50 protein-coding genes and 2 pseudogenes (1 of these 52 running past the window's edge) are annotated in these 56,384 nt (G+C 75.4%); 32 read left to right on the top strand and 20 right to left on the bottom strand.

Annotated features, from left to right (window positions below):
- Positions 1–113, bottom strand: the 5' portion of a protein-coding gene (locus IE271_RS30315; RefSeq protein WP_190193669.1) for a DUF5999 family protein. 94 nt of this gene lie to the left of the window's left edge; the window shows 113 of its 207 coding nt (coding positions 1–113); its start codon is at positions 111–113; its stop codon lies beyond the left edge, outside the window.
- Positions 114–493: 380 nt separating this feature from the next.
- Positions 494–1,117, bottom strand: a complete 624-nt coding sequence (locus IE271_RS30310; RefSeq protein ID WP_190193668.1) for a hypothetical protein — start codon at positions 1,115–1,117, stop codon at positions 494–496.
- 701 nt (positions 1,118–1,818) lie between these two features.
- On the opposite strand from IE271_RS30310, the gene IE271_RS30305 reads away from it, so the two are divergent.
- Positions 1,819–3,342, top strand: a complete 1,524-nt coding sequence (locus IE271_RS30305; RefSeq protein ID WP_190193667.1) for a glutamate-cysteine ligase family protein — start codon at positions 1,819–1,821, stop codon at positions 3,340–3,342.
- A gap of 166 nt (positions 3,343–3,508) precedes the next feature.
- A complete protein-coding gene (locus IE271_RS30300; RefSeq protein ID WP_190193666.1) occupies positions 3,509–4,309 on the top strand; it encodes a CPBP family intramembrane glutamic endopeptidase in 801 nt (266 codons plus the stop codon).
- A gap of 103 nt (positions 4,310–4,412) precedes the next feature.
- Here the strand turns inward: IE271_RS30300 and IE271_RS30295 are convergent, their stop codons facing one another.
- Positions 4,413–5,222, bottom strand: coding sequence for a PhzF family phenazine biosynthesis protein (locus IE271_RS30295; protein ID WP_190193665.1), 810 nt, complete (start codon positions 5,220–5,222; stop codon positions 4,413–4,415).
- 194 nt (positions 5,223–5,416) lie between these two features.
- Here IE271_RS30295 and IE271_RS30290 point away from each other — a divergent pair, with 194 nt between their 5' ends.
- The 3 genes from IE271_RS30290 to IE271_RS30280 all read left to right on the top strand — a co-directional run bounded on the left by IE271_RS30290 (position 5,417) and on the right by IE271_RS30280 (position 7,985).
- The gene (locus IE271_RS30290) at positions 5,417–6,085 is read left to right on the top strand and encodes a PadR family transcriptional regulator (protein ID WP_190193664.1); all 669 of its coding nucleotides are present in this window, start codon (positions 5,417–5,419) and stop codon (positions 6,083–6,085) included.
- A gap of 265 nt (positions 6,086–6,350) precedes the next feature.
- Positions 6,351–6,875: a Clp protease N-terminal domain-containing protein gene (locus IE271_RS30285; protein ID WP_229919644.1), complete on the top strand. Its 525-nt coding sequence runs from the start codon at positions 6,351–6,353 to the stop codon at positions 6,873–6,875.
- A gap of 99 nt (positions 6,876–6,974) precedes the next feature.
- The gene (locus IE271_RS30280; protein WP_190193662.1) at positions 6,975–7,985 is read left to right on the top strand and encodes an EamA family transporter; all 1,011 of its coding nucleotides are present in this window, start codon (positions 6,975–6,977) and stop codon (positions 7,983–7,985) included.
- Positions 7,986–8,413: 428 nt separating this feature from the next.
- Here IE271_RS30280 and IE271_RS30275 read toward each other — a convergent pair whose 3' ends face one another.
- Complete coding sequence (locus tag IE271_RS30275; protein ID WP_190193661.1) at positions 8,414–9,046, bottom strand: FMN-binding negative transcriptional regulator; 633 nt, start codon at positions 9,044–9,046, stop codon at positions 8,414–8,416.
- On the bottom strand, positions 9,040–9,744 hold the full coding sequence (locus IE271_RS30270; RefSeq protein WP_229919643.1) for a pyridoxamine 5'-phosphate oxidase family protein: 705 nt from the start codon (positions 9,742–9,744) through the stop codon (positions 9,040–9,042). Before IE271_RS30270 ends, IE271_RS30275 begins: the two co-directional genes overlap by 7 nt.
- 35 nt (positions 9,745–9,779) lie before the next feature.
- Here IE271_RS30270 and IE271_RS30265 point away from each other — a divergent pair, with 35 nt between their 5' ends.
- Positions 9,780–11,111, top strand: a complete 1,332-nt coding sequence (locus IE271_RS30265) for an aminotransferase class I/II-fold pyridoxal phosphate-dependent enzyme (RefSeq protein ID WP_190193659.1) — start codon at positions 9,780–9,782, stop codon at positions 11,109–11,111.
- 213 nt (positions 11,112–11,324) lie between these two features.
- Here IE271_RS30265 and IE271_RS30260 read toward each other — a convergent pair whose 3' ends face one another.
- The 3 genes and pseudogenes from IE271_RS30260 to IE271_RS30255 all read right to left on the bottom strand — a co-directional run bounded on the left by IE271_RS30260 (position 11,325) and on the right by IE271_RS30255 (position 14,106).
- On the bottom strand, positions 11,325–11,810 hold the full coding sequence (locus IE271_RS30260) for a Rieske (2Fe-2S) protein (protein WP_190193658.1): 486 nt from the start codon (positions 11,808–11,810) through the stop codon (positions 11,325–11,327).
- Between the two features lie 73 nt (positions 11,811–11,883).
- Positions 11,884–12,585, bottom strand: a pseudogene (locus tag IE271_RS44040) (prolyl oligopeptidase family serine peptidase); the annotation flags it as partial.
- A gap of 18 nt (positions 12,586–12,603) precedes the next feature.
- The gene (locus IE271_RS30255) at positions 12,604–14,106 is read right to left on the bottom strand and encodes a DPP IV N-terminal domain-containing protein (RefSeq protein WP_373308862.1); all 1,503 of its coding nucleotides are present in this window, start codon (positions 14,104–14,106) and stop codon (positions 12,604–12,606) included.
- 51 nt (positions 14,107–14,157) lie between these two features.
- Between IE271_RS30255 and IE271_RS30250 the strand changes: the two genes are divergently transcribed.
- The 6 genes from IE271_RS30250 to IE271_RS30225 all read left to right on the top strand — a co-directional run bounded on the left by IE271_RS30250 (position 14,158) and on the right by IE271_RS30225 (position 18,814).
- Positions 14,158–14,916 (top strand): HipA family kinase, encoded by a 759-nt coding sequence (locus tag IE271_RS30250; RefSeq protein WP_190193657.1) that lies wholly within the window; start codon positions 14,158–14,160, stop codon positions 14,914–14,916.
- 47 nt (positions 14,917–14,963) lie between these two features.
- Positions 14,964–15,359, top strand: coding sequence for a DUF3037 domain-containing protein (locus IE271_RS30245; RefSeq protein WP_190193685.1), 396 nt, complete (start codon positions 14,964–14,966; stop codon positions 15,357–15,359).
- Between the two features lie 184 nt (positions 15,360–15,543).
- Positions 15,544–16,305, top strand: coding sequence for a 3-oxoacyl-ACP reductase FabG (gene fabG, locus IE271_RS30240; protein ID WP_190193656.1), 762 nt, complete (start codon positions 15,544–15,546; stop codon positions 16,303–16,305).
- Between the two features lie 19 nt (positions 16,306–16,324).
- Entirely contained in the window at positions 16,325–17,086 is a 762-nt protein-coding gene (locus IE271_RS30235; RefSeq protein ID WP_190193655.1) for an SDR family oxidoreductase, read from the top strand.
- Between the two features lie 201 nt (positions 17,087–17,287).
- Positions 17,288–17,974, top strand: a complete 687-nt coding sequence (gene ung, locus IE271_RS30230; protein WP_190193654.1) for a uracil-DNA glycosylase — start codon at positions 17,288–17,290, stop codon at positions 17,972–17,974.
- Between the two features lie 324 nt (positions 17,975–18,298).
- On the top strand, positions 18,299–18,814 hold the full coding sequence (locus IE271_RS30225) for a hypothetical protein (RefSeq protein ID WP_190193653.1): 516 nt from the start codon (positions 18,299–18,301) through the stop codon (positions 18,812–18,814).
- A 185-nt stretch (positions 18,815–18,999) separates the two neighbouring features.
- On the opposite strand, the gene IE271_RS30220 is transcribed toward IE271_RS30225, so the two are convergent.
- Positions 19,000–19,494: a hypothetical protein gene (locus IE271_RS30220; RefSeq protein WP_308435225.1), complete on the bottom strand. Its 495-nt coding sequence runs from the start codon at positions 19,492–19,494 to the stop codon at positions 19,000–19,002.
- Positions 19,495–19,646: 152 nt separating this feature from the next.
- Between IE271_RS30220 and IE271_RS30215 the strand changes: the two genes are divergently transcribed.
- Entirely contained in the window at positions 19,647–20,555 is a 909-nt protein-coding gene (locus IE271_RS30215) for a Gfo/Idh/MocA family protein (RefSeq protein ID WP_190193683.1), read from the top strand.
- Here the strand turns inward: IE271_RS30215 and lnt are convergent.
- Positions 20,476–22,077, bottom strand: coding sequence for an apolipoprotein N-acyltransferase (gene lnt / locus IE271_RS30210; RefSeq protein ID WP_190193652.1), 1,602 nt, complete (start codon positions 22,075–22,077; stop codon positions 20,476–20,478). The genes IE271_RS30215 and lnt overlap by 80 nt on opposite strands.
- A gap of 102 nt (positions 22,078–22,179) precedes the next feature.
- Entirely contained in the window at positions 22,180–22,665 is a 486-nt protein-coding gene (locus tag IE271_RS30205; protein WP_190193651.1) for a nuclear transport factor 2 family protein, read from the bottom strand.
- A 92-nt stretch (positions 22,666–22,757) separates the two neighbouring features.
- On the opposite strand from IE271_RS30205, the gene IE271_RS30200 reads away from it, so the two are divergent.
- A complete protein-coding gene (locus IE271_RS30200) occupies positions 22,758–23,447 on the top strand; it encodes a DUF4291 domain-containing protein (RefSeq protein WP_190193650.1) in 690 nt (229 codons plus the stop codon).
- A 90-nt stretch (positions 23,448–23,537) separates the two neighbouring features.
- Positions 23,538–24,278 carry an SDR family NAD(P)-dependent oxidoreductase gene (locus tag IE271_RS30195; protein ID WP_190193649.1) on the top strand — a complete coding sequence of 247 codons (741 nt, stop codon included), beginning with the start codon at positions 23,538–23,540 and terminating at the stop codon, positions 24,276–24,278.
- A gap of 543 nt (positions 24,279–24,821) precedes the next feature.
- Here IE271_RS30195 and IE271_RS30190 read toward each other — a convergent pair.
- Positions 24,822–24,998: a hypothetical protein gene (locus tag IE271_RS30190; protein WP_190193648.1), complete on the bottom strand. Its 177-nt coding sequence runs from the start codon at positions 24,996–24,998 to the stop codon at positions 24,822–24,824.
- Positions 24,999–25,347: 349 nt separating this feature from the next.
- Entirely contained in the window at positions 25,348–26,223 is an 876-nt protein-coding gene (locus IE271_RS30185) for an undecaprenyl-diphosphate phosphatase (protein ID WP_190193647.1), read from the bottom strand.
- A gap of 304 nt (positions 26,224–26,527) precedes the next feature.
- Here IE271_RS30185 and IE271_RS42420 point away from each other — a divergent pair.
- A pseudogene (locus IE271_RS42420) lies at positions 26,528–27,601 on the top strand (DUF6807 family protein); the annotation flags it as partial.
- 90 nt (positions 27,602–27,691) lie between these two features.
- Here the strand turns inward: IE271_RS42420 and IE271_RS30170 are convergent.
- Positions 27,692–28,492 carry a TVP38/TMEM64 family protein gene (locus IE271_RS30170; protein ID WP_190193682.1) on the bottom strand — a complete coding sequence of 267 codons (801 nt, stop codon included), beginning with the start codon at positions 28,490–28,492 and terminating at the stop codon, positions 27,692–27,694.
- Between the two features lie 533 nt (positions 28,493–29,025).
- Between IE271_RS30170 and tuf the strand changes: the two genes are divergently transcribed.
- Both tuf and IE271_RS30160 read left to right on the top strand, forming a co-directional pair.
- Entirely contained in the window at positions 29,026–30,201 is a 1,176-nt protein-coding gene (gene tuf / locus IE271_RS30165) for an elongation factor Tu (RefSeq protein WP_190193646.1), read from the top strand.
- 77 nt (positions 30,202–30,278) lie between these two features.
- A complete protein-coding gene (locus tag IE271_RS30160) occupies positions 30,279–31,124 on the top strand; it encodes a spermidine synthase (RefSeq protein WP_190193645.1) in 846 nt (281 codons plus the stop codon).
- Positions 31,125–31,322: 198 nt separating this feature from the next.
- Here IE271_RS30160 and IE271_RS30155 read toward each other — a convergent pair whose 3' ends face one another.
- Together IE271_RS30155 and IE271_RS30150 are read right to left on the bottom strand one after the other, a co-directional pair.
- Positions 31,323–32,636, bottom strand: a complete 1,314-nt coding sequence (locus IE271_RS30155; RefSeq protein ID WP_229919642.1) for an MFS transporter — start codon at positions 32,634–32,636, stop codon at positions 31,323–31,325.
- 257 nt (positions 32,637–32,893) lie between these two features.
- Entirely contained in the window at positions 32,894–33,964 is a 1,071-nt protein-coding gene (locus IE271_RS30150) for a DUF8017 domain-containing protein (RefSeq protein ID WP_190193643.1), read from the bottom strand.
- 154 nt (positions 33,965–34,118) lie between these two features.
- Between IE271_RS30150 and IE271_RS30145 the strand changes: the two genes are divergently transcribed.
- From IE271_RS30145 to IE271_RS30135, 3 genes are all read left to right on the top strand, one after another.
- A complete protein-coding gene (locus tag IE271_RS30145; RefSeq protein ID WP_190193681.1) occupies positions 34,119–34,556 on the top strand; it encodes a DUF4442 domain-containing protein in 438 nt (145 codons plus the stop codon).
- Positions 34,557–34,895: 339 nt separating this feature from the next.
- Entirely contained in the window at positions 34,896–37,394 is a 2,499-nt protein-coding gene (locus tag IE271_RS30140) for a beta-glucosidase family protein (protein ID WP_190193642.1), read from the top strand.
- A gap of 211 nt (positions 37,395–37,605) precedes the next feature.
- On the top strand, positions 37,606–38,271 hold the full coding sequence (locus IE271_RS30135; RefSeq protein WP_190193641.1) for a DedA family protein: 666 nt from the start codon (positions 37,606–37,608) through the stop codon (positions 38,269–38,271).
- 310 nt (positions 38,272–38,581) lie between these two features.
- On the opposite strand, the gene IE271_RS30130 is transcribed toward IE271_RS30135, so the two are convergent.
- Positions 38,582–39,133 carry a gamma carbonic anhydrase family protein gene (locus IE271_RS30130; protein ID WP_190193640.1) on the bottom strand — a complete coding sequence of 184 codons (552 nt, stop codon included), beginning with the start codon at positions 39,131–39,133 and terminating at the stop codon, positions 38,582–38,584.
- A 102-nt stretch (positions 39,134–39,235) separates the two neighbouring features.
- On the opposite strand from IE271_RS30130, the gene IE271_RS30125 reads away from it, so the two are divergent.
- The 5 genes from IE271_RS30125 (at position 39,236) to IE271_RS30105 (ending at position 45,176) form a co-directional block, all read left to right on the top strand.
- On the top strand, positions 39,236–40,057 hold the full coding sequence (locus IE271_RS30125; protein ID WP_190193639.1) for an acyltransferase: 822 nt from the start codon (positions 39,236–39,238) through the stop codon (positions 40,055–40,057).
- Positions 40,058–40,426: 369 nt separating this feature from the next.
- Positions 40,427–40,999 (top strand): helix-turn-helix domain-containing protein, encoded by a 573-nt coding sequence (locus tag IE271_RS30120; RefSeq protein WP_190193638.1) that lies wholly within the window; start codon positions 40,427–40,429, stop codon positions 40,997–40,999.
- A 90-nt stretch (positions 41,000–41,089) separates the two neighbouring features.
- Complete coding sequence (locus IE271_RS30115) at positions 41,090–41,647, top strand: YbaK/EbsC family protein (protein WP_190193637.1); 558 nt, start codon at positions 41,090–41,092, stop codon at positions 41,645–41,647.
- 425 nt (positions 41,648–42,072) lie between these two features.
- Entirely contained in the window at positions 42,073–44,343 is a 2,271-nt protein-coding gene (locus IE271_RS30110; RefSeq protein ID WP_190193636.1) for a catalase, read from the top strand.
- A 32-nt stretch (positions 44,344–44,375) separates the two neighbouring features.
- Complete coding sequence (locus IE271_RS30105) at positions 44,376–45,176, top strand: VOC family protein (RefSeq protein ID WP_190193635.1); 801 nt, start codon at positions 44,376–44,378, stop codon at positions 45,174–45,176.
- Positions 45,177–45,262: 86 nt separating this feature from the next.
- Here IE271_RS30105 and IE271_RS30100 read toward each other — a convergent pair whose 3' ends face one another.
- Positions 45,263–45,670 (bottom strand): CoA-binding protein, encoded by a 408-nt coding sequence (locus IE271_RS30100; RefSeq protein WP_190193680.1) that lies wholly within the window; start codon positions 45,668–45,670, stop codon positions 45,263–45,265.
- 268 nt (positions 45,671–45,938) lie between these two features.
- Here IE271_RS30100 and IE271_RS30095 point away from each other — a divergent pair, with 268 nt between their 5' ends.
- From IE271_RS30095 to IE271_RS30075, 5 genes are all read left to right on the top strand, one after another.
- Complete coding sequence (locus IE271_RS30095; protein WP_229919641.1) at positions 45,939–46,658, top strand: hypothetical protein; 720 nt, start codon at positions 45,939–45,941, stop codon at positions 46,656–46,658.
- Complete coding sequence (locus tag IE271_RS30090; protein WP_190193633.1) at positions 46,655–47,206, top strand: SixA phosphatase family protein; 552 nt, start codon at positions 46,655–46,657, stop codon at positions 47,204–47,206. The genes IE271_RS30095 and IE271_RS30090 overlap by 4 nt, the downstream gene beginning before the upstream one ends.
- A 98-nt stretch (positions 47,207–47,304) precedes the next feature.
- The gene (locus IE271_RS30085; RefSeq protein WP_190193632.1) at positions 47,305–47,931 is read left to right on the top strand and encodes a YigZ family protein; all 627 of its coding nucleotides are present in this window, start codon (positions 47,305–47,307) and stop codon (positions 47,929–47,931) included.
- A gap of 171 nt (positions 47,932–48,102) precedes the next feature.
- Positions 48,103–49,266: an exonuclease SbcCD subunit D gene (locus tag IE271_RS30080; protein ID WP_190193631.1), complete on the top strand. Its 1,164-nt coding sequence runs from the start codon at positions 48,103–48,105 to the stop codon at positions 49,264–49,266.
- Complete coding sequence (locus IE271_RS30075; RefSeq protein ID WP_190193630.1) at positions 49,263–52,268, top strand: AAA family ATPase; 3,006 nt, start codon at positions 49,263–49,265, stop codon at positions 52,266–52,268. Before IE271_RS30080 ends, IE271_RS30075 begins: the two co-directional genes overlap by 4 nt.
- Before the next feature lie 192 nt (positions 52,269–52,460).
- Here IE271_RS30075 and IE271_RS30070 read toward each other — a convergent pair whose 3' ends face one another.
- Both IE271_RS30070 and IE271_RS30065 read right to left on the bottom strand, forming a co-directional pair.
- Complete coding sequence (locus tag IE271_RS30070) at positions 52,461–54,152, bottom strand: DUF885 domain-containing protein (RefSeq protein WP_190193629.1); 1,692 nt, start codon at positions 54,150–54,152, stop codon at positions 52,461–52,463.
- Positions 54,153–54,191: 39 nt separating this feature from the next.
- Entirely contained in the window at positions 54,192–54,704 is a 513-nt protein-coding gene (locus IE271_RS30065) for an Lrp/AsnC family transcriptional regulator (RefSeq protein WP_190193628.1), read from the bottom strand.
- Positions 54,705–54,807: 103 nt separating this feature from the next.
- On the opposite strand from IE271_RS30065, the gene IE271_RS30060 reads away from it, so the two are divergent.
- On the top strand, positions 54,808–56,238 hold the full coding sequence (locus IE271_RS30060) for a trans-sulfuration enzyme family protein (protein ID WP_229919640.1): 1,431 nt from the start codon (positions 54,808–54,810) through the stop codon (positions 56,236–56,238).
- The last annotated feature ends 146 nt before the right edge of the window (positions 56,239–56,384 follow it).

The following is a 56,384-nucleotide window of genomic DNA, read 5'->3' as shown; positions in this document are numbered from 1 at the left end:
AGGACGCCGTTGCACAGCAGGCTCCATCCCTGCTCCGGGTGGTGCGCCACGAGGGCGGCCGCCTCCCGGTCGGCGGAGTCGGCTGTCGGGCACGGTGGCTGGTGCTGGCACATGGATGGGATCTTTCGCTGTGGTGTGGTGTCGTCGGTGGTCGTACGGTCTGTCACGCGGCGCGTCACGCTCATGGCCGCCCCCCGTTTGTCAGATGGTTCGGGACCCAGTGTTGCCCTACGGACGTCAATCCGCAGGGATTTCGCGGCAGCACTCCTCACAGGTTGATGACGCACCACCCGCATGGGTGGTTCATCTCAACTCCAGTGTGTATTCGGGTGATTGGCCGTGGTCGGATGGGGCTAGTCCGAACGGGCCGAGGACGCGATGCGTCCCCTGAGCGTCACTGTGCGCAGTGGGGTGCACGGGGCGGCGGGACTTCCGACGCGCCTGTGCCCCGCGGCCCGTCGGGCGGCGGGGCACGAGGGGGCGGACGGCCGGGTCAGGCCGGAGCGGGCGAGGCGGAGGTGGGAGAGGCGGGGGAGGCGGGGGAGCCGAGCAGTGGTGCGGGCATGAGCCGGTGCGTGAGCACGGGGAGCAGGTCGGCGACGCGGTGCGGGCGGTGCGCCGCTATGCCCGGCGGTGCGGGTGCCAGCGGTACGAGCAGGTCGGCTGCGGCCGGGTGGCCCGCCGTGCCGTCCGAGGCGACGTCGCCGTGCAGCCAGAGCGTGAGCATGTAGAGCTCGGGCACGGACAGCAGGCGTGCCTGGTAGGGCTGCTGGAGGGCCTCGGCCTGGCGCAGGGCGCGTTCGGTGGAGGCCAGGTAGGGACCCTCGAAGAACCGGGCGAAGACCCAGCCGTCGGGGGTGAGCCGGGTCTCGGCCGCCGCCACGGCGTGGTCGCCGGAGCGGATGAGGAAGCGCCACCCGGCGAGCCGGGTGGCCGGGGTGCCGGCCGGGGTGAGGCGGTCCAGGACGTGGACGGGCAGCGGGGTCTCGGGCGTGACGGGTCCCTGGGCGGCGCGCAGGGACGGGGTGCGGGCCTCACGGACCGCGGTGGGGGAGCCGAGAGCCGTGAGGACGGTACGCAGGGCGGGCGCGGGAGCCGGGGGCACGTGCAGCGGCATGGTGGGTCGCCTCTCATTCACAGGCAGGGCGGCGCGAGGGCGGGGGCGGACGGCGCTGTCAGCTACCGGTCAGAGGTGTGGTGGCCGCGACCCGGTCCATGTGGTGAAGTGCCGCGCGCCGTGTGACGCCGGCCCGTGCGCTCGCCCCGCCGCCGGAGGGTCGCGATGGCGTCCCCCGCGGCCGCCGGGACCAAGGGTGCCTCCACCGAACCTTCGGGCTCGTGATGATCGCGTACGCCGGACGACGCACGGCCCGCATCCTCGGGCGAACGACGGCACTTCGACGACAGGGCCCAGGACCGCGAGCGCCAACTCTCTCTGCCTCGTTTTGTGGAGTTTATACGATGCGTGTTCGCTCCAGGTTTCCGCTACCTGTTCGACGTATTAAAAACAAGACTCAATTCGGTCGAAGAATTGTTGTGTTTCATGCCGATTCTTCGGGGGTACCCGTCGTTGACCTTGCTTTACGTTGTCGGAGCGGACGGCCGATTGTTGTCGGCGTTTTTCACGAGCATCTGCACGTGAAAACTCCGTACTGCTCCATGCCGCGTGAATGTGCCGGAGGAGAGTGATGTTCAGCGTAGCGCTCAGGGGTTCCGTCCGCGGCGTTACGGATCACATTGCCTGGGCATCATCCACCGTGACCCCAGTAACACCAGCGGCAGGCGGAACGACCTGCCCGCTCGAGGAGGGACGCTTCGATGGGGGAGAAGGTCGTGGCGGGACCGTTCGGCCTGTCCGATCGGCAGCGCTACCGCGACAAGCTCCAGCAGTGCCTGGCGGTACTGGAGCGACTGCTGGACGAGAAGCGGTTCGACCGCCCCAGGAATCTCATGGGCCTGGAGATCGAGCTGAATCTCGCCGGGCTCGACGGCATGCCGAGAATGATGAATGCGCAGGTCCTGGAGCGCATCGCGAGCCGTGATTTCCAAACGGAACTCGCGATGTTCAACCTCGAGGTGAACATCGCCCCGCACAGCATCGACGGCCGCGTATTCGACCGGCTCTCGGAGGAGCTGCGCACCTCTCTCGCCTATGCGCACCGCAAGGCGAAAGAGGTCGACGCCGGGATCGTGATGATCGGCATTCTGCCGACGCTGCGGCGCGACGACCTCGTCTCCGCGAACCTCTCCGACGTCGACCGCTACACCCTGCTCAACGATCAGATCGTGGCGGCCCGCGGCGAGGACTTCGCGCTCGACATCGAGGGAGTGGAGCGACTGCGGTGCACCTCGGCGTCGATCGCGCCCGAGGCCGCCTGCACGTCCGTGCAACTGCACCTGCAGATCACGCCGGGACGGTTCGCGGACGTGTGGAACGCGGCGCAGGCCGTCGCCGCCGCGCAGATAGCGGTGGGCGCCAACGCGCCGTTCCTGTTCGGGCGCGAACTGTGGCGCGAGTCGCGGCCGCCGCTGTTCCAGCAGTCCACCGACACCCGCCCGCCCGAGCTGCAGGCCCAGGGCGTACGGCCGCGGACCTGGTTCGGGGAGCGCTGGATCTCGTCGGCGTACGACCTGTTCGAGGAGAACATCAAGTACTTCCCCGCGCTGCTGCCGATGTGCGACGACGAGGACCCGCAGGCCGTCCTCGACGAGGGCCGCGCGCCCAGGCTCGCCGAACTCGTGCTGCACAACGGCACCGTCTACCGCTGGAACCGCCCGGTGTACGACCTCGACGACGAGGGCGTACCGCATCTGAGGGTGGAGAACCGGGTGCTGCCCGCCGGGCCCACGGTCGTCGACGTCGTGGCCAATGCGGCCTTCTACTACGGGGTCGTGCGGGCGCTCGCCGACGAGGAGCGGCCGGTGTGGACCCGGATGCCCTTCGAGGCGGCGGCCGGCAACTTCGAGGCCGCGTGCCGCCACGGCATCGACGCCCGCTTCCGGTGGCCGGGCCGCGGCCGGCACGGCGGGGTCGAGGAGGTGGAGGCGGTCCGGCTGGTGCAGGAGGAGCTGCTGCCGCTCGCCGCGGCGGGCCTGGACGCGTGGGGCATCGCGCCCGCCGACCGGGACCTGTACCTCGGAGTGATCGAGGAGCGGTGCAAGCGGCGCACCAACGGCGCCTCCTGGCAGGCCCGCACCTTCCACGAGGCGCTGGACAGCGGCATGAGCAGGGAGGAGGCCCTCGCGGCCACCACCCGCCGCTACAGCGAGCTCATGCACATCGGGGAGCCCGTGCACACCTGGCCGGTGGAGGCGCCGAAGCCCGCGCCGCCGCTGGGCTGACGGCGGCGGCCCGTCCGCCGAGGGGGCGCGCCGGTCACCGGTGCGCCCCCTCGTGGTTCTGTCACAGGCGGTCTCCGTACGCTCATGGGCATCGGCCCCGGCGGCTTCCCGTGCATCTTCACGGGTGACACGGGGCGCTACGGGTCCACGGGGACGGGAGGCACAGGTGCAGGCGGAGGCGGGGCCGGCGGACGGCTCTTTGCCGGCGGGGCGGCCGGCGCGGCGGATCGTGCGCGACGAGACGCTGCTGGTGCTCGGGCTCTCGCTCGGGGCGAGCGGGGTGTCCGCGCTCATCAGTTTCATCGGTTCGGTCACCCGGCCGGGCGGTCTGAAGGACCAGGCCGCCACCCTCAACGCGTCGGCGGCGCCGGGGCGGCCCTGGCTCGACCTGGCCTGGCAGCTCTTCGGCATCGCGTCCGCGCTGGTGCCGGTCGCGCTCGTCGCGCACTTCCTGCTCCGCGAGGGCGCGGGCCTGCGCACGATCGGGTTCGACCGCACGCGCCCGTGGCCCGACCTCGGGCGGGGCGCCGTGATCGCCGCGGTGATCGGCAGCGCCGGCATCGCCTTCTACCTGGCCGCCCGCGGCCTGGGCTTCAACCTCACCGTGGTGCCCGAGGCACTGCCCGACGTGTGGTGGAAGTACCCGGTGCTGGTCCTGTCCGCGGTGCAGAACGCGGTCCTCGAAGAGGTCGTCGTCGTCGGGTACCTGCTGCGCCGACTGCACCAACTGGGCTGGACCCCGGCCGCCGCCCTGGCGGGCAGCTCCGTGCTGCGCGGCTCGTACCACCTCTACCAGGGCGTCGGCGGGTTCGTCGGCAATCTGGTGATGGGCGTGGTCTTCGTGTACCTCTACCGGCGCTGGGGCCGGGTGGGGCCGCTGGTCGTCGCCCACACGCTGCTCGACGTCGGGGCGTTCGTCGGGTACGCGCTGCTGGCGGGCAAGGTGGGGTGGCTGCCGACGGCCTGAGCGGCCGACGGCCCGGACCCGCTTCCGTCGGTCTGCCGAGGGGCGTACGCGTGGACGCGTACGCCCCTCGGACTGCGTGCGGGGCCTTCCGGGGCGGGCGCCGTCAGACGAGCAGGTCGCCCTCGACGACCGTCACCGCGCGGCCGCCGAGCAGGGTGCGCTCCCCGCGCACCGAGGTGCGGACCAGGCCGGAGCGGGCCGAGGCCTGCAGTCCGGTGAGGTCGGGGCGGCCGATCCGCTCGGACCAGTAGGGGGCGAGGGCGGTGTGCGCGCTGCCGGTGACCGGGTCCTCGTCGATGCCGACGTTGGGGAAGAAGCAGCGGGAGACGAAGTCGTAGCCGCGCGAGGGGTCCTCGGCGCGGGCCGTCGCGATGATGCCGCGCTCGGAGAAGGCGGCCAGGGCCTTCACATCGGGGGAGAGGCCGACGACCGTCTTCTCGTCGGCGAGCTCCACCAGCAGGTCCCCGACGTCCGGGCCGGTGTCGCGGGCGGCGAGGGGCGTGGCGCCCAGGGCGCCGGCGACGCCGTCCGGGACCGCGGCCGGGGTGAGCGGCGCGGTCGGGAAGTCGAGCGTGATCGACCCGTCCTCGTCCGGGAGCGCGGTCAGCACACCGCTGCGGGTGGCGAACCGGACCGGGCCCTCGTGCGCGCCCGTGGAGCGCAGGACGTGGGCGGTGGCCAGCGTCGCGTGGCCGCACATCGCGACCTCGGTGGCGGGGGTGAACCAGCGCAGCGCCCAGTCGGCCCCGCCGCCCTCCGGCAGCCGGTGGGCGAAGGCCGTCTCGGCGTGGTTCACCTCCAGGGCCACGTTCTGGAGCCAGGCGTCCTCCGGGAACTCGTCCAGGAGGAGGACTCCGGCCGGGTTGCCGGAGAAGGGCCGGTCGGTGAAGGCGTCGACGATTCGGATCCGCATGGAGCAGCACGCTAGCCGCAGGTCAGCGGGGCGGGCCAAGGCCAATCCGGGGTGCGTGGACCGGTCGGCGCCGGACGCCGTCGCTCCGTCCGCCGGTCGGTCGCGGCCGACGTGCGGCAGGGCCTTGTCATCCGATTGGTTCCGATATATCGTCGAGACATCGCAATCGATCGAAGAAGAATGGAGTGAGTGCGATGCGTTCCCACGGACAGGAGTACGGTCCGGGCTTCGGTCCCGGACGAGGACGCGGTCATGGGCATGGTCACGGCGGCCCCGGATTCGGCGGCCCCGGCCCGGGTGGCCCCGAAGGGCGGCGTGCGGCCTTCGGCCCCTTCGGGCCCGGATTCGGCGGCCCGGGCTTCGGTGGTCCCGGGTTCGGCCCGGGCCCCTGGGGCCGCGGCGGCCGCGGTCCGGGGCGGGGCAGGGCGCGGCGCGGTGACGTCCGCGCCTCGATCCTGGCCCTGCTCAAGGACCGGCCCATGCACGGCTACGAGATGATCAGGGAGATCGCCGAGCGCAGCGGCGGGGCGTGGAAGCCCAGCCCGGGCTCGGTGTACCCGACCCTCCAGCTGCTGGAGGACGAGGGCCTGATCAGCAGTGCGACCGAGGGCGGCAAGAAGCTCTTCTCGCTCACCGAGCAGGGGCGCGCCGCGGCCGACGAGGGCCCCGAGGCGCCCTGGGAGGAGGCCTCGCGCGGCGTCGACTGGGAGGCGCTGAACGACGTCCGGCAGGCCGGCGTCGGCCTGATGGAGGCGTTCGGGCAGGTCTGGAAGACGGGCAGCAAGGAGCAGCGCGAGAAGGCACTGGCCGTCGTCAACGACGCCCGCAAGAGGCTGTACCTGATCCTCGCCGACGAGGACTGATGGCCCGCCCTGGGGAGTGCGCCGGCCCCGGCGCATCCTCCCGGCGCGGACGGCGCCCCGCGGAAGGAGTCCGCGGGGCGCCCTGGTGTCCTCCGCCTCTCCCGTGCAAGGGCGAGACGCACCCGCTGAGGCCGGTGAGGGGGGAGTGACGTCGAAGTCATCCCCAAGGAGGAGAAGACGTTCCTGGACGCCCACCTCCTGTCGGACGCCGAAATGCTTCTCGACGAGGATGACCTTCGACGGGACGGCTGATGGGGTGGGGAACGTGCAGCCCTGTACTCCCCAGCAACCGGCCGCCGGGAGCGGTCCGAACGCAACGGACGCCGCGTCCGGGCTCGGTCCCGGGCTGGCACCGGTGGTCGCCGGCGCGCGCCGCAGGGCCCAGCGCGACGCCGACCGCCACATCGACACGGCCCATCTGCTCCACGCGCTGCTGGAGTCCGACCCCGAGGTGCGCGCGGTCTTCGGCGACGCGCAGCCGGCCAGACTGCTCGGCTACCTCGTCCAGCGCAGCATCGGCTACGGACTGCGCTGGCAGGGCGCGGTCGAGGACTCGGGTGCCGTACCGGTCGTGACCGAGGGCGGCTGGTCGCCCGCGGCGACGGCCGCGATGGAGTACGCGGCCGCGCGCGCCGCGCGGCGGGGCGAGTGCTTCCCTCGCGGCGTCGACCTGCTCGCGGGACTCGTGGCGCACCCCGGGTCGCGCGCCTCCGAGGTGCTCGGACACGCCGGGGTGGACGCACGGCGGCTGCTGGCGCGCGTCGAGGCGGGGGACGGGCCCGCCGGATGACGGGGAGCGGGTGGCGGACCCGCCGCGCGAGGGGGAACGCGTCCACCGGGTGAGACAGGTGTCAACGGGGGTGACGGTCATGTCCACGCCTGTCATCATGTGCCGGTGCATACGTCTGGGAGTGGTGGGGTCCCCCGTGCCGGGAGGACCGGGCTCGTGCTCGCGCTCGTGTCGGCCGTGGCCTTCGGCGGGTCCGGAGTCGCGGCCAAGCCGCTGATCGAGGCGGGCCTCGACCCACTGCACGTGGTGTGGCTGCGGGTCGCGGGCGCCGCGCTGGTGATGCTGCCGTACGCCGTCCGCCACCGCGCCCTGCTGCGCCGCCGCCCCGGGCTGCTCGCCGGCTTCGGGCTGCTGGCCGTGGCCGGCGTCCAGGCCTGCTACTTCGCCGCGCTCTCTCGCATCCCCGTCGGGGTGGCGCTGCTGGTCGAGTACCTCGCGCCCGCGCTCGTCCTCGGGTGGGTGCGGTTCGTGCAGCGGCGTCCGGTGACGCGGGCCGCCGCCGTCGGCGTCGTCCTCGCGGTCGGCGGGCTGGCCTGCGTGGTCGAGGTCTGGGCGGGGCTCGGCTTCGACCCCCTGGGGCTCCTGCTCGCGCTCGGCGCCGCCTGCTGCCAGGTCGGCTACTTCGTCCTGTCCGACCAGGGCGGCGACGCGGGCGACGAGGCGCCGGACCCGCTGGGCGTCATCGCGTACGGACTGCTCGTCGGCGCGGCCGTGCTGACCGCCGTGGCGCGTCCCTGGACCATGGAATGGGCGGTGCTCGGCGGCACCGCCGACCTCGACGGCACGCCCGTCGCGGCCGGGCTGCTGCTCGCCTGGATCGTCCTCGTGGCCACCGTCGCCGCGTACGTCACCGGCGTGCTGGCCGTACGCCGGCTCTCCCCGCAGGTGGCAGGCGTCGTGGCGTGCCTGGAGGCGGTCATCGCGACGGTCGCGGCGTGGGTACTGCTCGGCGAGCACCTGTCGGCGCCGCAGATCGCCGGCGGCGCGGTGGTGCTGGCCGGCGCGTTCATCGCCCAGTCCGCAGCGCCCGCCAAGGCCGCCGCGGAACCCGTCGCGGGGAGCGCGGGCGGTCCCGAGAGCCGGGTGGCCGCCCGGGGGACCCCCACCTAGGCCGGTCCGGCGCGGTTGCCCCGGCCGACCGGCCCCGCACGGCCCCGGCGGGGACGCTACGCGAGCCCGCAGCGGTGCCACGTGCCGAGTGCTGCCTACCAGGTGCCGCGTGCCGTGCGGGCCCACCCCTGTGGGGCTCGCACGGCACGCGGCCGACCGGGGCGGTGGTACGCGGTCCGCCGGGCACGTGGTGGGCGACTGCGACTGCGGCTGCGGCTGCGGCGTCGGTCCGCGGGCCGCCCTTGTGCCTCCGCCGCCGCGCGGTCCCCCGGAGCCACGCGCGGTCCCTTCGATTCGTTCCGCCTGCTCGCGGTCCCGGTCCCGGTCCCGTTCCTACTGTTCGCGGGCCCGGACCCGTTCCCGCGGGCGGTGGTGGCCGCGCGGCGCGTCCCCTCCGGTCGCGGCCCGGCCCCCGGCCCGCCGCGCATTCAGGCGCCCCGCCTGCGCAGCAGGTGCTCCCGGGCCGCCGCGTCCCCCGGTCCGTCCCGCCCCGCCAGTCCGGCGGCGATGCGGCCGCGGACGTCCTCCGGCTTGTGCCCGGCGTACTTGAACTTCGCCCGTACGCCGGTCACTTCGAGCCGCAGCCCCCGGATGCCGGGGAGCAGGCGGCCGTACGGGGCCTCGCCGACGGCCGCGCGCGCGGAGCCGCCGGCGGACTGGAAGTGGCCGAGCTGCCGGTTGAGCAGCTCGGCCTTCTGTGCCGGATCGTCCACCACGTGGGCGGTGCACCGCAGTTGCACCGCCGCGTAGAGGCTGGTCGGCACGCCGTGCTCGGACGGGACGTCCGAGGGGGCCTGCCAGGGGCCCGGCACGAACACGTAGTCGTCCACCACGCTCAGCGTCACGGCCGGCGCGGACTCCAGCGCCGGCCACAGCGGGTTCGGGCGGGCCAGGTGGGCGAGCGCCTCACCGCGCCCGGCGTCGTAGGCGAAGTGCATCGGCTGGACGAACGGCGGCTCGCCGTCCGGGCCGTTGACCGCGAGCTGACCGAAGTCGTGGGCGGTGAGCCAGTGCTGCCACTCGGCGTCGTCGCGGGCCGCGTCCCAGGGGTGGATCAGCATGCCAGTGCCCTCAGGTAGTCGGGTACCCCGATCCCGGGCGCCAGGTCGGCGGCGGGCACCGGGGCGTCGTAGCCCTTGCGCAGGGGCAGGACCCCGGTCCAGTGCGGCAGCGCGAGGTCCTCGGGCTCGTCGTTCGGGCCGCCGGTGCGCAGCTTGGCGGAGACCTCGCCGAGGTCCAGGCGGAGCACGGCCGTGGCGGCCAGTTCCCTGGCGCTGGCGGGCCGGGAGTCGCGGGCGCGGCCCGGGACCACGTGGTCGACCAGTGCGTCCAGGGCCTCGCGCTTCTCGCGGGGGTCCGTCACCTGGCGGGCGGTGCCGTGCACCACCACCGAGCGGTAGTTGACCGAGTGGTGGAAGGCCGAGCGGGCCAGGACCAGGCCGTCGACGTGCGTGACGGTCAGGCAGACGGCGAGGCCGGGGTCGTCCTGCGGGCCGTCGCCCGCCGCCCGCAGCGGGCGCGAACCCGTCGAGCCGTGCACGTAGAGGCGCTCGCCGACCCGCCCGTACAGCGTGGGCAGCACGACCGGCGCCCCGTCGCGGACGAAGCCCAGATGGCAGACGTACCCCTCGTCGAGTATCGAGTGCACCGTCTCGTGGTCGTAGGCGGCGCGCTTCGCGGAGCGCGTGGGGACGGTGCGGTCGGTGGGCGTGTAGGCGGCGTCCGGCGTCGTCACGGGCGCGGCACTCGTCTCCGGCATTGCGCTCTCCATTGCACTAGTACATAATGCTGTTTGTGCTAGGAGAGTATCGGATCGAGGGTCGGCGCGCAGCCGAGATTGCGGCCAGCGTCGAGCGCGCGGTGGGTTCGGGAGAGCTGGAGCCCGGCCAACTCCTGCCGCCCATGCGGGAGTTGGCGGGAGAGTTGGGGGTCAATCCCAATACGGTCGCGGCCGCCTACCGCACGCTGCGCGAACGCGGCGTCATCGAGACGGCGGGCCGCCGCGGCAGCCGGGTGCGGCCGAAACCGGCCACCACCGCCCGCGAGCGCTTCCGTGTGGACGTGCCGCCCGGCGTCCGCGACCTGTCCGACGGCAATCCGGACACCGCGCTGCTGCCGCCGCTCGCCGAGGCGTTCGCACGGGCGGCGGGCCGCGGGGACCGGGAACCGGTGCTCTACGGGGAGGCCGCCGTGGAGCCGGGGCTGGCGCGGGCCGCCCGCGCCGACCTGGACGCCGACGGCGTGCCGGACGGGCCGATCGCGGTCACCTCGGGCTCGCTGGACGCCATCGAGCGCGTCCTGGCGGTCCATCTGCGTCCCGGGGACGCCGTCGCCGTCGAGGACCCCGGCTGGCGCAGCCTGCTGGACCTGGCCCCGGCCATGGGACTCAGGCTGCTGTCCGTCGGCGTCGACGACGAGGGACCGCTCCCCGACGACGTGCGCGCCGCCCTGCGGGCGGGTGCCCGCGCGCTGATCGTCACCGACCGCGCGCAGAACCCCACCGGTGCCGCGGTGAGCGCCTCGCGCGCGCGGGCCCTGCGCTCCGTCCTGGCGGACCACCCGGAGGTGCTGCTCGTCGAGGACGACCACGGGCACCGCATCGTGGACCTGCCCCTGCACCCCCTGGCCGGGGCCACCGCCCACTGGGCGTTCGTGCGCTCGGCGGCCAAGGCGTACGGGCCCGACCTGCGCCTCGCCGTGCTCACCGGGGACGCCGTCACCGTCGACCGCGTCCTGGGGCGGCAGCGGCTCGGCCCCGGCTGGGTCAGCCGGCTGCTGCAGCGGGCCGTCGTACGGCTGTGGGAGGACGGCGCCGTGGACGTACGGGCCGTGGCCGCCTCGTACCGGGAGCGGCGCGACGCGCTGATCGAGACGCTCGCCGCGCGCGGCATCGAGGCCCACGGGCGCAGCGGGATGAACGTGTGGGTGCCCGTGCCCGACGAGACCGGAGTGGTGGCCCGGTTGCTGCACTCCGGCTGGGCGGTCGCCCCGGGGGCCCGCTTCCGGATGGACGCCCCCCCAGGGGTGCGCATCACCGTCTCGTCCCTCTCCCCGGACGACATCGCCCCGCTGGCCGACGCGGTCGCCTCGGCGGCCGGGCCGGCACCGGCGAGGCGTTACGTGTAGCGGACGCGGCGGCGCGGGCCGTCTCCGGGCGTGGCCGTGACGGGCCCCGGCCGCTGCTCGGCCGCTGCGCCCGGCGTGCTCGCGGAAGGGCGTGGTCGCGGAAGGGCGCGGGGACGCCCTCCGACGGCGTCCCCGCGCCCGTTCCCTCCGGCACCCCGCGGCGGCTCCCTCGTCCCTCCGCGCGGGGCGCCCCGCCCGTCGTCCGGGCCGTTCTCACGCCAGCCGGATCGACTCCCCGTCCACCGTGATCCGCACGGCGGGCAGCGGGCCGGTCGCCGGGCCCTTCTCGACGCTGCCGTCCTCGGCGGAGAACCGGCTGTCGTGGCAGGGGCAGGTGATGACCCCGTCGGCGACGCCCTTCACGGCGCACCCCCGGTGCGTGCACTTGGACGAGAAGGCCCTGAACTCGCCCGCCCTCGGCTGGGTGACCACCACCTCCTGGCCGGCGAAGACCTTGCCGCCGCCCTCCGGGATGTCGGCCGTCGACGCCAGCGCCCGCCCGCCGCCGTCCGCACCGGCCTCACCGCCCTCGGGTGCGCCGTTCCCGCCGTCGGCGGGCGCCGCGGTGTCCGAACCCGGCGAGCCGTCGTCCGAGCCCCCGCAGGCGGTCAGCGCGGCCGCGGCACCGGCCGCGCCGGCCGCCGCGAGAACGGCGCGCCGGGCGGGCCCGGACGCGGCCCCGAACGATGTCCTGTGCATGGTGGCGGCCCTTTCCGTGACGGTACGGGATCTCCTGACCCGCCCAGCAGTACGCACGGCCGCCGCTGCCCGTTCACCGCCGCGGCGGCTTCTTCACCCGGGGCTCCTTCCGGGAGGACCCCTCCTCCGACTCCGAGGACGCGGACTCCGACTGCTCCTCCGCGTACTCCTCCTCGGAGGACCCGTTCCCCAAGGACTCCTGGACGAAGGCCAGATCGCACCGCAGCAGGGTGTCGGCGACGCCCTCCGCGGTCACCAGGTGCGTCGCGCCGGGCAGCGGCAGCACCCTGTGCGGGCGTCCGGCGGCGAGCAGCGCCGCCGACAGGCGCAGGGCGTGCGCGGGCACCACGTTGTCGTCGGCCAGGCCGTGGACGAGCATCAGCGGACGCGTGAGCCGGTGCGCGTGCGCCACCAGGGAGCACCGCTCGTAGTTCTCGGGCTGGACGTCCGGGTGGCCCAGATAGCGCTCCTTCCAGTGGGTGTCGTACAGCCGCAGGTCGGTGGGGGCCGCGCCCGCGACCGCCGCGTGGAACACGTCGGGCCGGTGCAGCACCGCGCCCGCCGCGAGGTACCCGCCGAAGGACCAGCCGCGGATCGCCACGCGCCCGGTGTCCAGTTCGGGGAAGAGGGCCGCGGCCGCGCGCACGGCGTCGGCCTGGTCCTCGACCACCGGGCCCAGCTGGTCGCCGTGGATCGCGGTCTCCCAGTCCCGGTCGCGCCCCGGTGTGCCCCGGCCGTCGACCGACAGCACGGCGAAGCCCTGCTCGGCGTACCACTGGTTGACCGCGTGGTGCTAGGCGGCCGCCCGCACCACGGTCCGCAGCCCGGGACCGGAGTACGAGTGCACGACCAGCGGCAGCCGGCCGGGCCCCGGCTCGTACGACGACGGCAGGTACAGGGCGGCCCGCAGCTGCCGGTCGCCGAGCGTGAGGAAGCGCGGCCGGGGCTCGACGACGGGCCGCTCGGCCAGGACCCGGATGCTCCCCGCCGGTGCGCCGTCGCGCAGGACCGTCACGGTCTGCCCGGCCATGGTCCTGCTGTCGAGGACGACGGTGCCGCCCCCGACGGCGGCGGAGTGGAGGCCGGGCCCGTCGGTCAGCCGCTCGAAGCCCGCGGCGGGGGAGTAGGCCCACACATGGGTCTCCGTGGGGTCCTCGCCCGCCGCGAAGTACAGCCGCCCGTCCGCGACGCCGTACACCTCCTCCACGTACAGGCCCTCCGGCGTGCGGACGCCCGTGCCGGTCATCAGCAGGCCCCGGGTGCCCTCCTGCGTGGTCACGACCCATCCCGCGGCCGGCGTGCGCAGGGGCGTGCCCGGCACGAACTCCAGCCAGTGACCGTCACGGAACTCCGACAGCGGCTCCGTCGCGCCCGTCGCGGCGTCGATCCCGAGCAGGAGCGCCGAGCGCTGGTCCCTGGTCTGCACGACGGCGTACGGGCCCGGGCCGTCCCAGCCCGCCGCGACGACGTACTCGAAGGCGGGGTCCGTCCAGGCGCCCGTCGGGTGCGAGGAGCCGGCCCGCTCCGGCAGGCGGACGTCGGCCCGGCCGCCGTCGAGCCGCAGGACGTGCAGCGAGAGGCGCGCGTTGGCGGTGCCGGCCGCCGGGTACGCGACCGCGCGCGGCGGCCGGGCGGGGTCGGCCGGGTCGGCGGTCCACCACCGCTGGACGCCGGAGGTGTCCACCCGCACGGCCAGCAGGGCGTCCCCGTCCGGCGACCACCAGAAGGACCGCGTCCGGCCGATCGACTCGGCCGACACGTGGTCGGGCAGCCCGTACGCCGCCTCGGGGCCCTCGGGCGGGGCGAGGACCAGGTCGCGGCCGCCGTCGGCGTCCACGACGTGCAGGGCGCCCCCGGTGACGTAGGCGATCCGGCTGCCGTCCGGGCCGGGCTGCGGCGCGACGGCCGGTCCCGCGGTGGGGACGCGGCGCGGGCCGCCGCCGTCCGTGCGCACGGTCCACAGGTCCCCGCCGAGCGTGAAGGCCACCAGGCGGCAGGCCGCGTCGGCGGCGTACGCGGTGATGCCGCCGCCGGTCCCGCGCGCCCGCTCGCGGCGGACGCGCTCCGCCTCCGGGACGTCGCCCTCCGCCTCCGTGCCGCCGAGCGCGAGCGGATCCGCGAGCAGGCGTTCCACGCCGTCCTCGGACATCCACAGGCCGCTCACGGCGCTGCGGCCGCCGGCGGTGCGCACGAACAGCACGCGCCTGCCGTCCGGCGAGACGGTGAAGCGCCGCGGCACGCCGAGCGAGAAGCGCCTCGTGCGGGCGAACTGCAGGGGCAGGTCCTCGGTGGGCATGGTGATCCTCTCGTGGTCCGGTGCGGGGGGCCGCCCCAGTAGCCTGGGGCGATGCTCAAGGAAGTGATCGCGACCCGCTACATCACGCCGTTGCGTGAGGGCGGCTCGCTGCCGGGTCTCGTCGAGGCGGACGACCTGCGGACGTACGTCATGAAGTTCACCGGCGCGGGACAGGGCCGCAAGACGCTCGTCGCCGAGGTCGTCTGCGGTGAACTCGCCCGCCGCCTGGGTCTGCGCGTGCCCGGCCTGGTGACGGTCGGGCTCGATCCCGTCCTGGGGCTCGGCGAGCCCGACGAGCAGGTGCAGGAGCTGCTCAAGGCGAGCGGCGGGACGAACCTCGGGATGGACTTCCTCCCCCGGGCGCTCGGCTTCGACGCGCTCGCGCACCGGGTGGGCCCCGAGGAGGCCGGGCGGATCGTCTGGTTCGACGCGCTGGTCAACAACGTCGACCGATCGTGGCGGAACCCTAACATGCTGGTCCGCGACGGGGAGTTGTGGCTGATCGACCACGGCGCCACGATGATCTGGCACCACAACTGGCCCGGCGCGCAGCGCTTCGCCGAGCGCCCGTACGATGCCTCCGACCACGCCCTCGCGCCCTTCGGCCCGGACGTCGCCGCCGCGGCCGCGGAGCTGGCGCCGCTGGTCACCGAGGACCTGCTGGCCGAGGTCACCGCCGAGGTCCCCGACGAGTGGCTGGCGGACGAACCCGGCTTCGACACCCCGGACGCGCTGCGGCGCGCCTACGCGGAGCCGCTCCTCGCGCGCGCCGCCCTCATCCACGAGCGCATCCAGGAGGCAGGCAAGTGAGCGGGTGGGACGCGGTGAGCGGACCGGGCGGAGCGAGCGGCCCGAACGTGGCGGGCGCGGCGGGCGGGAAGGACGTCTACGAGTACGCGCTGCTGCGCGTCGTGCCGCGCGTCGAGCGCGGCGAGTGCATCAACGCCGGCGTCCTGGTCTACTGCCGGGCCCGGTCCCTCGTCACCGCGCGCACCCACCTGGACGAGGGCAGACTGCTGGCGCTCGACCCGGCGGCGGACGCGGCGGCCGTACGCGCCGCGCTGAGCGCCGTCGAGCGTGTGTGCGCCGGAGGGCGGGCGGCGGGCCAGGCCGCGCGCGACGACGCCGGACGGCGCTTCCGCTGGCTCGTCGCACCCCGGTCCACCGTCGTCCAGCCGGGCCCCGTGCACACCGGTCTGACCGTCGACCCGGTCGCCGAGGCGGAGCGGCTGCTGGACGTGCTGGTGAGGTAATGGATCACAGCCGGGCGATGCGCCGTTGACACCGGGTGCCATCGCTTCTAGCGTCACGTGTGCCGAAGGTACTAAGCGGTCGCTCATCGGTGGGAGGGGTGGCCGCGCGAGCCGCACACGAGGCTTCCCGAGGCTCCCGCACGGTTGTGCACGTCAGGCTTTCCAAGGGCGAGGAGAACCAGCAATGTCCACCACTGACCAGCGCGTCGCGATCGTGACCGGCGCCGCGCGCGGCATCGGCGCCGCGACCGCCGTACGACTGGCAGCCGAGGGGCGCGCCGTCGCGGTGATCGACCTCGACGAGGCCGCGTGCAAGGAGACCGTGGAGAAGATCACCGCGGCGGGCGGCCGGGCCCTCGCGGTCGGCTGCGACGTCTCCGACGAGGAGCAGGTCGCGGCCGCGGTCGCACGCGTCGCCGAGGAGCTCGGCGCACCGACGATCCTGGTGAACAACGCCGGTGTGCTCCGCGACAACCTGCTGTTCAAGATGAGCGCCGCCGACTGGGACACCGTCATGAACGTGCACCTGCGCGGCGCGTTCCTGATGTCGCGGGCCGTCCAGAAGCACATGGTGGACGCCAAGTTCGGCCGGATCGTCAACCTCTCCTCGTCCTCCGCGCTCGGCAACCGCGGCCAGGTCAACTACTCCGCCGCCAAGGCCGGCCTGCAGGGCTTCACCAAGACCCTCGCCATCGAGCTCGGCAAGTTCGGCGTGACCGCCAACGCCGTCGCCCCCGGCTTCATCGTCACCGACATGACCGCCGCCACCGCGGAGCGCGTCGGCATGGACTTCGAGGAGTTCCAGGCCGCGGCCGCCACCCAGATCCCCGTGCAGCGCGTGGGCCGCCCCGACGACATCGCGAACGCCATCGCCTTCTTCACGGGCGAGGACGCGGGCTTCGTCTCCGGTCAGGTGCTGTACGTGGCCGGCGGGCCGCTCGACTAGGGGCCGGGAGACACCGAACATGACCGCACTTCCCGAGCTCTCCGGCAAGGTCGCCCTGGTCACGGGCGCCAGCCGGGGCATCGGCTACGGCGTCGCCGAGGCCTTCGTCGCGCGCGGCGACCGCGTCTGCATCACCGGCCGCAACGAGGACGCCCTGAAGGAGGCCGTCGAGGCGCTCGGCTCCGACCGCGTCATCGGCGTCGCCGGCAAGGCGCACGACGAGGAGCACCAGGCCGTCGCCGTCGAGCGCACCATGGAGGCCTTCGGCCGCGTCGACTTCCTGGTCAACAACGCCGGTACGAACCCGGTCTTCGGGCCGATCGCCGACCTCGACCTGAACGTCGCGCGCAAGGTGTTCGAGACCAACGTGGTCTCGGCGCTCGGCTTCGCGCAGAAGACCTGGCACGCCTGGCAGAAGGAGAACGGCGGCGCGATCGTCAACATCGCCTCCGTCGCCGGCGTCTCGGCCTCCCCGTTCATCGGCGCGTACGGCGTCAGCAAGGCCGCGATGATCAACCTGACGCTGCAGCTGGCGCACGAGTTCGCGCCCGGGGCGCGGGTCAACGCGATCGCCCCGGCGGTGGTGAAGACGAAGTTCGCGCAGGCCCTGTACGAGGGGCGGGAGGCGGAGGCGTCGGCGGGCTACCCGCTCGGCCGGCTCGGCGCGCCGTCCGACATCGGGGGCGCCGCCGCGTTCCTCACCTCGGAGCAGTCGGACTGGATCACCGGTCAGACGCTCGTCGTCGACGGCGGCCTCTTCCTCAACGCGGGCGTGGCCTGAGCGGCGGTCCGCGGCCCGCTGTCCTGCTCGGACCGCCGCCCCGTGTGGCCCGCGGTCCGCAGCGGTGCGTACGCCAGGTGCCCCGTCCGGGCCGTTCCGACCGGACGGGGCACCACCGGTTCCGGCCGCCCGGCCCGATTGTCGGTGGGCGGCGGTAGGTTCTGTGCTCTCGTACGTGATTGCACACCGGAGGAACCCGACGTGACCGACATCGCCATGCTGCCCGAGTCCTGGCGCGGCGTCCTGGGCGAGGAGCTGCAGAAGCCCTACTTCAAGGAGCTCACGGAGTTCGTGGAGCAGGAGCGTGAGAAGGGTCCCGTCTACCCGCCGCGCGAGGAGGTCTTCGCCGCGCTCGACGCGACGCCGTTCGACCGGGTCAAGGTACTGATCCTGGGCCAGGACCCGTACCACGGCGCGGGCCAGGGCCACGGCCTGTGCTTCTCGGTCCGCCCCGGGGTGCGCACGCCGCCCTCCCTGCGCAACATCTACAAGGAGATGAAGGAGGAGCTCGGCCACCCGGTCCCGGACAACGGCTATCTGATGCCGTGGGCCGAGCAGGGCGTCCTGCTGCTCAACGCGGTGCTCACCGTCCGCGAGGGCGAGGCCAACTCGCACAAGGGCAAGGGCTGGGAGAAGTTCACCGACGCGGTGATCCGGGCGGTCTCCGACCGGCCCGACCCGGCGGTCTTCGTGCTGTGGGGCAACTACGCGCAGAAGAAGCTCCCCCTGATCGACGAGAGCCGGCACGCCGTGGTGAAGGGCGCGCACCCCTCGCCGCTGTCCGCGAAGAAGTTCTTCGGCTCGCGGCCCTTCACGCAGATCGACGAGGCGGTGGCCCGGCAGGGGCACGAGCCGATCGACTGGCGGATTCCCGACCTCGGCAAGTGAGGCCGGCGGACTCCCGGCCCCGGGAAGTGGGAGGCGGGTCCGTGACCGGGCCGTCGTCCGGTCACGGCCGGGCCCCGGGAGGCGGGTCCGCCCGGCGTGACGGCAGCCGCGGTCGCGGCAGCCGTCGCAGCCGACACTCCGGCGGCGGTCCTCCGGTGTCCCCGGAGCCGCCTGCCCGTGATCGTCGGTGGCTGCGGCTAGCGTCGTCACCGGCAGGGACGGCGCAGGGACACCGGTGCCGTCCCTGCCGGTCCGGGCACGCGTGCGGGCAGGGCGGCACGGCGTGCGCGGGCGGCGGCGATCGACGAGTGCGGAGGACGCGCGGTGGCGGAGCGGCAGGAGCGGACGGCGGCGGACGCCATGATGACCAGGATCGGGCAGGCCGTCATGCTGCACCGGGGCGGGGACCGGGAGGAGGCCCGCAGCCGCTTCCTGGAGCTGTGGGCGGAGATCGGGGAGAACGGCGACCCGCTGCACCGCTGCACCCTCGCGCACTACATGGCCGACACCCAGGACGACCCCTTCGACGAGCTCGCCTGGGACCTGCGGGCGCTGGCCGCGGCGGCGGAGCTGACGGACGACCGGGCGGCGGAGCACCACCGGTCGCCGGCGGTGCGCGCCTTCTACCCGTCCCTGCACCTCAACCTCGCCGCGGACTACGCGAAGCTCGGCCGCGCCGAGGACGCCCACGGCCATCTGCGGCTGGCGCGCGGCGCGGTGCACACACTCGCCGACGACGACTACGGCAACGGCGTCCGGGAGGCCATCGGCCGCCTGGAGCGGACGCTGGCCGAGGAGGGCCCCGGCGGGGAGAGACTCGGCCCGCCGCGGCGCCCCTGACCGGCGGCCCCACCGGCGCGCGGCAGGGCACACGACGGCACCGGCCGACGCCGGCGCCACGGCTCCGTACCGATACCGGCACCACGGCTCCGTACCGGCGCAGGCGCCCGTCCTCCGCCCTCCGTGCCCTGCACCGTCCGGCGCCCCACGTCCTGCACCGTCCGACGCCCCTACGCCCTTCGGGCTCACTGCCCGTACGCGTTCCGGCAGATGACCGCCTGCGGGCTGGCCGGCTTCCAGCCGCCGTACTTCCCGCCCAGCGCGCACACGTCCGCCCGCCCCGGCGAGGCGCCCTGCGCGGGGAGATGGGGAACGGCACGGGGTCCGGGCCGGTGCGCGGGCCCGGGAGCCGCGGGCCGCGCGCGCCCGGGTGCCGTCGTCGCGGCGGGGACCGGTGCCGGGGCCGCGGGCGCCCGGCGCGGCGCCGCGGACCGGCGGGGTGCCGGGGCCTTCCCGGCCGCGCTCCGGGACGGGCCGACGCGCTCCAGCGCCTCCCGCGCCGGGGCCTGCACGATCTGCGGCTCGGTCCTGACCGCGGGACGCGACGACGCCGGCGGGCGCTGCCCCGACGGCGCGGCTCCCGGGGGCGGGTTCCGGACCGTCGCACAGCCGGACAGGGCCGAGACGGCCAGAGCGGCCAGGGCGGTCAGGAGCGTCGCGGTGATCGTGGTTCGCTGCACCCGCGCCACTCTGCTCGCCGCGCGCCGGCCGGGGGAGCCGACAGGCGGGGAGGTGCTCCGCACGGGTGACGGCTCCGGCGCGGCCGTATGCTTCCGACGAGATGCGCGCCGGGTCCCGCCGGGTGCGCGGGCACCCCGAAGAGGAGACGTTCGTGAAGGTCGGCTGCATCGGACTCGGCGACATCGCGCGCAAGGCGTACCTGCCGGTGCTCGGCGCCCTGCCGGGGATCGAACTGCACCTGCACACGCGGACGCCCGCGACCCTGACGGAGGTCGCCGAGAGCCTGCACCTCCCGGCGGGGCAGCGCCACACCGGCCTCGACGACCTGCTCGGCCAGGGCCTCGACGCCGCCTTCGTGCACGCGTCCACCGCCGCGCACCCCGAGATCGTCACCCGGCTCCTGGAGGCGGGCGTGCCGACCTACGTCGACAAGCCGCTCGCGTACGAACTCGCCGAGTCCGAGCGGCTCGTCCGGCTCGCGGAGGAGCGCGACGTGAGCCTCGCGGTCGGCTTCAACCGGCGGCACGCCCCCGGCTACGCGCAGTGCGCCGACCACCCGCGCGAGCTGATCCTGATGCAGAAGAACCGCGTCGGCCTGCCCGAGGTGCCCCGCACGCTGGTGCTCGACGACTTCATCCACGTCGTGGACACGCTGCGGTTCCTGGTGCCGGGGCCCGTCGACGACGTGAGCGTGCGGTACCGGGTCGAGGACGGGCTGCTGCACCACGTCGTCCTCCAGCTCGCCGGGGACGGGTTCACGGCGCTCGGCGTGATGAACCGCATGAGCGGCTCCACCGAGGAGATCCTGGAGGTCTCCGGGCAGGACCGCAAACGGCAGGTCGTGAACCTCTCGGAGATCGTCGACCACAAGGGCCAGCCGACCGTGCGGCGGCGCGGCGACTGGGTCCCGGTCGCCCGGCAGCGCGGCATCGAACAGGCCGTGCTCGCCTTCCTGGACGCCGTGCGCGCCGGGAAGGTGCTCAGCGCCCGGGACGCACTGGCGACCCATGAACTGTGCGAACGGGTGGTACGCGCGGTGACCGGGCGTCCTGCCGCCTGAGCCGCGCCCGCGCCCTCAGCCGCCGCACGGTCCCGGCGGCGGCCACGGCGGCGAGCACCAGCAGCGCGGCGCGCACGGCCCAGTCGCCGAAGCGCGCGTACAGGGTGGTGCCGCCCGCCGTCGGCACCTCGTACACCGTCGAGGCGCTCGCGTCGGTGCCGAGCGGGGAGCCGATCCGCGCGCCGTCCGGGCCGTGCACCACGGACACCCCGGTCAGCGTCGCGTGCACCATCGGCCGGCCCGTCTCGGCGGCCCGCAGCGCGGCCAGCGACGCGTGCTGCGCGGGCGCCCAGCTCCCCTGGAACGTCGAGGTCGACGACTGCGCCACCAGCAGCCCCGCGCCGTCCCGCGCGAGCTGCCGGCTCATGTCGGGGAAGGCCGACTCGAAGCAGACCATCGGGCCCACCCGCAGCCCGTGCCCGACGTCCATCAGCACCTGCCCGGTGCCGCGCATCCGGTCCTCGCCCGCGGCCTTGCCCACGGAGGTCGCCCAGCCCAGCAGCGAACGGGCCGGCACGTACTCGCCGAACGGCACGAGGCGCATCTTGTCGTAGCGGTCGCCCGTCGGCCCCCGCGGCCCCACGAGCACCGAACTCTTGTAGATCCCGGGCCGGTCGGAGCGCCGCGCGTCCACGTTCACCAGCAGGTCGGCGCCCACTTCGCGGGAGAGCGCGGCCAGCCGCCCGGCGAGGTCGGGACGGTCGGCGAGGTCGTACCCGACGCTGCTCTCGCCCCACACGACGAGGTCCACGTCCTGCCCGGCCAGCCGCCGGGTCAGCGCCTCCTCGCGGGCGAAGCGCCGCTCGGGGGCGCCGGCCCCGTCGACGACGCCCGGCTGCACCACGGCGACGCGCACCCGGGCACCGGTGTCCGGACGCGGCGCCCACGCCCAGGCCGCCGAGGCGGCGGCAGCGGTGGCGACGAGCGCGGCGAGCGCGGGCACGCGCGCCCGGCGCTCCGCGACGAGCGCCGCCACCGCGACGTTCACCGCCACCACCAGCAGGCTCAGCAGCCACACGCCGCCGACCGAGGCCAGCCGCAGCGCGGGCGCCACCTGCCACTGCGTCGACCCGAGCAGACCCCACGGGCCGCCCAGCCCCTGCCAGGACCGGACGAGTTCGGGCACGAGCCAGCCGCAGGGCAGCACGACGAGCGCGAGCGCCGCCCGGCGGGGTGAGGGAGCGCCGCCCAGGAACCGGTGCACGAGCCACGCCCAGGGCGCCCACAACGCGCCCAGCAGGGCCGCGAGCACGAAGGTGAACACGTGCAGGCTCGGCAGCAGCCAGTGGTGCACGGCGAGCATGAACCCCAGCCCGCCGAGCCAGCCGTCGTACGCCGCCCGGCGGCCCGTCGGCGCCGAGCGCGCCAGCAGGATCCACGGCACCAGGGCGACGTACGCGAACCACCACAGCGACGGGGCCGGATAGGCGAGCACCGGCAGGGCGCCCGCGAGCACGGCGGCCACACCGCGCCCCCACCGGCCGGCCGGCCGACGGCCTCCGCCGACGGCGGACAGGTTCATGCAGCGCCTCCCTCGGCCCGACGCCCGGTACGTGCCTTCTCAGTGTGCGCGCCCGCGACGATCTCAAACAGAGGGCGGCCCTCCGCGCGCCGCGCCGCCGTGTCAGCGCGCCGGAGCGGGATCCGCCGGCGGCACGCCGTGCCGCCACTTCTCCTCGACGACCACCTCGCTGAACCGCCAGCCGTCGTCCGTGCGCAGCAGCGCGAAGGCGTACCGGCCGCCGAGCACGACGTCCGGCGCGCCGTGCCCGCCGTCCCGCCCGGCGAGCCGCATCGGGCTCAGGTAGTCCGCCCGGACCCCGGCGGTGTCCCCGGTGTCCTGCTCGTGGACGCCGAACCGCACCCGCCGGTTGACGATCAGGTGCTGGCGCACGGGGAAGCGCTCCAACGCGCGCGCCAGCCACCCGGCGACCCGCGCCGCGTCGCCCTCGATGCCGCCCGCGGAGCGGTAGTCGACGCGCCCGTCCGCCGTGAACAGCCGCCGGTACGCCGCCCAGTCGCCGTCGTCGACGGCCGCCGCGTACTCCGTGATCAGTCCGTCGACCGCGAGCCGGTCCCTCACCGTCGCGAGTTCCACGCGCTGCGTCATCGCTTCAGTGTTGGCCACGGGGCGCGACGGGCCAAGAGGGCGTACGCGATATTCGGTGGCCGTCCGCGCGCGCACGGCCGAAGCTGAGGCGCATGAACGACCGAGCGACACCGGACGACCGCCCGACGCGGGACGGACACGCCGTGCCGGAGGAACACGCCGTGCCGGACGGCCGTGCGGTGGACCCCGAGAGCGAGCCCGAGTTCCGTGTCCGCGCCCGCCACACGGCCTCGACGATCACCGTCTACCAGGCGTACCCGCCGGAGATCGGCGTCCCGGCCGCCCGCGACGGCCGCTTCCCGTCGGCCTGGAAGCGCGACCGCATGACCTGGATCAAGCCGTCCTTCCTCTGGATGATGTACCGCTGCGGCTGGGGCACCAAGCAGGGGCAGGAGACCGTGCTGGCCGTGGAGATCGACCGCGACGGGTTCGCCTGGGCGCTGCGGCACGCCTGTCTGTCGCACCACGTCCCCGCGCTGCACGGCGACCGCGACGCCTGGCGGCGGGAGCTGCGGCGCGCGCCGGCGCGGGTGCAGTGGGACCCCGAGCGCGATCTGCGGCTGGCCCCGCTGCCGTACCGCTCCCTGCAGTTGGGGCTCTCGGGGGAGGCGGCCGCGCGGTACGCGGACGAGTGGATCGTGGGCGTGACGGACGTGACGGCGGCCGCCGCCGGGATCCACCGTCTCGTGCGCGCCGGCGAACTCGACCGCGCGCGGGCGCTGCTGCCGCACGAACCGCCCTACCCCGCCGACGAGGACGCCCTGGCCCGTCTGCGATCGTAGGGCGGACCAGGGGCTCGGTGATCCGGCGGTTCGCCGGGCCGGCGGGTTGGCGGGGTGCATCGCGGTGCACCGAGGTGCGAGGAGGCACACATGGCACGTCCGGTCACGGTCGTCACGGGCGGCAGCCGGGGGATCGGCGCCGCGACCTGCCTGCGGCTGGCGGCGGACGGGCACGACCTGGCCGTCGGGTACGCGCGGGACGCCGACGCCGCCGAGAAAGTGGCCGGTGCGGTGCGCGAGGCGGGGGCGCGCTGCGTGACCGTGCGCGGGGACACGTCCGTCGAGGCGGACGTCGAGCGGCTCTTCGACACGGCGGCCGAGCGGCTCGGGCCGGTGACGGGCCTGGTGAACAACGCGGCGGTGACCGGCCCGCTCGGCCGCCTCGCCGACGCGGACACGGCCGACCTGCGCCGGGTCGTGGAGGTCAACCTGCTGGGCGTCCTGCTGTGCGCGCGCCGGGCCGCGCGCGACATGACGGCGCGCGGCGAGGGCGTCATCGTGAACATCTCCTCGGGGGCGGCCACGCTGGGCAGCCCCGGCGAGTACGTGCACTACGCGGCGACCAAGGCGGCCGTGGACGCGCTGACGGTGGGCCTGTCGAAGGAGCTGGGCCCGGACGGCGTCCGGGTCAACGCGGTCGCGCCCGGTCTGGTCGAGACGGACATGCACGCCGCGATGGGGGACCCGGGACGGCCCGCGCGGATGGCTCCCGGCATCCCGCTGCGGCGGGCCGGGAGGGCCGAGGAGATCGCGGCGGCCGTGGCCTGGCTGCTGTCGCCGGAGGCGTCGTACACGACGGGGGCGGTGCTGCGGGTGGCCGGAGGGCGCTGAGGGGCACCCGCGGCGCCGTACGAGCCGCAGGCGCCGGACACCGGGTGCGGAGCGCCGGGAGTGCCGGGAACACCAGGAGTGCCGAGCACGGGAACGGGGCTCGGCGGGCGCCGGAGGTCCGGGGCGGTCGGCGGTTCGCCGACGGGGGGTTCTGTGCGGGAGTGCGCGGTCCTGTGGCCGACGCGGGGCCGGGCCGGGCGGGCGGCGCCCGTACGGCTCGCACGGCGGGAGAGAGCGTTCGGGAGGACTCGTCCGACTCGTCCGGCGGAACGGAAGGGAGCGGTCCAGGAAGGGACGCCCGGCGGAACGGAGGGGAACGGCCCAAGGGGAGGCCCTCGGCGGACGGGGCGGCTCGGGAAGGGGCGTTCCGTGGGGCGGGGCGGCTCAGGAAGAGGCGTTCCGTGGGGCGGGACCGTCAGGCGTCTACGGTGAAAGGGGCCCGTCTTCCCAGGTCGAGGGCTGCTCCGCCGGATACGCCGTCCCGTCGGGAGGCGGTCCTTCCGGCTGGGACCCGTCCGCTGCCGCGTCGGGCTCCGGCGCTCTTCAAGCGGCTGCGACGACCTCCTGGCGCACGGCCTCGGCCCACTCCACCACCAGCAGTTCGTATTCCGCCCGCTCCTGGGCGGAGAGGTAACCGCCCGCGCGTATCCATAACGAGCGGATCTGTTCGTTCACCGCGGCGGCGGACCGCACGGAGCCAGGGGTGGTGATTTCGGACATGCGGACCAGCGTAGGGCCAACGGCTGACCGTGCGCTACCGGACGGCTACCTGGACAGTATGTGGTTGGTCACGTGGGTTTCTGTGGCGGCTTCGTGGGGACTGTTTCGAGAAGGTTTCAGTCGATCTCGCCGCCGTTTCGGCGGACCGCCCGTCCTCCGCAAGGTGGACCGTGCGGCGGACCGGACGGTGGACCGTGCGCCGGACCTCCCGGCGGCGCACCGCCCCGCTTCCGTCGGCCTCGCCGTCGCGGTCCCATGTCACCACCGCCGCCATGTGCGTACACGGCGGCGGCCCGCGTCCTCCTGGTGGAGGACGCGGGCCGCCGTTCTGTGCGGGTGCGGGGTCCGGTCAGTGGGCCGGCTCGCCCGCGTGCGGGCTCATCACGCCCATGCTGACCAGCACGATCAGCACGATGCCGAGGATGACCCGGTAGTAGACGAACGGCATGAAGCTCTTGGTGGTGATGAACTTCATGAACCAGGCGATGACCGCGTAGCCGACGACGAAGGCGATGACGGTGGCGAAGGCGGTGGGGGCCCAGTCGACGTGTCCGCCCTCGGCCGCGTCCTTGAGCTCGAAGACGCCGGAGGCCAGCACCGCGGGGATGGCGAGCAGGAACGAGTAGCGGGCCGCGGCCTCACGGGTGTAGCCCATGAGCAGGCCGCCGCTGATGGTCGCGCCGGAGCGGGAGACGCCCGGGATCAGGGCCATGGCCTGGCAGACACCGAAGATCAGGCCGTCCTTGACGCCCAGGTCCCGCAGCGTCTTGCGCTCCTTGGCCGCGCGGTGCCGGCCGCCCGTCTCGTCGCGCGCGGCCAGCCGGTCCGCGACGCCGAGGACCACACCCATGACGATCAGCATCGTCGCCGTGACCCGCAGGTCGCGGAACGGCCCCTCGATCTGGTCCTTGAGCGTCACGCCCAGTACGCCGATCGGGATGGAGCCCACGATCACCAGCCAGCCCATCTGGGCGTCGTGGTCGCCGCGCATCGACTTGTCCACCAGCGAACGGAACCAGGCGGAGACGATCCGGACGATGTCCTTGCGGAAGTAGATCAGCACCGCCGCCTCCGTGCCGATCTGCGTGATCGCGGTGAAGGCCGCGCCGGGGTCCTCCCAGCCCGAGAACGCCGCGGTGAGCCGCAGATGGGCACTGGAGGAGATCGGAAGGAACTCGGTCAGCCCCTGGACGAGTCCGAGGATGAATGATTCAAACCAAGACATGAAGTTTCGTGATCCAAGTGCTGATGGCGGAAGAGGTGCGAACAAAAGGCGGACGGACGCACCGTGTTGTCGTATGGGGTGATCACGGGCGTCGGGGGCAGCGTAGCGCCCCCGGGTGACAGGCCGGGGACAGGCCCCGGACAGTGCGGCCGGACGCGGGCCGCCGCCGGGGTGTTGACCCGCCGCGAGCACGGAGCTTACGTTTCCGGGCGAGGGAGAAAGCGCTTGCTGCGCGCGTCGGGGCGATGTCCGGCAGACGCCCGCCGGGTCTGCCGCCTCGTCCGACGGAGTGCTGATCACGTACATGGGAACCGCCCGCGACGCCGCCACCGGCCGGACGACCCCGGCCCCCGCTCCGAGCGCGACCTCCGGGAACGGACCGCCGGCGCCGCTCGGCGGCCGCCGCGTCAGAGCCGCCGTGATCGGCACGGGCGCCATCGCGAGCGGCAGCCACCTGCCCGCCCTCGCCCGCCTCGCGGAAGAGGGCGAGGCGGAGGTCGTCGCCGCGGTCGGCGTCGACCGGGAGGCGGTCGAGCGGTTCTGCGCGGAGGGCGGCGTGCCGCACGCCTGCACCGACCTGGACCGGATGCCGGCCGAGCAGCGCCCCGACCTCGTCAGCGTGTGCACGCCGCCCACCCCGCACCGCGACCGGACCGTCGCCGCGCTGCGCGCCGGGGCCTGGGTGTGGTGCGAGAAGCCCCCCGGTGCCCACGCTCGCCGACTTCGACGCCGTCCGGGCGGCGGAGGGCGCCGACGGCGGCCCGTACACGGCGATCGTCTTCCAGCACCGCTTCGGCTCGGGCTCCCGGCGCGTGCGGCGGATGCTCGCCGAACGGCTCACCTGGCACCCGTACGACGGCGCGCTGTGGGCGGAGGAGGAGCGCCGCGTCGAGGTGCACGACGTGCGGCACGCGACCGGCTCCTGGGCGCTGACCTGGACCACCGCCGTCACCAACCGCCGCGACGAGCCGCTGCTCTTCGGCAGCCCCACCACCGCGGGGCGCGAGACGGCCGGCTGCACGGGGCGGTTCTGGCGGGGCCCGCGCGCCTTCCGCGACGGCCGCATCACCGGCCCCGACGGCGGGGGACCGGAGACGATGGGCGCGCGGGCGCCCTGGCTCGCGTACACCGGCGAGCACGACGGCGCCGACGGGCACGCCACGCTGGTCTTCGCGCACGCCCCGGAGAACGACCACGGCGGGGAGGGCGGCGCGCACCCGGCCCACTGGTTCGTGCGCAACGACCCGTTCGCCGCCGTCGCCCCCTCCCTCGTCTTCTTCGACGAGCTCGAACTGGTCCCGGCGACCCCCTCGCCCGCCGCTACCGCGTGATCGTGGCGGACGGCGCCTGGGGGCGCGCGGAGATCGCCGAGCGCCTGGCGGAATCCCGTGGTGAGTCCGGCGGGCGCGGCGCGGACCCTGACGGCGCCGGGGTACGGGGCCAAGCCGCCGCCGCGGGCCGGGGCGCCTCAGCGTCCGCGCAGGTGGTGCCGCTTGCGCCAGGCCACCACCGCGCCGATCAGGCCGGGTACGGCGATGAAGCCCATCGCGACGAGGAAGACGGGGGAGGTGGGCGTCGAGGCGCGGGCGCCCGCGACGACGTACGCGGCGGTGTTGGGGATCGACCCGAGCCCGGTGGCGAGGAGGAACGACGGCCAGCTCATGCGGGAGATCGCGGCGCAGTAGTTGGCCGCCGCGAACGGGATGCCGGGGAACAGCCGGACCGCCAGCATCGAGCGGAAGCCGTGCCGGCTGAGCTGGCCGTCCGCGGCTTTGAGGAAGCGGGCGCGCAGCAGCGGGCGCAGGGCGTCCTGCCCGAGCACGCGGCCCAGGCCGAAGGAGACGCCGGCGCCGAGCACCGTGCCCGCGATCGCGGCGCCGAGCCCGAGCTGCGAGCCGAACAGGGCGCCCGCTGCGAGGTTCAGCAGCGGCCGCGGCACGAACGCGACCGTGCACAGGCCGTACGCCACGGCGAACACCACGGCCGCCGCGGCGCCGTTGAGCTGCGCGGGCCAGCCGTCGGAGAGCAGCCGCTGCGGTTCGAACGCCAGCACGCAGCCGGCGGCGCCCGCGAGCAGGGCGACGAGCAGGGACAGCCGGAACCAGGGGGACAGCAGGGCTCTCGCCCAACGGGGTGGCGCGGCGGGGACGGCGGCCGGTCCCGCGAGGGCGGGGCGGCCGGTGGGCAGGGGAGTGGATGCGAGCTCCGTGGCGGCGGCCGGGGGAGTGGCCGTGGCGGTGCCCCCAGAGCGGGTGGTGGCATCGAGCATCCGGTGACACTAGCCGACAAATGTGTGTGATCGCCGTGCGCTTCGTCTCATCGGAGTCACAAACGGAGTCCCAAGTGCCTCTTCCGGGGCCCGTTTCCGTTCCGTACGGGACCCGTCCACGCCCCGTGCGGCGCCCGGCCGCGCCCCCGCCCCGTACGCCTCCCGCCGCCGGCCCGGTCGCTTCCCGCCGCTGCCGGCCGCTCCGCGGGGCCGCCGCCCCGTCCCCCGCGGGGCCGCCGTGCTGCCGGAAAACCGTTGGACGCCGGACGGCGCGTCGGCGACGATCGGCGTCATGTTCCGGTACGCCTTCCCCCTCGCAGCATCCGCCGTCGCGGATGCGCCGAAGGCTGCCGTCCCGTTCCTCGTGGCCGCCGTCGACGGCGCCCGAAGCTGACCCTCTCCGGATCGTCCGGCGGACCCCGAAGGGGGAGGGTCGGCACCACCTCGGGGTCCGTGTCCCGCGTCGCCGGGACCCCCACGCGCACCGCCCGACCCGGCGCGCGTTCCCTTCCAGCAGGCTTCGAGGTACAGCCATGCCCAAGACGGCCTACGTCCGCACCAAACCGCATCTCAACATCGGCACCATGGGCCACGTCGACCACGGCAAGACGACCCTGACCGCCGCCATCACCAAGGTCCTCGCCGAGCGCGCCGGCGGCGGCACCCGGTACGTGCCCTTCGACCGCATCGACCGGGCGCCGGAGGAGGCGGCGCGCGGCATCACCATCGACATCGCGCACGTCGAGTACGAGACCGACACCCGGCACTACGCCCACGTGGACATGCCGGGCCACGCCGACTACGTGAAGAACATGGTCACCGGGGCCGCCCAGCTCGACGGGGCGATCCTCGTGGTCTCCGCGCTCGACGGGGTCATGCCGCAGACGGCCGAGCACGTGCTGCTCGCCCGCCAGGTGGGCGTCGACCACGTCGTGGTCGCGCTCAACAAGGCGGACGCGGGCGACGAGGAGCTCATCGACCTCGTCGAGCTGGAGGTCCGCGAACTGCTCACCGCGCACGGCTACGGCGGCGACTCCGTCCCCGTGGTCCGGGTGTCCGGACTGCGGGCGCTGGAGGGCGACCCGCGCTGGACTGCCTCGATCGAGGCGCTGCTGGACGCCGTGGACACGTACGTGCCGATGCCCGAGCGCTACCTCGACGCGCCGTTCCTGCTGTCCGTCGAGAACGTGCTCACCATCACGGGCCGGGGCACCGTCGTGACCGGCGCCGTCGAGCGGGGCACGGTCCGCGTCGGCGACCGGGTCGAGCTCCTGGGCGCCGGCCTCGACACCGTCGTCACCGGCGTGGAGACCTTCGGCAAGCCCATGGAGGAGGCGCAGGCCGGGGACAACGTGGCGCTGCTGCTGCGCGGCGTGCCGCGCGGCGCGGTCCGCCGCGGCCACGCCGTCGCGGCTCCCGGCAGCGTCGTACCGGGCCGCCGCTTCACCGCGCGCGTGTACGTCCTGTCGGCGCGCGAGGGCGGCCGCACGACCCCGCTGACGACCGGTTACCGGCCGCAGTTCCACCTGCGCACCGCGGACGTGGCCGGCGACGTCGACCTGGGCGCGGCGGCCGTCGCACGGCCCGGCGACACCGTCACCATGGCGGTCGAGCTGGGGCGCGAGGTGCCGCTGGAGCCCGGCCTCGGCTTCGCGATCCGCGAGGGCGGGCGCACGGTCGGCGCGGGGACGGTCACCTCGGTGGGCTGACCGGAAACAGGGCCCGCCCCCTTCCGGGAGGGGGCGGGCCCGGCACGCCCGGTCCGCCCACCGGCACAATGGGGTGCGTGGAGGAGCCGATACCCGTGACCCGCGTCGTCGACCACGGGACCGCGAAGCTGATGCCGGACGTCGACCGGGAGCGGGCCTGGCTGCTGACCGTCGACGGGGCGCCGCAGTCGTACGTGGACCTGGACGACCCGGCGCACCTGGAGTTCGAGTACGCGCGCCGGCTCGGGCACGTCCTGGACGTCGTCGCGGAGCCCGGACGGCCGCTCGACGCGCTGCACCTCGGCGGCGGCGCGCTCACCCTGCCGCGCTACCTGGCCGCCACCCGGCCGGGTTCCCGCCAGGACGTCGTCGAGGCGGACCGGGGCCTGCTGGACCTGGTGACCGAGCACCTGCCCCTGCCCGGGGACTCGGGCGTCACCCTGCACCGGGCCGACGCCCGCGCCTGGCTGGAGGGCGCCCCGGACGGCTCGGCCGACGTCCTGGTCGCCGACGTCTTCGGCGGCTCGCGCGTCCCGGCGCACCTGACCTCGCTCGCGTACGCCCGCGAGGCCGCGCGCGTGCTGCGGCCCGACGGCGTCTACCTCGCCAACCTCGCCGACGCCGCGCCGTTCGCCTTCCTGCGCTCCCAGCTCGCCACGTTCGCGGCGGTGTTCGCGGAGCCGGTGCTGATCGCCGAGCCCGGTGTGCTGCGCGGGCGGCGCTTCGGCAACGCGGTGCTGGTCGCCGCGCACGGCCCGCTCGACACGGCGGCCCTGGCCCGCCGCACCGCCGCCGACGCCTTCCCCGCGCGGGTGGAGCACGGGGCGGCGCTGCGGGAGTTCACGGGGGACGCCGCGCCCGTACGGGACGAGGACGCCGTGCCGTCGCCGGAGCCGCCGGACGGGGCCTTCCGCATCGGCTGAGCGTGAGCGGCCTTCGGCATCGGCCGAGGGCCGGGACGGCCGGGGCCTCCGGCAGCGGGTGCGGGCCCGGACACCGGGGCCTTCGGCGCCGGTCCGAGGGATGGGGCGCCGGAGCCTTCGACAGCGACAGCGGCCGGGAGGCGGGGCGTCAGGAGCCTTGGGCGGCGGCCGGTGGGCGGGGCGGCCGGACCGGGCGCCTCAGCCGGCGGCGCGTTCCAGGTCCTCCCGCGCGGGCGCCTCCGACGCCGTGGGCGCGTCCACCGGGTGGTGGGTCACGGGCCTGGTCCGCCGGGTCAGGTTCCGGACGTCCGGTACGCACAGCACCGCCGCCGTGACCACCACGACCAGGGCCGCGCAGCCCCAGAGGGAGGCCGTCCGGCCGAAGGCCTGCTCGGCCGGGCCCGCGAGGGCCGTCGCCAGCGGGACCATCGCGATCGAGCCGAACCAGTCGTACGCCGAGACCCGCGAGAGCTTCTCCTGCGGGATCTCCTGGTGCAGCGCGGTCATCCAGGAGACCCCGAACACCTCGATGGCCAGGCCGCTCACGAACATCACGCCGTACAGGACGCCCACCGGCACGGGCACGGCGAGCGCGGCCGACGGAGCGGCCAGCGGGAAGACGCACAGTGTGCCCGCGAGCAGCAGGCGGCGCGGCCTCCAGCGCATCATGAGGACCGCTCCGGCGACCGTGCCCGCGCCGAACATGCCCAGCGCCAGCCCCCACGGGCCCGGCCCGCCCAGACTCTCCCGGGCGACCAGCGGCCCGTACACGGACTCGGCGGCGCCGACGACCGCCACCACGACCGAGAACTGCGCGACGACCGCCCACAGCCAGCGCCGTCCGACGACCTCCCGCCAGCCGTCCCGCAGGTCGGCGAGCAGGCCCCCGCCGGGCGCGGGGGGCCGGACGCGCCCGACCGCGAGGAAGGCGCGCAGGACGCCGGCCACCGCGAAGGCCGCCGCGTCCAGGGCCAGCACCCAGCCGGGTCCCAGCGCGGCGACCAGCACGCCGCCGAGCGCCGCGCCGCCCAGGCCCGCGCCCTGCATCGCCATCCGGAACAGCGCGAAGGCGCGCCCCGCGTGCTCGCCCTCGACGGAGGAGAGCAGCATGCCCTCGGCCGCCGGGTTGAAGAACGCCTGGCCGACGCCGCCGAGCGCGGTCAGCAGCATCATCTGCCACAGCCGCGCCTCCCCGGTGAGCACGACGAGGGCGAAGGCCGCCTGCGACACGCAGTTGAGCGCGTTGGCCGCGACCATCACGCGGTGCCGCGGCAGCCGGTCCGCGACCGCGCCGCCGATCAGCAGGAAGAGCACCAGCGGGAGCGTGCGGGCGGCCGCCACCAGACCCACGTCGCCGCCGTCGCCGCCCGCGTCGAGCACGGCGAACGCCGCCGCGATCAGGGCGCCCTGGCTGCCCAGGTTCGTCACGACCGCGGCGGCGGTGAGCAGGGTGTAGTTCCGTCCCGCCCAGGCGGGGCGGCGCGGGCTGCGGGTGTCGGCGGCAGAGGTCACCGGGCGACTATCGCCGCCGCGGCCCCGACTTGCCAAACCATTTGGCCGCGAGGTAGGCCCCGGACCGTCGTACGCCCTCCGACCTGCGGACCGACGCTTCCGGGGCCGTCGGCTCGGTCCTCCCCGAGCCGACGGCCCGGTCCTTGCGGATCCGGGGCCGATGCTTCCGGGCCCGGGGCCCGATCACCGCGGGCCCCGCGGTCCGGTGCTCCGTGCCCGGGCGCGGGTCCGTGCCGTGTCCGGGCACGCGCCCGCGGTCAGGAGTCCTCGGGGTCGCCGTGCAGCCGCACGGTGCTGAGGATCTTCTGGACGGTCGCGTCGGGCACCTCCTCCTCGACGCCCTTGGCGCCGAAGAACGTCCAGGACACGAAGTCGCCCTTGGAGTTCTTGAAGGCGAACGTGGTCGCCTTGCCGTCGGAGTCGCACTTGCCGGTTTTGGGGACCCCGCTGGAGTAGGTCGTCGCGACGCTGCCCTCGACCCCGGACTCGGTCGTGTACTTCTTCGGCTCGCCGATCTTCAGCAGCTTCTTGGAGGAGTCCTTCTGGTCGGTGTAGCCGCCGAAGACCCACCAGGCGGAGTCGTTGCGGGCGACGTCGTCGGTGTTCTTGGCGCCGTTCTGGCCCTTGGTGCCCGTGGCGGCCAGCTCGGTGTCCTCCGTGGTGCCGTCCTTGTCGTCGTCCGAGGTGCACCACTTGGACTTGAAGTACGCGGGCGCGGACATGCCGATGAGTACGGAGCCGTCGCCCTTCTGATCGTCCTCGAAGCCCATGAAGACGCCGGGCGACTCGACCTCCCAGTCGGCCGGGACGTCGAAGGCGGTGCCCCACTTGGGGTTCACCACGACCTTCCAGCCCGGGACCGTGGGCTTCTCGGCCTCGCCGCCGCGGGGGTTGTCCTCGGCGCCGGACGACCCGCTCTCCGTGGCCGAGGCGGACGCCGTGGGGGAGGGCGAGGACGTACCGCTCGCGGTGTCGTCCTCGTCGCCGCCGCCCAGGACCAGGAAACCGGTGACCCCCGCGGCGACCAGCACGGCGGCGGCCGCCACGATCGCGGTGACCTTCGTCTTCCGCCCGTCCTTGCACGGCGGTTCCGGCGCGCCCAGCGGCACCGTGGGGGCGCCCCACTGCGGCTGCCCGGGCTGCTGCCCGTACGGGTTCGGCTGCTGGTACCCGGGCTGCGGATACCCGGGCTGCTGGTATCCGGGCTGTTGGTACGGGTTCGGCTGCTGGTACCCCGGCTGCTGGTACGGGTTCTGGTCCTGCGGGTGCTGCTCGCCCCCGGGCGGCTGGTTGTCTCCCCCGGGCGGCTGATTATTTCCTGGCCACATGGCCTGTAACCATAGAGGCGGGCGGGACGGGCTGCCATCCTCCGCCCCCACGGGCCCGGTGCCGGCGGGCGCCGCCCGGCCCGCCGGCCGCGTCCGCCCCCTGGCCAAGCTTTGCTACTCGCCGGTAACGTTCCGGTCCATGAGCGCAGACCAGATGTCGATCGGCGAGATGCTCGCCGCCACGGTGCCGATGGTCAGGACCCTGAACCTCGAGTACCTGGAGACCACCCCGGAGCGGGCCGTACTGGTCCTGCCGGACCAGGGCGAGTACCACAACCACGTCGGCGGGCCGCACGCCGGAGCGATGTTCACCCTCGGCGAGTCCGCGAGCGGCGCCGTGGTCCTCGCCGCCTTCGGGGACCAGCTCTCGCGCGCCGTGCCGCTGGCCGTGCGCGCGGACATCGCCTACAGGAAGCTGGCGCTCGGACCGGTGAAGGCCACCGCCACGCTCGGCCGGCCCGCCGGCGAGGTCGTCGCCGAACTGGACGCGGGCCGTCGGCCGGAGTTCCCGGTGGCCGTCGAGATCCAGCGCGAGGACGGCGCCGTGACCGGCGAGATGACGGTCGTCTGGACCCTCCGCCCGAACGGCTGAGCCGGCCTTCCTCTTCCTCCCGTTCCTCCCGTTCCTCCCCGTTCCTCCCGCGCGCGCCGCACGGCGCCCTCGCCGGACGCCCCGGCGGGCCCCCTCCGGTCCCGCCGGGGCGTCCGCCGTTCCGCCGTGTCACCGTTCCGGCGGTTCGCCGTGCCGCCGTTCCGGCGCGCCGGAACGGTCCCTTCGGTGGCGGTCGTGGGATTCGTGCCGCGTCCGTTGTGTCCAGCGGTGTGTCGGTCCGTCCCTGGCGCATAGTGCGTCCAGGGCCGGACGCACCCGCGCCGCCGGCGCAGATGCGGCGCGCCCAGCCGTGCCCGCACACCGAAGGAGTGACGGCCCATGCCCGACACCGTGTCCCGGCGGTCAGCCCTGCGCCTGCTGGGCGGCGCGACCGCCGTCGCCCTCGCCGCGACCACGGGGTCCCCCGCCGCCGCGCGCGCCGCGGGCACCACGGCCACGGGGCCCGCAGGCTCCGCGCGCACCGCCGGCCCCGTCGCCTCCGCCCGCGTCGAGGGCCTGCTCGCCCGGCTCACCCTGGACGAGAAGATCTCCCTGCTGCACGGCGCCGCCGATCCGGAGAGGCTCGGCCAGGCCGGCTACGTGCCCGGTGTGAAGCGCCTGGGCATCCCGCCGCTGCGGCTCGCCGACGGCCCGGCCGGGGTGCGCGTCGCCCGGCACGCCACCGCCCTGCCCGCGCCCGTCCTGCTCGCCGCCGCCTTCGACCCCGCGCTGGCCCGCCGCTACGGGCGGGTCGTCGGCCGCGAGGGCCGCGCGCTCGGCCAGGACGTGCTGCTCTCGCCGATGGTCAACCTGATCCGCACCCCGTACGCGGGACGCAACTTCGAGACCTTCGGGGAGGACCCACTGCTCGCCGCCGACCTGGTGGCGGCCCAGATCGAGGGCGTCCAGGGCGAGGGGCTCGTCGCGACCGTCAAGCACTTCGCCGTGAACAACCAGGAGAAGGACCGTGAGACCGTCGACGTACGGGTCGGCGAACGGACCCTGCACGAGACCGAGCTGCGCGCCTTCGAGGCCGCCGTCGACGCCGGGTGCGGCGCCGTCATGGGCGCCTACAACAAGGTCAACGGCACGTACGCCTGCGAGAACCGCGCCCTGCTCACCGACGTCCTGCGCGACCGCTGGGGCTTCACGGGCTGGGTGATGAGCGACTGGCGCGCCACCCACAGCACCGCCGCGTCGCTCGCCGCGGGCCTCGACATGGAGATGCCGGACGACCGGCACTTCGGCGCCGCCCTGCGGACCGCCGTCCGGGACGGCGGCGTCCCCGAGGCCCACGTCGACCGGTCCGTGCGCCGCGTCCTCACCGTGCTGGACCGCTTCGGACTGCTGGACGCCGACGCGCCGCCGCGCCCCGGGCGCGACCCCGCGGCCGGCGCCGCCGTCGCCCGCGAGGTGGCCGAGGCCGGTGCGACGCTCCTGCGCAACGAGGGCGGCGCCCTGCCCCTGACCGGCGCCGCCGCCCGCAGCATCGCCATGGTCGGGCCCACCGGGTCCGTGCCCTTCGTCAGCGGTGGCGGCAGCGCCCACGTCGTCCCCGACCGGGCCGACAGCCCGCTCGCCGCGATCAGGGCCCGCGCGGGACGGGGGGCGAGGGTCACGTACGCGCTGGGCGAGGACCTCTACGGCAAGGCCCTGCCGCACGGCGCCCTCACCCCCGGCCTCGACGCCGAGGGGCAGGCCGTGGCGCCCGGGGAGACCTGGGCGTACGACGGGACGCTCACCGCAGGGGAGGACGACGAGTGGACCTTCGTCGTCCACTGCTCGGGCGCGCGGCCGAAGGTGCTCCTCGGCGACGTCGAGCTCTTCCCCCGGGCGCCCGGCCTCACCGAGTACTTCGCCGGCGGCCTCGTCTCCGCCGCGCCCGACGGGCTCGCGGTGCGCCGCAGGAGCCTCCGCCTCACCGCCGGCACGCACCGGCTGCGGATCACCGCGAAGGGCGGGAAGGAGGGCCAGACCTTCCGTCTGCGGCACATCACCGGCGCGACCCGCGCCGCGGACGTGGCCGGGGCGGTCCGGGCGGCGCGCGCCGCGCACAGCGTCGTCCTGTTCGCCTACGAGGACGCCACCGAGGGACAGGACCGCACGACGCTGGCCCTGCCCGGGAACCAGGAGCGGCTGATCGAGGCGGTCACGGCGGCCAACCCGCGCACCACGGTCGTCCTCAACACCTCGTCGGCGACCGCGATGCCGTGGCTGGAGCGCACCGCCGCCGTGCTGCAGATGTACTACCCGGGCCAGGAGGGCGCGGCCGCCACGGCCGCCGTCCTCTTCGGCGACCGCGACCCCGGCGGCCGGCTCACCCAGACCTTCCCCGTGGACGACGACCGCCACCCGGTCGCCGGCGACCCGCTGCGCTACCCGGGCGTGTCCGGCGTCCAGGAGTACACGGAGGGCGTCCACGTCGGCCACCGCTGGTACGACGCGCGGGACGTGGCGCCGCTGTTCCCGTTCGGGCACGGCCTGTCGTACACCTCCTTCGCCTACGAGGACCTGCGGGCGCGGCGCCGCGGGGACGGCCTGGAGGTGTCGTTCACCGTGCGCAACACCGGCCGCCGGGACGGGATCGAGGTCGCGCAGGTCTACGTCGGCCCCTCGCCCGACCTCCGGCTCGACCAGGCCGTACGGGTGCTCGGCGGCTACCGGCGGCTGGCGCTGCGGGCGGGGGAGCGGCGCCGGGTCGCCGTCCGCGTCGACGCGCGCACGCTCTCCTCGTGGGACGCGGAGCGGCACGGCTGGGTCCTCGGCACGGGCCGCCGCACGGTCTGGGCCGGGGCCTCCTCGCGCGACCTGCGGCTCGACGCGGACGTGGTCGTCTGAGCCGCGGCCGGGGGAGCGCGGTCGCGGGCGGCGGGCCCGCCGCACCGGTACAGCCCGCGCACCGGTACGACCCGCGGGACTCCGGCCGGTCCGGTCGAGCGGGTAGGCTTCCCGGGGTGCGCACAGGGGGAGCGCGCGCCGGGCCCGTCCGGCCGACCGAAGCGTCACGCACCGGGGCCCACAGCCGCACTCGACACGGGAGGAACCGGCGTTGCACGTCCAGGAATGGCTCGAGACCGTCCCGGCGGTGAGCATCTACGCCCTGGTGGGCCTGGTCATCGGTCTGGAGAGTCTGGGCATTCCGCTGCCCGGCGAGATCATCCTGGTCTCGGCCGCCCTGCTCTCCTCGCAGCACGCCGGCATCGACCCGTTCGTGCTCGGCGCCTGCGCCAGCGCCGGGGCCGTGATCGGCGACTCCATCGGCTACGCCATCGGCCGCAAGGGCGGCCGTCCGCTGCTGGCCTGGCTCGGGGCCAAGTTCCCCCGGCACTTCAGCGAGGGGCACATCGCCACGGCCGAGCGGTCCTTCGAGAAGTGGGGCATGTGGGCCGTGTTCTTCGGCCGCTTCGTCGCCCTGCTGCGGATCTTCGCGGGCCCGCTCGCCGGTGTGCTGCGCATGCCGTACTGGAAGTTCCTGATCGCCAACGTGCTCGGCGGCATCGTCTGGGCGGGCGGCACCACCGCCGTCATCTACTACGTGGGCGTCGTCGCCGAGTCGTGGCTGAAGCGCTTCTCCTGGCTCGGCCTGGTGGCCGCCGTGCTCATCGGCGTCACCTCGATGCTGGTGCTGCGCCGCAAGGCCAAGAAGGCGGCGGCGACGGCGGAGACGCAGAAGCCGGCGGCGGCCGAGCCGGAGCCGGTCCCGGCCACCGACTGACCGCCACCGCGCCGGGGGCACGGCAGCGCCGCCCGGTACCGCGCCCGGCCGCCACGGTCCCCGGCCGTCAGGCGGCCGGCGGCGTCTTCTGTCGCCGCGCCCGGCCGCCGTGGCGTCCGGCCCTCGCAGCCCTTGCCCCGTCACCGCGTCCGGCGGCCGCCGGCATCCGCCCGGTGCCGCCGGCCGTCCGTCACCGCGTGCGACGGCCGGGCCTGCCGTTCACCCGGTGCCGCCGCCCGGCCGTCACCGCCTCCGGCCGTCGGCCCTGCCCTCCGTCCGGTTCCGGCGGCCCCCGGGAGTCCCGCGGCCGTCACTCCGTGGCGGCCTCCTCCGTCTCCGTGTGTGCGGCCCGGTGCCGCTGGGCCAGTTCCGTGTAGTGGGCGCCGTTCAGCGAGACGGCCTCGCGCTCCTCAGCGGTCAGCTCCCGCTTGACCTTCGCGGGCACCCCCGCGACGAGCGAGCCCGGGGGCACGCGCATCCCCTGCGGGACCAGGGCCTGCGCGGCGACCAGCGAACCGGTCCCGATCACCGCGCCGTTCAGCACCGTCGCGCCCATCCCGATCAGGCAGTCGTCCTCGACCGTGGCGCCGTGCACCACGGCGTTGTGGCCGATCGAGACCCGCTCGCCGATGCGGACGGGGAAACCCGGGTCGACGTGGAGCGTGCAGTTGTCCTGCACGTTGCTGCCGGCGCCGACGACGATCGGCTCGCACTCGGAGCGCAGCACCGCGCCGTACCAGACGCTCGCCCCCGCGCCCAGGGTGACGTCGCCGATCAGCACCGACGTGGGCGCCGCGAACGCCTCCCGGTCCACCCGCGGTTCCTTGCCGTTCATGCCGACGGTCAGCGCGCGGTGCGCCATCGCTGTCTCCCTCTTCCTCGGGGGCTCGTGGGTAACGGCACCGTAGGCGACGGTTCCGCGACGGCGGCCGGGGTGGGGCGAAGATCACAGGCACGGGACCGCATGGGCGCCGGACGCGCTGAGTACGGTGAGCGGGTGCCCAAGAGCAGGAACACGTTCTCGTCCTGGCGCCGCCGCCTCGCGCAGCGCGTCGTCCACGCGGGCTGGGCCTGGGCACAGCGCCGGGGAGCCGTCACGGCCGAGCAGCCCGGGCGCTTCCGCTTCGGCGCGATGGGAACAGGTACCAGGCTCGCCTTCCCGCTCGGCACGGTCTTCGGCGAGCCGTGGATCCACCTCGGCGCCCACTGCATCATCGGCGAGCAGGTCACCCTCACCGCCGGGCTGATGCCCGACCTCGACCTCGGCCCGGACCCGATCCTGCGCGTCGGCGACGGCGTGGTCCTCGGCCGCGGCAGCCACGTCATAGCCGACACGACGGTCACCATCGGCAGCGACTGCTACTTCGGCCCCTATGTCTACGTGACGTCGACGAACCACTCCTACGACGACCCGCACGAGCCGATCGGCAAGCAGTGGCCGCGGATGGACCCCGTCGAGATAGGCCCGGGGTGCTGGATAGGGACCGGCGCGGTGATCCTGCCGGGCGCGCGGATCGGGCGGAACGTCGTGGTGGCGGCCGGCGCGGTGGTACGCGGCACGGTGCCCGACCACGCGGTGGTGGCCGGGGCGCCCGCCAAGGTCGTACGGCGCTGGACGCCCGCCGAGGGCTGGCAGCCGCCGCTGCGCACGCCCGCGCCGGTGCCGATTCCCGAGGGCGTCACCCCCGAGCAGCTGCTGGCGCTCGCGGAACTCGACGACGAGAAGGCCGCCCGGCTCGCGGAGCTCGGCGACGGCGCGCGGGACGACGTGCCCGCCGAGTCGTGAGCGCGCCGGGTCGTGGGCCCGCCGGGCGGCCGGTGCGGCACGGCGGCCCGGCCCGCCGCGGGCGGCACCGCGCCGGCCGGAGCGAGGTCCGCGCACCGCGCGGGACCCGGCAGCCCGCCGGCGCCGGCTCCGCGGAGGCGGGCACGACGACGCCGAGGGACACGAGCGGGGAGACGACGGCCGCGGCGGGCGCGGGCGTCCGCCGCGCCGGCGGTCCGCCGCCGGAGGCGGCCGGGTCCCGGAACAGGCCCACGGCCAGGGCGAGGAGTGCTGTCACGGTCCGCCGCGCAGTACAGTGCGGTGAACGATCCGGTGCACCACACCGTAGTTCGGCGTAGTGAGCTCTTCATTCAGAATATTGGACGGAATGTGTCGGACCTCGACCTGCTGACCCAGTCCCTGGCGCGCAACGTCAAGCGCTGGCGCACCGAACGCGGCTTCACCCTGGAGACGCTGGCCGCCCGCGCCGGGGTCAGCCGCGGGATGCTCATCCAGATCGAGCAGGCCCGCACCAACCCGAGCATCGGCACCGTCGTCAAGATCGGCGACGCGCTCGGCATCAGCGTCACCACCCTGCTCGACTACGACCAGGGGCCCAAGGTGCGGATCGTCCCCGCCGACCAGGCGGTGCGGCTCTGGCACACCGAGGCGGGCAGCTACAACCGCCTCCTCGCGGGCACCGAGGCGCCCGGCCCGCTGGAGATGTGGGACTGGCGGCTCATGCCGGGCGACGGCAGCGCGTCCGACCCGCACCCGGGCGGCACGGTCGAACTCCTCCACGTGACGGCCGGCGAGCTGACCCTGACCGTCGACGGCGTCCCGCACCGGGTGCCCGCAGGCGCGAGCGCCTCCTTCGAGGCCAATGTCCCCCACACCTACGCCAACACCGGCGACGAGCCGGTGGAGATGACCATGACGGTGTCCGTGCCGCCGGTGCGCTGACGCCCCTGCCGCCCGTGCGCCGACGCGCGGGCCGCCCGGGGACCGGGACGCCCCTCAACCGCCCGGACTGCGGCTGTTAGCGTGCGGTCCATGCGCGCACCCATCGGAGACTTCGACAACGCCACGCCCGCCCCCGACTGCCTGGACGTCCTGGTGGGCCCGGTCGCCGACGCGGTCCGCCACTGGCGCGGCGACGTGCCGGCGGAGCAGATCGTGTACGTCGACACCGAGCCCGATTGGGCCGACACCGCGGTCTTCCTGGAGCACTACGGCAAGGACCTCCTCGACCGGTCGGCGAACTGCGTCGTCGTGGCCGGGAAACGGGGCGGTGGGACGACCCTGGCGGCCTGTGTCGTCCTGTCGGCCACGCGCGTCGACGTCAACGGCGTGGTCCGCCGCCGGATCGGGGCCCGCAAGGCCTCGTTCGCGCCCATGGACACCGCCACGGGCGAGACCGGCATGGAGTACGGCGGCATCACCCCGATCGGGCTGCCGGCCGGCTGGCCGGTCCTCGTGGACGCCGCGGTGGCCGACCTGCCGTACGTCCTGGTGGGCAGCGGCCGGCGGCGGGGCAAGCTGCTCGTCCCCGGCAAGGCGCTCGCCGGGCTGCCCGGCGCCGAGGTGGTCGAGGGTCTCGGCGTCGGCTGATCCGCGGCACGCCCGGCCCGGCCCGCCCCGGCCCGCCCCGGCCCGCGGCACGCCCGGCCCGGCCCGCCCCGGCCCGCGGCACGCCCGGCCCGGGGCGCACCCGGGCGGGCCACATCCGGGCCGCACGCGTCCGGGCCGGGGCGTGCCGCGGGCCGGGCTCGCGCGGACCGGGGCGCATCCCTGCCGGGGCGCGCCGAAGCCGGCAAGGGCACGCCGGTGACCTGCCCGGACGTGCCCGCGGCGGTCCGCCGGGGCGGCGTGGGCCGGGGTGGGAAGGGTGAGGTTTGAGGGCAGGCGCGGGGGTACCCAGTCGGCGCACCGGAGGCCGCCCGACCGTGCGGTCACACCCTCCTGGGCGCACGATGTCGGTGGGCGTACCCCTCCGTCGGCACCGTGGTCCGCCCCCGAGACAGCTTGGATGTGCCATGAGCGACAAGAACCCTGTGAAGGCCGCTGCCGCCAAGGCCGTCGACGCGTTGCGCGGTGACGGGCCGGAGGACGGTGTGCCCGGCAAGCCGGGAGCGGAGCCTCCCACGCTCGCCGAGCCGACCGAGGCCCGCGAGCCGCTGCCGCCCAAGCCCGACCAGGGCGCTCCCGCCACCGGCACCGCGACCGGGCGGCCCACGGGTGCGCCGCCGACGGCCCGAGCCCAGTCCGGGGCGTACCTGACGACCTCCACGGGGACCCGGCTGTACGACACCGACCACTCCCTCAAGGCCGGGCCTCGGGGGCCCGTCCTGCTCCAGGACCACCACCTGCGGGAGAAGATCACCCACTTCGACCACGAGCGCATCCCCGAGCGGGTCGTGCACGCGCGCGGCGCGGGCGCGCACGGCGTCTTCGTCGGCTACGGCACCGCCTCGAACGTCAGCAGGGCCGCCCTGTTCGGCAAGGACGTCGAGACGCCGGTGTTCGTGCGCTTCTCCACGGTCCTCGGCTCGCGCGGCTCGATGGACACCGCGCGCGACACCCGCGGCTTCGCGACGAAGTTCTACACCAGCGAGGGCGTCTGGGACCTGGTCGCCAACAACATCCCGGTCTTCTTCATCCAGGACGGCATCAAGTTCCCGGACGTCATCCACGCCGGCAAGCCGCACCCGGACCGCGAGATCCCGCAGGCGCAGAGCGCCCACGACACCTTCTGGGACTTCGTCACCCTGCACACCGAGGCCACCCACCACACGCTGTGGAACATGTCGGACCGCGGCATCCCGCGCTCCTACCGCATGATGGAGGGCTTCGGCGTCCACACCTTCCGGCTGGTCAACGCCGAGGGCGCCACCACGCTGGTGAAGTTCCACTGGAAGCCCAAGCTGGGCGTGCACTCCCAGACCTGGGAGGAGGCGCAGATCACCGGCGGCGTCGACCCCGACTTCCACCGCCGCGACCTCTACGACGCCATCGAGTCCGGCGCGTACCCGCAGTGGGAGCTGGGCATCCAGGTCTTCCCCGACACCCCGGAGCAGACCTTCGAGGGCATCGACCTGCTGGACCCGACGAAGATCGTCCCCGAGGAGCTGGCGCCGGTCCAGCCCATCGGCCTGCTGACGCTGAACGCCAACCCCACCAACTTCTTCGCCGAGACCGAGCAGGTCGCCTTCCACGTCGGCCACCTGGTCCCGGGCATCGACGTCACCGACGACCCGCTGCTGGCCGCGCGGCTGTTCTCCTACGTCGACACCCAGCTCAGCCGGCTCGGCGGGCCGAACTTCAACCAGATCCCGATCAACCGTACGCACGCGCCGGTCAACGACATGCTGCGCGACGGCTTCCACCAGCACGCCGTGCACACGGGGACGGCGCCCTACAAGCCCAACTCCCTGGACGGCGGCTGCCCGTTCTTCGCCGGCGCCGACACCGCCGCCTTCGTCGAGACGCCGGTGGAGGTGCCCGCCGCGCGCAAGGTCCGCGAGGCCCCCGCGTCCTACGACGACCACTTCAGCCAGCCGCGGCTGTTCTGGCAGAGCATGACGCCGATCGAGCGCGAGCACATCGTCCACGCCTACACCTTCGAGCTGGGCAAGTGCTACGAGCAGGCGATCAAGGAGCGCGCCCTGCAGACGCTGGCCAACATCGACCCCGTGCTGTGCGAGCGCGTCGCCGAGGGCCTCGGCCTGCCCGCCCCGGCGCCGTCGGTGCCGCTGGCTGACGTCACGCCCAGCCCGGCGCTGTCGCAGGTGGGCGGGGTCTGGCCGCCGGACGGGCGCATGATCGGCATCGTCGCCGACGACACCACCGACCTCGACGACGTGCGCACCGTGCGGCGCACGATCCTGGACGCCGGCATGGTGCCCCTGGTCATCGCCCCGTCGGGCGGCAAGCTCGACGCCGGCGGCGACCCGGTCACCGTGCAGCGCACCTTCGCCACCGCCCGCTCGGTGGAGTTCGACGCCGTCCTGGTGGCGGGCGTGCCCGGCCCGGGCAGCGACGCCCTGGGCGCCCGCGACGCCAAGACCGACGACGCCGCTCCCGTCGCGGCCACCGACCCGCGCGTCCTGCTCCTGCTGTCGGAGGCCTTCCGGCACGGCAAGGCCCTCGGCGGCTGGGCCGGCGCCGAGACCGTCCTGGAGGCGGCCGGCATCCCCACCGGCGCGCCGGGCGTGGTCACCGGCGACAGCGGTGCGACCGTACTGGAGCAGGTCTCCGCCCTGCTGGGCAAGCACCGCGTCTGGGACCGGTTCACACCCCAGGTCTGACGCGCCATCACAGAGCACAGAACGGCACCACGATGAACCGGAACACAGCACTCCACGACACCGCCGTCACCAGCCACTCGGTCTTCGGCGCCCCGTGCTGGGTGAGCCTGACCGCACGCGACGTGGAGGCCACCGAGGACTTCTACCGGGCGGTCCTCGGCTGGGAGTGGCGCCGGGGACACATGGGCGACCGGTTCCGGGTCGCCCACGCCGACGGCGTCCCGGTGGCGGGCATCGCGGCGGTGGCCTCCATGTGGCAGGTCGCCGTCGCGTGGACCCCGTACTTCGCGGTGCCGAGCGCGGACGAGGCGGTCTCCCGGGTGGCGGAGCGCGGTGGCACGGCGGCGGTCGGGCCGATCGCGCTCCCCCCGGGGCGCACGGCCCTGCTGGCCGACCGCGACGGCGCGGTCTTCGGCATCTGGGAGGGCGAGCTGTTCTCCGGCTGGGAGGTCTGGCGCCGCGCCGCCCGGACCTTCGTCCGTCTGCACACGCGCAACGCCTTCGACGCCGCGATGTTCTACGGGGAGGTCCTGGACTGGGCCTCCGAGCGCGCCGGCTGCTGCGAGGTCCTCTACGACGAGGACGAGGTCGTCCTGCGCAGCGAGGGCGACGTGGTCGCCCGCATCCACTCGGGCGCGGTCGAGGCGGCCCCCGACCCGGCCGTCCGCCCGCACTGGCGGATCCACTTCGTCGTCCCCGACGTGGACGCCTGCGTGAGCGCGGCGCTCGCCCACGGCGGCACGGTCGCGGAGCACCGGCCGGACCGGCAGGAGGCCGTCCTGCGGGACCCGGACGGGGCGCAGTTCACGGTCACCTCGCGCGGAGCCGGCTGAGCCGTCCGGACGGGAGGGGCGGAGCCGTGTGCGGCCGGCAGGTCTTGGACCTGCCGGCCGCACACGGCTCCAGGGCCGGGGCGCCCTCAGCCCAGGCGGGGGATCTCGATGGCGGGGCAGCGGTCCATGACCATGTCGAGTCCGGCGGCGCGGGTCCGCTCGTAGGCCGCCTCGTCGACGACGCCGAGCTGGAACCAGACCGCCTTCGCGCCCTTCGCCACGGCCTCGTCGGCGACCGCGCCGGCCAGGTCGCTGTTGACGAAGACGTCGACCACGTCCACCTCGAAGGGGACGTCGGCCAGCGACGCGTACCCCTGTTCGCCGTGGACCGTCTCCGCCTTCGGGTGGACGGGCACGACGCGCTTGCCGTACCGCTGCAGGACCTGGGCGACGCCGTAGGCCGCCCGGTTCCGGTTCGAGGACAGTCCCACGACCGCCCAGGTGTCGCCGGACTCGGTCAGGATCCTGCGGAGCGTCTCGTCGTCGCCGTACACGGGCGGCCTCCTCGTCTCGTCGTGCGCGCCGCCGGTCGCGGCGCGCGCGTGCGCGGTGTGCGGGTCCGCGCGGGCGCCCGGCGCGGACCCGCCGTCGTGCCGGGGCAACAGCGGGCCCCGCACGCTGATTCCCGCGTCCCCTTTCACGGCCCCTTCGGGGCCTTAGCGGCGCCCTTCTCCCGTACGGGTCCCACCTCGGGGCCGCTCCATGTCCGGAAGGGCCCCCGCGGCCCTGCGCGGCGCGCCCGGCCCGCCTAGGCTCGGAGCCGTGCTCCGTATCACCGACGCCCGCACCGGCGCGTCCACCGAGGCCACCGCCGTCCGCAGGGGGCTGACCCGGGTCACCGCGCACGTGCCGCGCGCCGACGCCACCGGGCTGCGGGTCCTGCTGGCCGCCGACCTCCTCGTACGCGCCCTCGAACTGCAGGGGACGCCCGTCTGGGCCGTGCTGGCCGGGCGGGAGGGCCGCGCGGAGCTGCGGGAGGAGGCCGCGGAGCTGGGCATCCGCCCCTTCGGGGACCAGCTCGACGTCGGCACGACGCTCGGCGGCGCCCGGGGCCTGCACGTGGTGGGGGCGGGCGGTGAGGAGGTCGACGGCGTGCGGGTCGAGGTCGCCCCGGCCGACTGGGACGCGGTGCCGCCGGAGCCCGCGGCGCTGCGGCTCGCCCTGCTCGGCCACGCGCGTCACGAGGCCGTGACGCTCGGCGCGGACGCGCTCGCGGAGGCCGCCGGGACGCTCGCCCGGCTGCGCGCGCAGGTCGCCGCCTGGGCCACCCGCCCCTCCCGGCCCGTGCCCGAGGCCGTGCGCGGACGGCTGCGCACGGCGTGGGAGGACGACCTCGACGTGCCCGCCGTGCTGGAGGAGCTGCGGGCGGCCGGGCACGCGCCGGACCTGCCCGACGGAGCGCGCTTCGAGACGTACGCCTACGCGGACCGCCTCCTCGGCCTCGACCTCGTCCGCGACGTCGGCCGGGCGGCCGGGCCGTGACGGCGCACACCGCCGGGAAGGGGCCGCTGCGCCGCCTCGTCGTCCTGCGCCACGCCAAGTCGGCCCGCCCCGAGGGCGTCGCCGACCACGAACGGCCGCTCGCCCCGCGCGGCCTGCGGGACGCGCCCGCCGCCGGGCGCGCGCTCGCCGAGGCCGACTGCCTGCCCGACCTCGCGCTGTGCTCCACCGCCCTGCGCGCCCGCCGCACCTGGGAACTCGCCTCCGCCCAGTGGGGCACGCCCCCTTCGGTGCGCTACGACCCCCGGCTGTACGGGGCCGGCGCGCCCGGACTGCTCGGCGTCGTGCGCGAGTCGCCCGCCGAGGCGCGCACGCTGCTGCTGGTCGGGCACAACCCCGGTCTGCAGGAGCTGGTCCTCGACCTGGCCGGGGACGGCCTCGGCGACGCCCTGGACGCCGTGCGCCGCACGTTCCCCACCTCGGCCGTAGCCGTCCTCACCTGGCACGGTGCCGTCTGGCGGGACCTCGCCCCCGGCACGGCGGTGCTGACGGCCGCCCTGGTGCCGCGCGGGGGGAGGCGCCCCCGCTAGTGCCGTGACCGGAAGGGTTCACCGGCTCACGGCAGACCTTTCCGGTCGCGGCACCAGCCGCGGCGAGGAGCCCTCCGGCGAGCGCATAGGCTGGCCGGATGCAGGACGAGTACCGCACGGTGGCCCGCGCAGGGGTCCACGAGACCGAGATCAGCCGCTCCCGCTTCCTGTGCGCGCTCGCCCCCGCCGCCACCGAGCAGGAGGCCCAGGACTTCGTCGCCGCGGTCCGCAGGGAGCACGCCGACGCCACGCACAACTGCTTCGCGTACGTCATCGGCGCCGACGCGGCCGTCCAGAGGGCGAGCGACGACGGCGAGCCCGGCGGCACCGCGGGCGTGCCCATGCTGCAGATGCTGCTGCGCCGCGACATGCGGTACGTCGTCGCCGTCGTGACCCGGTACTACGGGGGCGTCAAGCTCGGGGCCGGCGGACTCATCCGCGCCTACGGAGGCGTGGTCGGCGAGGCCCTCGACGCGCTCGGCACCCGCACCCGCCGGCGCTTCCGGCTCGCCACCGTGACCGTCGACCACCAGCGCGCGGGCAAGGTCGAGAACGACCTGCGCGCCACCGGCCGCGAGGTCCGCGACGTGCGGTACGCGGAGGAGGTCACGATCGAGGTCGGACTGCCGGACGCGGACGTGGACGCCTTCCGCGCGTGGCTGGCCGACGCGACGGCCGGGAGCGCGCGGTTCGCACTCGGGGGAGAGGCGTACGGGGACGTGTGAGGCGGGGCGTCCGGGCGGGCGGGAGGCCCACGGTGCGCGCCGCTCGCGCGGGACGGCGGAATGCTGCCGTGCGTCCCGTACGAACTCCTGGCGGGATATGTCCTGTATGCGGTCGATGGATGCGGGAGTGGCCGCCCGTACGGCCCGGCCCGCCCGATAGTCTCGGGGATCATGAGGTTTCTGCACACGTCCGACTGGCACCTCGGCCGGGCCTTCCACCGGGTCAACATGCTCGGTGCCCAGGCCGAGTTCATCGGCCACCTCGTCACGACCGTGCGCGAGCGCGAGGTCGACGCGGTGGTCGTCGCCGGGGACGTGTACGACCGGGCGGTGCCGCCGCTGGCCGCCGTCGAGCTGTTCGACGACGCCCTGCACCGGCTCGCGGACCTCGGCGTGCCGACGGTCATGATCTCCGGGAACCACGACTCGGCGCGCCGGCTCGGCGTCGGCGCCGGGCTCATCGGCCGCGCGGGCATCCACCTGCGCACCGACCCCGCCGCCTGCGGCACGCCGGTCGTGCTGGCCGACGCCCACGGCGACGTCGCCTTCTACGGCCTGCCCTACCTCGAACCCGCGCTGGTCAAAGGGGAGTTCGGAGTGGAGAGGGCCGGGCACGAGGCGGTGCTCGGCGCCGCCATGGACCGGGTGCGCGCCGATCTGGCGGAACGGCCCGCGGGCACCCGCTCCGTCGTCCTCGCCCATGCCTTCGTCACCGGCGGCGAACCCAGCGACAGCGAACGGGACATCACCGTCGGCGGCGTGGCCTCCGTACCGGCCGGGGTCTTCGCCGGCGTCGACTACGTGGCCCTGGGCCACCTGCACGGCTGCCAGACCCTGACCGAGCGCGTGCGCTACTCCGGCTCCCCGCTGCCGTACTCCTTCTCGGAGGCGGAGCACCGCAAGACCATGTGGCTCGTCGACCTGGACGCCGGCGGCGCGGTGACGGCCGAGCGGATCGACTGCCCGGTGCCGCGCCCGCTCGCCCGGATCCGGGGCCCGCTGGAGGAGTTGCTCGCCGACGAGGGGCTGACCCGGTACGAGGAGGCGTGGGTGGAGGCGACACTCACCGACACCGTGCGTCCGGCCGACCCCATGGCCCGGCTCGCCGCGCGCTTCCCGCACACGCTCAGCCTGGTGTTCCAGCCCGACCGGGCCCCGGACGACCCCGACGTGTCGTACGCCCGGCGGCTCGCCGGGCGCAGCGACCAGGAGATCGCCGAGGACTTCGTCGCCCATGTGCGCGGCGCCGGGCCGAACGGGCGCGAACAGGCCGTGCTGCGGGACGCGTTCGACGCCGTGCGCGCCGACGAGGCGGTCCGCGAGGTGGCGCGGTGAGGCTGCACCGGCTCGACATCACCGCCTTCGGCCCCTTCGGCGGCTCCCAGAGCGTCGACTTCGACGAACTGTCGGCGGCCGGCCTGTTCCTGTTGCACGGCCCGACGGGCGCGGGCAAGACCTCCGTCCTGGACGCCGTCTGCTACGCCCTGTACGGGGCCGTGCCCGGCGCCCGGCAGAGCACGCAGGGCCTCGGTCTGCGCAGCGACCACGCGGCACCCGGCGCGCGCACCGAGGTCCGCCTCGAACTCACCGTCGCCGGGCGGCGCCTGGAGGTCACCCGGCAGCCGCCCTGGGAGCGGCCGAAGAAGCGCGGCACGGGCACGACCACCGAGAAGGCGCAGACCTGGCTGCGCGAGTACGACGCGTCGGCCGGCTCCTGGAAGGACCTCAGCCGCTCCCACCAGGAGGTCGGTGAGGAGATCACCCAGCTCCTCGGCATGAGCCGGGAGCAGTTCTGCCAGGTCGTCCTGTTGCCCCAGGGCGACTTCGCGCGCTTCCTGCGGGCCGACGCCGAGTCCCGGGGCAGGCTCCTCGGCCGCCTCTTCGACACCCAGCGGTTCGCGGAGGTGGAGAAGCGCCTCGCCGAGCGGCGGCGCGCCGCCGAGGCGCGGGTGCGCGAGGGCGACGCCGACCTGCTCGCCGACGCGCACCGGATGCACCAGGCCGCCGGCGACCTCGTGGAACTCCCGCCGCCCGACGGGAAGCCGGGCGACCCGGGACTCGGCGAGGCCGTCCTGGCCTGGGCCGCCGTCGCACGCAGCACCGCCCGCGAGCGGCTGGCCGTGGCCCGGTGCGGCCGCGGGGCCGCCGAGGAGGAGCGGACCGCCGCCGACCACGCCCTCGGCCAGGCGCGCGAACTGGCCCGGCTGCAGCGCCGGTTCGCCGAGGCCCGGAAGCGGGCCGCGGCCCTGGAGGAGCGCTCCGGCGAGCAGCGCCGGGCGCGGACCCGGATGGAGCGGGCCCGCAGGGCCGAGGCGGTGGCGCCCGCCCTCGCCCTGCGGGAGGCCGCCGAGGCCGAGCACCGGCGCGCCGCCGCCGAGGAGGCACGGGCGCGGGCGGCCCTGCCCGACGCCTTCGCCGGCGCCGGCGCGGCGGGCCTCGCGGCCGCCGCCCGCAGGGCCGCCGAGGAGCGCGGCGGCCTGGAGTCCGCCCGCCGCGCCGAGCACCGACTGGCCGAACTCACCGCCGAACGCGCCGGCCTGGACCGCCAGGACCACGCCGACGAGGAGGTGCTGCAGGAGGCCGGGAGCTGGCTCGCCTCGTGGGAGGAGACCCGTACCGCCCTGGTGCGGCGGGTGGAGGCCGCGCAGGAGGCCGCGGCGCGCGCCGAGCAGCTGGCCGTGCGGCGCGAGCCCGCCCGGGCCCGGCTGGCGGCCGCGCGGCTGCGCGACCGGCTGGCCGGCGACACGGAGGAGGCGCAGGCCCGGGCCCTGCGCTCCCGGGAGGAGACGGCCCGGGCCCACGAGCACTGGCTGGAGCTGAAGGAACAGCGGCTGCTGGGCATCGCCGCCGAACTGGCCGCGGGCCTCGTCGCCGGCGAGCCCTGCGCGGTCTGCGGCGCCGTCGAGCACCCGGCGCCCGCGCGCAGGGGCGCCGGACACGTCGACCGCGCGGCCGAGGAGGAGGCGCTCGCCGCCTACCGGCGGGCCGAGGCGCGGCGCGCGGAGGACGAACGGCGCCTCGCCCTCGCCCGCGAGGCGCTGGCCGCCGCCACGGCCGAGGCGGGCGACGCCCCCACCCGCCGACTCGCCGAGGAGGAGGCGGAGCTGGAGCGGCAGTACGCCGGGGCGCGGGCGGACGCCTCCGGGCTGCACGCCGCCGGCGAGGAGCTGCGCCACGCCGAGCAGGAGCGCGAACGCCGCCTCACGGCCCGGCAGCAGGCCGAGGTCCGCGCCGCCGCGCGCGCCTCCCGGCGGGACACGCTCGACCGCGAGAGGAGCGCCCTGGAGGCGGAGATCGACCGGGCCAGGGGAGACGCCGGCAGCGTGGCGGCCCGGGCCGCGCAGCTGGACGCGCGGGTCGCCCGGCTCACCGACGCCGCGGACGCCGCGCGGGCCGCCGAGGACACCGCCCAGCGGCTCAAGGACGCCGACGCGCGCCTGGCCGACGCCGCCTTCCGCGCCGGGTTCGACACCCCGCAGGCGGCGGCCGACGCCCTGCTCGACGACGCCGGGCACCGCGCGCTCCAGCGGCAGCTGGACGCCTGGCAGACGGAGGAGGCGGCGGTGCGCGCCGTGCTGGCCGAGGCCGACACCGCCGCCGCCGCGCAGCGCCCGCCCGTCGACCTCGCGGCCGCCGAGCGCGCGGCCGCCGCGGCGGAGCGCCGCCTGCGCGAGGCCCTGTCCGCGGGCGACGCGGCCGACCGGCGCTGCCGGGAGCTGGACCGGCTGAGCCGGCAGGCCGCCGCGTCCCTGCGCCGCCTGGGCCCCCTGCGGGAGGAGTACGACCGGGTGGCGCGGCTCGCCGCCCTCACCGCCGGCACCTCCGCCGAGAACGAGCGCCGGATGCGCCTGGAGTCCTACGTCCTCGCCGCCCGCCTGGAGCAGGTCGCGGCCGCCGCCACCGTGCGGCTGCGGCGGATGTCCTCGGGGCGGTACACCCTCGTCCACTCCGACGACCGGTCCGGACGCGGGCGCAGCGGACTCGGGCTGCACGTGGTGGACGCCTGGACCGGGCGCGAGCGGGACACCTCCACGCTCTCCGGCGGCGAGACCTTCTTCGCCTCGCTGGCGCTCGCCCTGGGCCTCGCGGACGTCGTCACGGACGAGGCCGGCGGCGTGCGCCTCGACACCCTCTTCATCGACGAGGGCTTCGGCAGCCTCGACGACCAGACGCTCGACGAGGTCCTCGACGTGCTCGACTCGCTGCGCGAACGCGACCGCAGCGTCGGCATCGTCAGCCACGTCGCCGACCTGCGGCGCCGCGTCCACGCCCAGCTGGAGGTCGTGAAGGGACGGTCGGGGTCGGCGCTGCGGCAGCGGGGCGCGGTCGCGGACTGAGCCGCACACGGGCACGGACCGGGCCGTACGGCGGGAACCGCCGAGGTGTCCGGCGGACGAATCGCCGCTGCGTCCCGCGAGTGAACCGGCGTGGCGCCCGGCGGACGAACCGCCGCGGCGCCCGGCGGACCGCCGACGGCGGCCCGGCCGGACGGCCGGACGCCGACGGCGCGCCGCGCCGTGTCGTGCCCGTCAGAGCCGGGACAGCTCGTCCACCAGGTCGTCCAGGCCCAGCGAGCCCTGCGAGAGGGCCGCCATGTGCCACGCCTTGAGGTCGAAGGCGTCGCCGTGCCGCCTGCGCGCGTTCTCCCGGCCCAGCAGCCAGGCGCGCTCACCGAGCTTGTAGCCGATGGCCTGGCCCGGGATGGTGAGGTAGCGGGTCAGCTCGCTCTCCACGAAGTCCGCCGGGCGGCTGCTGTGCGAGCCGAAGAACTCCTGCGCCAGCTCCGGCGTCCAGCGCTCCCCGGGGTGGAAGGGGGAGTCCGCCGGGATCTCCAGCTCCAGGTGCATGCCGATGTCGACGATGACCCGGACCGCCCGCATCATCTGCGCGTCCAGGTAGCCGAGCCGCTCCTCCGGGTCCTGGAGGAAGCCCAGCTCGTCCATCAGCCGCTCCGCGTACAGCGCCCAGCCCTCGGCGTTGGCGCTGACGCCGCCGACGCTCGCCTGGTAGCGGGAGAGGTCCTCCGCGACGTGCACCCACTGGGCGAGCTGGAGGTGATGGCCGGGCACCCCCTCGTGGTACCAGGTGGAGACCAGGTCGTAGACCGGGAAGCGGGTCTGCCCCATCGTCGGCAGCCAGGTGCGGCCCGGACGCGAGAAGTCCTCGGACGGCGCCGTGTAGTAGGGGGCCGCGGCGCTGCCGGGCGGGGCGATACGGGACTCGACTTTGCGCACTCGCTCGGCGAGGTCGAAGTGCGTGCCGTCGAGGGCCTCGATCGCCCGGTCCATCAGGCCCTGCAGCCACTCGCGGACCTCCTCGACGCCCTCGATGTGCCGGCCGTGCTCGTCGAGGTGGGCGAGCGCGACCCACGGGGTCGCGGCGCCGGGCAGGACCTTCTCCGCCTCGGTCCGCATCTCGGCGAGCAGCCGGTGGTACTCGGCCCAGCCGTACGCGTACGCCTCGTCCAGGTCGAGGTCCGTGCCGTTGAAGTAGCGCGACCAGCGCGCGTAGCGCTCGCGGCCGACCGTGTCCGGGGCGCCCTCGACCGCGGGCGCGTAGACGTCGCGCATCCAGTCCCGCAGCGCGACGACGGCCGCGGTCGCGCCGCGCGCCGCCTCGTCCAGCTCCGCGCGCAGCGCGTCCGGGCCCGCCGCGGCGAACTCCTCGTACCAGCCGCGGCCCGAGCCGTCGGTGTCCGACCACTCGGTGAGCTGCCCGATGAACGTCGCCGTGGGCCGCGGCCCCGCGTACAGCTTGCGCTCCAGGCCGAGTTCGAGGGAGGCGCGGTAGCCCGCGAGGGCCGTCGGCACCGCGCGCAGCCGCTCGGCGACGGCGGCCCAGTCCTCCTCCGTCCCGGTCGGGGTCAGGGCGAAGACCTCGCGCACCGCGTGGGCGGGCGTCTCCATGTTGCCGACCGCCCGCAGGCCCTCGTCGGCCTCGTGCACGGCGAGTTCCGCGGTGAGCCGCTCGCGCAGCAGCCGCCCGCACCTGCGCTCGATGTCACGGTCCGCGCCGGGCTGCCGCTCCGCCTCGTCCAGCCGGGCCAGGGTCCTCCGCGCGAGGTCGGCCAGGGCCTCCTGACCGGCGGGGGAGGTGTCGGGCAGCCTGCTGTGGCTCTCCTTCACACCTAGGTACGTGCCGGTGACGGGGTCGAGGGCGACGAGGTCGTCGACGTAGGCGTCGGCGACCTCACGGGGCAGTGGGTGCTTGGTCTGTGACATGCGGCCATCCTCGTACGATCCGCCGTGCGCGTCAGCCCATTACGCCGAGGGCGAGCCGCCGGCCGGGGCGCCACCGGGAGGGGGCGGCGGCAGCAGGGGGCCGCAGTCCCACTGCTGGAAGATCAGCCGGGTCTCGACCCGGGCCACCTCCCGCCGCGCGGTGAACTCGTCGAGGACCAGCCGCTGCAGGTCCGTCATGTCCGCGACCGCGACGTGCACGAGGTAGTCGTCCGGTCCGGTGAGGTGGAAGACCGTGCGCGACTCGGGCAGGGCCCGGATGCGCTCGACGAACGGCCCCACCAGCTCCCTGCGGTGCGGCCGGACCTGCACCGACAGCAGCGCCTGCAGCCCCCGGCCGAGCTTCGCCGGGTCGAGCTGCAGCCGGTGGCCGAGGATGACGCCCGAGCGGCGCAGCCGCGCCACCCGGTCCAGGCACGTCGACGGGGCGACGCCGACCTGCGCCGCGAGGTCGCGGTAGGTCGTCCGGGCGTCGTTCTGCAGCACGCGCAGAAGATGCAGGTCCACCGGATCCAGTACGACGGAGTCGGCCACCGGCCGAACGTAGCACGGGATCCGGCGCCCGTTCCCCGGCCGGTGTTCAGGCTGTCGCCGAGCACTCGGACACAGGGCCGGACGCAGGGGAGGAGCGGGACACATGGACGCGGGACGTGTGAGGGCGGAGGACGTGGCGGACGTGGCGGGCATCGAGGACGGGGACCCGGGGCGTACGGGCGGACGCGGTACGGGGGGAGGGGGCGGGGGCGGCGCGTACGCCGCCCGGTGGAGCGGCGCGCAGGGCGCCGTCCCGCGCGGCGACGCACGGAACGCCCGGGACGGTGACCCGTACGGCGTCCGGGACGGCGAGTCGTACGGCGTCCGGGACGGCGACCCGCGGAACGCCCGGAGCGATGATCCGCACGGCGTCCGGTACGACCGTCGCCAGGACGGCGTCCTGCCGCGTCCCGCCGCCCGGGCCTTCGCGACCGAGGCCGTGCACGCGGGCCGGGAGGACCTGGCGGGCCTCGGTCTGCACGCCGCGCCGATCGACCTGTCGACGACGTACCCCTCGTACGACAGCCGGGGCGAGGCCGCCCGGGTCGACGCGTTCGCGGCGGACGGCGCCGAGCCCGAGGGGCCGCCGGTCTACGGCCGGCTCGGCAACCCGACGGTCGCGCGCTTCGAGGCCGCCCTCGCCCGGCTGGAGGGGACGGAGAGCGCGGTCGCCTTCGCCAGCGGCATGGCCGCGCTGAGCGCCGTGCTGCTGGCGCGCGGCGCGACCGGTCTGCGGCACGTCGTGGCCGTGCGCCCGCTGTACGGCTGCAGCGACCACCTGCTGACGGCCGGGCTGCTCGGCACGGAGGTGACGTGGGTCGACCCGGCGGGCATCGCGGACGCGCTGCGGCCCGGCACCGGCCTGGTGATGGTCGAGACGCCCGCCAACCCGACGCTCGCCGAACTCGACCTGCGGGCGGTCGCGCACGCCTGCGGAACCGTTCCGCTGCTCGTCGACAACACCTTCGCGACCCCGGTCCTGCAGCGGCCCGCCGAGCACGGCGCCCGGCTGGTCCTGCACAGCGCGACCAAGTACCTGGGCGGGCACGGCGACGTGATGGCCGGGGTCGTGGCCTGCGACGAGGAGTTCGCGCGGCGGCTGCGGCAGGTGCGGTTCGCCACGGGCGGCGTGCTGCACCCGCTCGCCGGCTACCTGCTGCTGCGCGGCCTGTCGACACTGCCCGTACGGGTGCGGGCGGCGTCGGCGACCGCCGCCGAACTGGCGCGCCGCCTCGCCGCCGACCCGCGCGTCGCCCGCGTGCGCTACCCGCGGCTGGGCGGCGCCATGATCGCCTTCGAGACGGCGGGCGACCCGCACGAGGTGATCGAACGCGTCCGGCTGATCACGCCCGCGGTCAGCCTGGGCAGCGTCGACACGCTCATCCAGCATCCGGCGTCCATCAGCCACCGCGTCGTCGACCCCGCCGACCGGCGCACGGCCGGGGTGAGCGACCGGCTGCTGCGGATGTCGGTGGGGCTGGAGGACGTCGAGGACCTGTGGCGGGACCTGGACGGGGCGCTGGGGAGGGTGTGACACGGGGAGGGTGTGACACGGGGAGAGGGGAGAGGCCGGGGAGACGGCGGCACGAGGGGAGCCGGAAGGCGGCGGCATGAGGGGAGCCGGGAGACCGTGACGTGGGGGAGCGGCGGGGTGCCGCCCGGACCGGGCGGCACCCCGCC

The sequence above is a fragment of the Streptomyces minutiscleroticus genome, assembly GCF_014650875.1.
Lineage (GTDB): Bacteria > Actinomycetota > Actinomycetes > Streptomycetales > Streptomycetaceae > Streptomyces > Streptomyces minutiscleroticus.
The sequence above is the reverse complement of the archived record's forward strand: the minus strand, read 5'-3'. Positions and strand labels throughout refer to the sequence as shown.

What these genes read in the sequence shown, in the direction of transcription:
- IE271_RS30125 (WP_190193639.1), top strand. Translation starts at nt 39,236, where the DNA reads ATGGGCGCCGGACGCGCTGAGTACGGTGAGCGGGTGCCCAAGAGCAGG.
- tuf (WP_190193646.1), top strand. Translation starts at nt 29,026, where the DNA reads ATGCCCAAGACGGCCTACGTCCGCACCAAACCGCATCTCAACATCGGC.
- IE271_RS30250 (WP_190193657.1), top strand. Translation starts at nt 14,158, where the DNA reads ATGCTCAAGGAAGTGATCGCGACCCGCTACATCACGCCGTTGCGTGAG.
- IE271_RS30260 (WP_190193658.1), bottom strand. Translation starts at nt 11,810, where the DNA reads ATGCACAGGACATCGTTCGGGGCCGCGTCCGGGCCCGCCCGGCGCGCC.
- IE271_RS30270 (WP_229919643.1), bottom strand. Translation starts at nt 9,744, where the DNA reads ATGCCGGAGACGAGTGCCGCGCCCGTGACGACGCCGGACGCCGCCTAC.
- IE271_RS30145 (WP_190193681.1), top strand. Translation starts at nt 34,119, where the DNA reads ATGTCGATCGGCGAGATGCTCGCCGCCACGGTGCCGATGGTCAGGACC.
- IE271_RS30310 (WP_190193668.1), bottom strand. Translation starts at nt 1,117, where the DNA reads ATGCCGCTGCACGTGCCCCCGGCTCCCGCGCCCGCCCTGCGTACCGTC.
- IE271_RS30205 (WP_190193651.1), bottom strand. Translation starts at nt 22,665, where the DNA reads ATGACGCAGCGCGTGGAACTCGCGACGGTGAGGGACCGGCTCGCGGTC.
- IE271_RS30060 (WP_229919640.1), top strand. Translation starts at nt 54,808, where the DNA reads ATGGACGCGGGACGTGTGAGGGCGGAGGACGTGGCGGACGTGGCGGGC.
- IE271_RS30130 (WP_190193640.1), bottom strand. Translation starts at nt 39,133, where the DNA reads ATGGCGCACCGCGCGCTGACCGTCGGCATGAACGGCAAGGAACCGCGG.
- IE271_RS30070 (WP_190193629.1), bottom strand. Translation starts at nt 54,152, where the DNA reads ATGTCACAGACCAAGCACCCACTGCCCCGTGAGGTCGCCGACGCCTAC.
- IE271_RS30255 (WP_373308862.1), bottom strand. Translation starts at nt 14,106, where the DNA reads ATGCCCACCGAGGACCTGCCCCTGCAGTTCGCCCGCACGAGGCGCTTC.
- IE271_RS30275 (WP_190193661.1), bottom strand. Translation starts at nt 9,046, where the DNA reads ATGCTGATCCACCCCTGGGACGCGGCCCGCGACGACGCCGAGTGGCAG.
- IE271_RS30190 (WP_190193648.1), bottom strand. Translation starts at nt 24,998, where the DNA reads ATGTCCGAAATCACCACCCCTGGCTCCGTGCGGTCCGCCGCCGCGGTG.
- IE271_RS30305 (WP_190193667.1), top strand. Translation starts at nt 1,819, where the DNA reads ATGGGGGAGAAGGTCGTGGCGGGACCGTTCGGCCTGTCCGATCGGCAG.
- IE271_RS30105 (WP_190193635.1), top strand. Translation starts at nt 44,376, where the DNA reads ATGAACCGGAACACAGCACTCCACGACACCGCCGTCACCAGCCACTCG.
- lnt (WP_190193652.1), bottom strand. Translation starts at nt 22,077, where the DNA reads ATGAACCTGTCCGCCGTCGGCGGAGGCCGTCGGCCGGCCGGCCGGTGG.
- IE271_RS30290 (WP_190193664.1), top strand. Translation starts at nt 5,417, where the DNA reads ATGCGTTCCCACGGACAGGAGTACGGTCCGGGCTTCGGTCCCGGACGA.
- IE271_RS30195 (WP_190193649.1), top strand. Translation starts at nt 23,538, where the DNA reads ATGGCACGTCCGGTCACGGTCGTCACGGGCGGCAGCCGGGGGATCGGC.
- fabG (WP_190193656.1), top strand. Translation starts at nt 15,544, where the DNA reads ATGTCCACCACTGACCAGCGCGTCGCGATCGTGACCGGCGCCGCGCGC.
- IE271_RS30085 (WP_190193632.1), top strand. Translation starts at nt 47,305, where the DNA reads ATGCAGGACGAGTACCGCACGGTGGCCCGCGCAGGGGTCCACGAGACC.
- IE271_RS30295 (WP_190193665.1), bottom strand. Translation starts at nt 5,222, where the DNA reads ATGCGGATCCGAATCGTCGACGCCTTCACCGACCGGCCCTTCTCCGGC.
- IE271_RS30235 (WP_190193655.1), top strand. Translation starts at nt 16,325, where the DNA reads ATGACCGCACTTCCCGAGCTCTCCGGCAAGGTCGCCCTGGTCACGGGC.
- IE271_RS30140 (WP_190193642.1), top strand. Translation starts at nt 34,896, where the DNA reads ATGCCCGACACCGTGTCCCGGCGGTCAGCCCTGCGCCTGCTGGGCGGC.
- IE271_RS30115 (WP_190193637.1), top strand. Translation starts at nt 41,090, where the DNA reads ATGCGCGCACCCATCGGAGACTTCGACAACGCCACGCCCGCCCCCGAC.
- IE271_RS30185 (WP_190193647.1), bottom strand. Translation starts at nt 26,223, where the DNA reads ATGTCTTGGTTTGAATCATTCATCCTCGGACTCGTCCAGGGGCTGACC.
- IE271_RS30110 (WP_190193636.1), top strand. Translation starts at nt 42,073, where the DNA reads ATGAGCGACAAGAACCCTGTGAAGGCCGCTGCCGCCAAGGCCGTCGAC.
- IE271_RS30170 (WP_190193682.1), bottom strand. Translation starts at nt 28,492, where the DNA reads ATGCTCGATGCCACCACCCGCTCTGGGGGCACCGCCACGGCCACTCCC.
- IE271_RS30200 (WP_190193650.1), top strand. Translation starts at nt 22,758, where the DNA reads ATGAACGACCGAGCGACACCGGACGACCGCCCGACGCGGGACGGACAC.
- IE271_RS30150 (WP_190193643.1), bottom strand. Translation starts at nt 33,964, where the DNA reads ATGTGGCCAGGAAATAATCAGCCGCCCGGGGGAGACAACCAGCCGCCC.
- IE271_RS30080 (WP_190193631.1), top strand. Translation starts at nt 48,103, where the DNA reads ATGAGGTTTCTGCACACGTCCGACTGGCACCTCGGCCGGGCCTTCCAC.